40 protein-coding genes, 1 tRNA gene and 9 pseudogenes (1 of these 50 cut by a window edge) are annotated in these 57,671 nt (G+C 67.5%); 16 read left to right on the forward strand and 34 right to left on the reverse strand.

Annotation, left to right across the window (positions count from 1 at the left end; translation table 11 throughout):
- Positions 1-411, forward strand: partial view of an ABC transporter ATP-binding protein gene (locus D5R93_RS06645; protein WP_120204459.1) — the 3' portion only. Its footprint begins 285 nt before the window's first position; 411 of the gene's 696 nt are visible here — the last part of the coding sequence; its start codon lies beyond the left edge, outside the window; the stop codon is at positions 409-411.
- A 231-nt stretch (positions 412-642) separates the two neighbouring features.
- Entirely contained in the window at positions 643-1,671 is a 1,029-nt protein-coding gene (locus D5R93_RS06650) for a LacI family DNA-binding transcriptional regulator (protein ID WP_120204461.1), read from the forward strand.
- Between the two features lie 185 nt (positions 1,672-1,856).
- Here the strand turns inward: D5R93_RS06650 and D5R93_RS06655 are convergent, their stop codons facing one another.
- The 4 genes and pseudogenes from D5R93_RS06655 to D5R93_RS06670 form a co-directional block, all read right to left on the reverse strand.
- Entirely contained in the window at positions 1,857-3,962 is a 2,106-nt protein-coding gene (locus tag D5R93_RS06655) for a sucrose-specific PTS transporter subunit IIBC (protein ID WP_205570124.1), read from the reverse strand.
- 220 nt (positions 3,963-4,182) lie between these two features.
- Positions 4,183-5,743 (reverse strand): annotated as a pseudogene (locus D5R93_RS14990) (glycoside hydrolase family 32 protein).
- An 84-nt stretch (positions 5,744-5,827) separates the two neighbouring features.
- Entirely contained in the window at positions 5,828-6,064 is a 237-nt protein-coding gene (locus D5R93_RS06665; RefSeq protein WP_119835062.1) for a hypothetical protein, read from the reverse strand.
- Positions 6,061-7,296, reverse strand: coding sequence for an inorganic phosphate transporter (locus tag D5R93_RS06670; protein ID WP_119835063.1), 1,236 nt, complete (start codon positions 7,294-7,296; stop codon positions 6,061-6,063). The genes D5R93_RS06665 and D5R93_RS06670 overlap by 4 nt, the downstream gene beginning before the upstream one ends.
- Positions 7,297-7,535: 239 nt before the next feature.
- Between D5R93_RS06670 and D5R93_RS06675 the strand changes: the two genes are divergently transcribed.
- Positions 7,536-9,131, forward strand: coding sequence for an Hsp70 family protein (locus tag D5R93_RS06675; protein ID WP_120204466.1), 1,596 nt, complete (start codon positions 7,536-7,538; stop codon positions 9,129-9,131).
- 35 nt (positions 9,132-9,166) lie between these two features.
- Here D5R93_RS06675 and D5R93_RS06680 read toward each other — a convergent pair whose 3' ends face one another.
- From D5R93_RS06680 to gndA, 5 genes and pseudogenes are all read right to left on the reverse strand, one after another.
- Positions 9,167-10,114, reverse strand: a complete 948-nt coding sequence (locus D5R93_RS06680; RefSeq protein ID WP_119835065.1) for an aldo/keto reductase — start codon at positions 10,112-10,114, stop codon at positions 9,167-9,169.
- 76 nt (positions 10,115-10,190) lie between these two features.
- The gene (locus D5R93_RS06685) at positions 10,191-10,712 is read right to left on the reverse strand and encodes a MerR family transcriptional regulator (RefSeq protein WP_119835241.1); all 522 of its coding nucleotides are present in this window, start codon (positions 10,710-10,712) and stop codon (positions 10,191-10,193) included.
- Between the two features lie 417 nt (positions 10,713-11,129).
- Positions 11,130-11,780, reverse strand: a complete 651-nt coding sequence (ftsR, locus tag D5R93_RS06690) for a transcriptional regulator FtsR (RefSeq protein WP_119835242.1) — start codon at positions 11,778-11,780, stop codon at positions 11,130-11,132.
- Between the two features lie 119 nt (positions 11,781-11,899).
- Positions 11,900-12,352, reverse strand: coding sequence for an FHA domain-containing protein (locus tag D5R93_RS06695; protein ID WP_119835066.1), 453 nt, complete (start codon positions 12,350-12,352; stop codon positions 11,900-11,902).
- A gap of 265 nt (positions 12,353-12,617) precedes the next feature.
- Positions 12,618-14,089 (reverse strand): annotated as a pseudogene (gene gndA, locus D5R93_RS06700) (NADP-dependent phosphogluconate dehydrogenase).
- A 323-nt stretch (positions 14,090-14,412) separates the two neighbouring features.
- Between gndA and zwf the strand changes: the two are divergent.
- The 6 genes and pseudogenes from zwf to D5R93_RS06725 all read left to right on the forward strand — a co-directional run bounded on the left by zwf (position 14,413) and on the right by D5R93_RS06725 (position 19,583).
- Entirely contained in the window at positions 14,413-15,966 is a 1,554-nt protein-coding gene (gene zwf, locus D5R93_RS06705; protein WP_119835243.1) for a glucose-6-phosphate dehydrogenase, read from the forward strand.
- A gap of 47 nt (positions 15,967-16,013) precedes the next feature.
- Positions 16,014-16,367 (forward strand): annotated as a pseudogene (locus D5R93_RS14775) (hypothetical protein); the annotation flags it as partial.
- 8 nt (positions 16,368-16,375) lie between these two features.
- On the forward strand, positions 16,376-16,951 hold the full coding sequence (locus D5R93_RS14035) for a glucose-6-phosphate dehydrogenase assembly protein OpcA (RefSeq protein WP_243106646.1): 576 nt from the start codon (positions 16,376-16,378) through the stop codon (positions 16,949-16,951).
- A 48-nt stretch (positions 16,952-16,999) separates the two neighbouring features.
- Positions 17,000-17,827, forward strand: coding sequence for a 6-phosphogluconolactonase (gene pgl, locus D5R93_RS06715; RefSeq protein WP_341466807.1), 828 nt, complete (start codon positions 17,000-17,002; stop codon positions 17,825-17,827).
- Positions 17,828-17,935: 108 nt separating this feature from the next.
- Entirely contained in the window at positions 17,936-18,946 is a 1,011-nt protein-coding gene (locus D5R93_RS06720; RefSeq protein WP_119835245.1) for an HNH endonuclease family protein, read from the forward strand.
- Between the two features lie 163 nt (positions 18,947-19,109).
- Positions 19,110-19,583, forward strand: a complete 474-nt coding sequence (locus tag D5R93_RS06725; RefSeq protein ID WP_119835069.1) for an RNA-binding S4 domain-containing protein — start codon at positions 19,110-19,112, stop codon at positions 19,581-19,583.
- A gap of 125 nt (positions 19,584-19,708) precedes the next feature.
- On the opposite strand, the gene D5R93_RS06730 is transcribed toward D5R93_RS06725, so the two are convergent.
- The 4 genes from D5R93_RS06730 to D5R93_RS06745 form a co-directional block, all read right to left on the reverse strand.
- Positions 19,709-20,578 carry an HAD family hydrolase gene (locus D5R93_RS06730; RefSeq protein ID WP_120204468.1) on the reverse strand — a complete coding sequence of 290 codons (870 nt, stop codon included), beginning with the start codon at positions 20,576-20,578 and terminating at the stop codon, positions 19,709-19,711.
- A gap of 321 nt (positions 20,579-20,899) precedes the next feature.
- Positions 20,900-21,685: a hypothetical protein gene (locus D5R93_RS06735; RefSeq protein WP_120204470.1), complete on the reverse strand. Its 786-nt coding sequence runs from the start codon at positions 21,683-21,685 to the stop codon at positions 20,900-20,902.
- Positions 21,686-22,003: 318 nt separating this feature from the next.
- Positions 22,004-23,380: a glutamate--cysteine ligase gene (locus D5R93_RS06740; RefSeq protein ID WP_119835072.1), complete on the reverse strand. Its 1,377-nt coding sequence runs from the start codon at positions 23,378-23,380 to the stop codon at positions 22,004-22,006.
- A 375-nt stretch (positions 23,381-23,755) separates the two neighbouring features.
- Positions 23,756-25,069, reverse strand: a complete 1,314-nt coding sequence (locus D5R93_RS06745; protein WP_120204472.1) for an anaerobic C4-dicarboxylate transporter family protein — start codon at positions 25,067-25,069, stop codon at positions 23,756-23,758.
- A gap of 265 nt (positions 25,070-25,334) precedes the next feature.
- On the opposite strand from D5R93_RS06745, the gene D5R93_RS06750 reads away from it, so the two are divergent.
- Positions 25,335-26,024, forward strand: coding sequence for a YdcF family protein (locus D5R93_RS06750; RefSeq protein WP_243106648.1), 690 nt, complete (start codon positions 25,335-25,337; stop codon positions 26,022-26,024).
- Positions 26,025-26,160: 136 nt separating this feature from the next.
- On the opposite strand, the gene D5R93_RS06755 is transcribed toward D5R93_RS06750, so the two are convergent.
- From D5R93_RS06755 to uvrC, 21 genes and pseudogenes are all read right to left on the reverse strand, one after another.
- Positions 26,161-26,234 (reverse strand) — tRNA-Pro (locus D5R93_RS06755).
- Between the two features lie 163 nt (positions 26,235-26,397).
- Positions 26,398-26,703, reverse strand: coding sequence for a rhodanese-like domain-containing protein (locus D5R93_RS06760; protein WP_119835075.1), 306 nt, complete (start codon positions 26,701-26,703; stop codon positions 26,398-26,400).
- A 68-nt stretch (positions 26,704-26,771) separates the two neighbouring features.
- Positions 26,772-28,439, reverse strand: a pseudogene (pgi, locus tag D5R93_RS06765) (glucose-6-phosphate isomerase).
- A 371-nt stretch (positions 28,440-28,810) separates the two neighbouring features.
- Positions 28,811-30,996 (reverse strand): annotated as a pseudogene (gene der, locus D5R93_RS06770) (bifunctional cytidylate kinase/GTPase Der).
- Between the two features lie 203 nt (positions 30,997-31,199).
- Complete coding sequence (locus D5R93_RS06775) at positions 31,200-32,369, reverse strand: prephenate dehydrogenase (protein WP_120204475.1); 1,170 nt, start codon at positions 32,367-32,369, stop codon at positions 31,200-31,202.
- Entirely contained in the window at positions 32,366-33,334 is a 969-nt protein-coding gene (locus D5R93_RS06780; RefSeq protein ID WP_205570012.1) for a pseudouridine synthase, read from the reverse strand. The genes D5R93_RS06775 and D5R93_RS06780 overlap by 4 nt, the downstream gene beginning before the upstream one ends.
- Positions 33,335-33,373: 39 nt before the next feature.
- Positions 33,374-34,078 carry an SMC-Scp complex subunit ScpB gene (gene scpB, locus D5R93_RS06785; protein ID WP_119835079.1) on the reverse strand — a complete coding sequence of 235 codons (705 nt, stop codon included), beginning with the start codon at positions 34,076-34,078 and terminating at the stop codon, positions 33,374-33,376.
- Complete coding sequence (locus tag D5R93_RS06790) at positions 34,075-34,956, reverse strand: segregation and condensation protein A (protein ID WP_120204476.1); 882 nt, start codon at positions 34,954-34,956, stop codon at positions 34,075-34,077. The genes scpB and D5R93_RS06790 overlap by 4 nt, the downstream gene beginning before the upstream one ends.
- Positions 34,946-35,854, reverse strand: a complete 909-nt coding sequence (locus D5R93_RS06795) for a ParA family protein (RefSeq protein ID WP_205570013.1) — start codon at positions 35,852-35,854, stop codon at positions 34,946-34,948. Before D5R93_RS06795 ends, D5R93_RS06790 begins: the two co-directional genes overlap by 11 nt.
- Positions 35,855-35,966: 112 nt before the next feature.
- The gene (locus D5R93_RS06800) at positions 35,967-36,893 is read right to left on the reverse strand and encodes a site-specific tyrosine recombinase XerD (protein WP_120205879.1); all 927 of its coding nucleotides are present in this window, start codon (positions 36,891-36,893) and stop codon (positions 35,967-35,969) included.
- 67 nt (positions 36,894-36,960) lie between these two features.
- On the reverse strand, positions 36,961-37,203 hold the full coding sequence (gene secG, locus D5R93_RS06805) for a preprotein translocase subunit SecG (RefSeq protein ID WP_119835082.1): 243 nt from the start codon (positions 37,201-37,203) through the stop codon (positions 36,961-36,963).
- 181 nt (positions 37,204-37,384) lie between these two features.
- Positions 37,385-38,163: pseudogene (tpiA, locus tag D5R93_RS06810) on the reverse strand (triose-phosphate isomerase).
- Positions 38,164-38,237: 74 nt separating this feature from the next.
- Positions 38,238-39,430, reverse strand: a pseudogene (locus tag D5R93_RS06815) (phosphoglycerate kinase).
- A 138-nt stretch (positions 39,431-39,568) separates the two neighbouring features.
- On the reverse strand, positions 39,569-40,573 hold the full coding sequence (gene gap / locus D5R93_RS06820; RefSeq protein WP_120204477.1) for a type I glyceraldehyde-3-phosphate dehydrogenase: 1,005 nt from the start codon (positions 40,571-40,573) through the stop codon (positions 39,569-39,571).
- Positions 40,574-40,863: 290 nt separating this feature from the next.
- Positions 40,864-41,844: a DNA-binding protein WhiA gene (gene whiA, locus D5R93_RS06825; RefSeq protein WP_119835086.1), complete on the reverse strand. Its 981-nt coding sequence runs from the start codon at positions 41,842-41,844 to the stop codon at positions 40,864-40,866.
- Between the two features lie 205 nt (positions 41,845-42,049).
- Positions 42,050-43,093, reverse strand: a complete 1,044-nt coding sequence (locus D5R93_RS06830; protein WP_119835087.1) for a gluconeogenesis factor YvcK family protein — start codon at positions 43,091-43,093, stop codon at positions 42,050-42,052.
- Positions 43,094-43,100: 7 nt separating this feature from the next.
- Positions 43,101-44,075 carry an RNase adapter RapZ gene (gene rapZ / locus D5R93_RS06835; protein ID WP_119835088.1) on the reverse strand — a complete coding sequence of 325 codons (975 nt, stop codon included), beginning with the start codon at positions 44,073-44,075 and terminating at the stop codon, positions 43,101-43,103.
- A gap of 312 nt (positions 44,076-44,387) precedes the next feature.
- Positions 44,388-45,852, reverse strand: a pseudogene (locus tag D5R93_RS06840) (family 1 glycosylhydrolase).
- Positions 45,853-45,954: 102 nt separating this feature from the next.
- Positions 45,955-47,865, reverse strand: a complete 1,911-nt coding sequence (locus D5R93_RS06845) for a beta-glucoside-specific PTS transporter subunit IIABC (protein ID WP_120204479.1) — start codon at positions 47,863-47,865, stop codon at positions 45,955-45,957.
- Positions 47,866-48,133: 268 nt separating this feature from the next.
- Complete coding sequence (locus D5R93_RS06850; RefSeq protein WP_120205882.1) at positions 48,134-49,015, reverse strand: PRD domain-containing protein; 882 nt, start codon at positions 49,013-49,015, stop codon at positions 48,134-48,136.
- Positions 49,016-49,056: 41 nt separating this feature from the next.
- Positions 49,057-51,413, reverse strand: a pseudogene (gene uvrC / locus D5R93_RS06855) (excinuclease ABC subunit UvrC).
- A 108-nt stretch (positions 51,414-51,521) separates the two neighbouring features.
- Here uvrC and D5R93_RS06860 point away from each other — a divergent pair.
- The 6 genes from D5R93_RS06860 (at position 51,522) to D5R93_RS06885 (ending at position 57,614) form a co-directional block, all read left to right on the forward strand.
- Positions 51,522-52,424, forward strand: a complete 903-nt coding sequence (locus D5R93_RS06860; RefSeq protein WP_120204481.1) for a LysR family transcriptional regulator — start codon at positions 51,522-51,524, stop codon at positions 52,422-52,424.
- Positions 52,425-52,634: 210 nt separating this feature from the next.
- On the forward strand, positions 52,635-53,675 hold the full coding sequence (locus D5R93_RS06865) for an alcohol dehydrogenase catalytic domain-containing protein (protein WP_162933865.1): 1,041 nt from the start codon (positions 52,635-52,637) through the stop codon (positions 53,673-53,675).
- Positions 53,676-53,855: 180 nt separating this feature from the next.
- Positions 53,856-55,343 carry an amino acid adenylation domain-containing protein gene (locus D5R93_RS06870; RefSeq protein ID WP_120204486.1) on the forward strand — a complete coding sequence of 496 codons (1,488 nt, stop codon included), beginning with the start codon at positions 53,856-53,858 and terminating at the stop codon, positions 55,341-55,343.
- 72 nt (positions 55,344-55,415) lie between these two features.
- The gene (locus D5R93_RS06875) at positions 55,416-55,910 is read left to right on the forward strand and encodes a GNAT family N-acetyltransferase (RefSeq protein ID WP_120204488.1); all 495 of its coding nucleotides are present in this window, start codon (positions 55,416-55,418) and stop codon (positions 55,908-55,910) included.
- A 58-nt stretch (positions 55,911-55,968) separates the two neighbouring features.
- On the forward strand, positions 55,969-56,664 hold the full coding sequence (locus tag D5R93_RS06880; RefSeq protein ID WP_120205884.1) for an alpha/beta hydrolase-fold protein: 696 nt from the start codon (positions 55,969-55,971) through the stop codon (positions 56,662-56,664).
- A 95-nt stretch (positions 56,665-56,759) separates the two neighbouring features.
- Positions 56,760-57,614, forward strand: coding sequence for a Cof-type HAD-IIB family hydrolase (locus D5R93_RS06885; RefSeq protein ID WP_120204490.1), 855 nt, complete (start codon positions 56,760-56,762; stop codon positions 57,612-57,614).
- The last annotated feature ends 57 nt before the right edge of the window (positions 57,615-57,671 follow it).

Below are 57,671 nucleotides of genomic sequence, written 5' to 3' on the forward strand. Positions count from 1 at the left end.
GTCCTACAGGCGTCCGGACTTGTCCCGTTCCTGACCCTCACCGACCAGCTCGCCCTTCACGACAGGGTCCTTCGTCGCAGTACCAACCATGAACGGCGTGACTACCTCCTCGACTGCCTCGATATCACCCGGCGTAGCAACGCGTACCCGAGCCAGATGTCGGGAGGCGAGAGGCAACGAGCCGCCATTGCGGTAGCGCTCTACCACGACCCGGAAGTTATTCTGGCCGACGAGCCGACGGCGGCCCTGGACACCGACCGTGCCCAGGAGGTGGCTCGCCTGCTGGCTGACCAGACGCACAGGATGGGAAAGGCCACCGTGATGGTCACCCATGACGACCGCCTGCTACCCGTGTGCGACAGGGTCATGGTGATGCGTGACGGCGTCCTGAGCCCGCGTACGCCCTCGTGAGGCATCACTGCGATACTGTTCCGGTGGTGTGCTGATGTGCCCCGACACGTCCGCCTTAGCGCCTGGACGATGATTCCGCTTCCTGCTGTGACTGCCTGCTTTTCTGTCTCGGGCGTGTGCGCCTGAGCCGACCAGAAGCTCGTGCGGACTGGCAGCGTAATCCAATTGGGCCTGCTGACACCTACGTCATATGCTTCTCCTGTCAGGCCTACGTACTGTGAAGGAGGCGCTGTGCCTGCTCACCGCGAGCCGACCCTGGCTGACGTTGCCGAGGCAGCCGGCGTCTCTCTCACAACTGTCTCCCGGGTCCTCAATAACCGGGGCTATTTATCCCGGGAGACTCGTGACAGAGTGGCCGCTGCTGTCAGCAGGCTCGGCTACAGGCCGAACCAGGTCGCTCGTGCGCTGCACGGCAAGTCGACCCGGTCGGTCGGGCTCATCGTGCCGACGGTAAGACTCCCGTTCTTCGGAGAGCTTGCCGAGCACGTGGAGGACGCCCTGGCCAATCACGGCTACCGGACATTTATCTGCAACTCCATGGGAAAGGCAGACCGTGAACGAGGCTATCTCGACCTTCTGATCTCCCACCGCGTCGACGGCATTATCTCTGGTGCTCATAACGAGGATATCCCTGAGTACGACAAGGTACGCATGCCTCTTGTCACTATCGACCGGATGCTGTCGCCAACTATCCCTGACGTACACTGTGACAACGAGGAGGGTGGTCGTATCGCCACCACCCACCTACTGAGCCGGGGCGCCCGTCGTCCGGCTCTCCTGACGTCGCGGTCCGGAGCGCACAACATGCGCGAGGCCGGGTACCGCTCGGTGCTAGCCGAGGCCGGTATCGAGCCCGTGGTTCTGACAGCAGACTTCCACATCCCAGACGCCGAACGCCCTGGTGTGATCCGTAACCGCCTGGACGCTGTCGCGCCTATCATTGACGCGGTGTTCGCCACAGATGACCTCTCCGCGGCGGACGTCCTGGAGTGGGCGGCCTCGCAAGGCCTTGCCGTCCCGGAGGAGTTCAAGGTTGTGGGCTTTGACGGCACATCCGCCATGCGTCGTGCCGTCCCAGGCCTGACGACAGTCCAGCAGCCGATTGCCCGTATTGCGCACCGCGCCGTCCAGATCCTTCTTAGTCAGATTCACGGCAGCTATGTAGGCGGTTTTGAGGAGGAGCACGACGATCAGGTGCAGGTGGGTGACCTCGTCACCCCGCCCCTGGGTATTGCTCTGGTAGAAGGTCGCACTGCCTGAGGCCGGGATGCTGCAGGGATGGCTGCGCCGCGTCCTAAGGCTGCCGCAGCATCATGAGTCAGTGACGTTTTGAGAGCACACGTGCACGTTATGCGCTGTGGCTGGATGCATCCCTTCCGGGATGCATCCAGCCACAGCAAGTCAGGCAGACAGCGACGCCGACACCGCGACGCCGGGTGAGGGTCTTAGACGACCTCCACAGCACCTTCCTTCTCCTGGGCTGTCTCGCTGTCGTCGGAGACGGAGGGCGCGACATCATCCTCCGCCTCGGGATCGTTGCCGTCTGTGTCGCTCCCCTCGGAGGACGTCGTGGCAACCACAAACAGCTCGTCACCCCGCAGGAGGGTACCCGACCCCTTCTCCTCAATACCAGAGAAGCTGGCCGCGTTAGAGACGACGACCGGAGTCACCGTCTTGTAGCCCGCAGCCTTTACAGCAGACCAGTCAACCTCAACCAGAGGCATACCACGCAGGACCTTGTCCCCGACCTTCACCTTGGGGGTGAAGTGCTCCCCGTCAAGCTGAACGGTGTCCATACCCACGTGGACCAGCAGCTCGATACCGCTGACTGACCGTAGGCCGTAGGCGTGGCCAGTGGGGAAGGCGGCGATCACCTCTCCGTCAACAGGGGACACAACCGGCCCCTCAGCGGGTGATACAGCCATACCGGGACCCAGCATCCCGGAGGCAAAGGTTGCGTCCTCGACCTCGGACAGTGGCAGCGCCTGGCCCTGGATCGGTGAGGCGACAAGGAAGTCGTCAGCAGCGTCCTCAGAGAACTCGACCGCCTCAGCGTGCTCTGCCATGACCTCAGCCTCCAGCTCGGCCTCGTCCACGTCCTCGGCCTCATCCCCCGCAAGCGAGGCCCTTCCCCGAGTGGTGCCGTAGGCGAAGGCGGCGCCGAAGGCCAGGGCGAAGACAACCAGCTCGACAAAGACGTACCGGATGATGTCGTCAGGGACGATGGACACAAAACCGACGAAGCCGGCCGCCCCTAGGGCCTGGGAGTGGATGTCCAGCAGGGAGACGAGGGCGCCGCCGATGCCAGCAGCACCCAGACCGATGAAGAACGGCCACCGCAGACGCAGGTTGACACCGAAGATAGCGGGCTCGGTGATACCGAAGACGGCCGAGGCACCACCGGCACCGGCCAGACCCTTGAGCTTGGCGTCCTTGGTCAGGAAGAACACCGCAAGGGCCACAGCGCCCTGGGCCACGTTGGCCATGGAGGCGATGGGGAAGATGAAGGAGCCGGCACCACCCGTACGCATCTGGTCGATGAGAGGCAGCTCGACGGCGGGGAAGGACTGGTGCAGACCGGTCACGACGATCGGCGAGTACACCAGGCCGAACAGGAGGCCTCCCAGCGGACCGGCAGTGTTGTACAGCCACTGGAGCCCGGCAGTGATGCCGTCCGAGAGCTCACGGGTGAGCGGGCCGACGATGACAAAGGTCAGGAACCCGGTGACCAGTAGGGTGATAAGAGGCGTGAGGAGGAAGTCAGCGGTACCGGAGAGACGCTTGTGCAGCCACTTCTCAATAGCCGACATGATCCACACGACGCACAGCACCGGGATGACCATGGCCTGGTAGCCGATCTTGTCCACACTGAGGCCAAAGAGCTGCCAGGTCTCAATGGTTCCGGCCTCGGTGGCCGTCTGGATGTCGTAGGCGCTGGTCAGGCTGGTGGAGACCATCGCCGCACCCATGGCGGCGCCCAGGTACACGTTGCCTCCGAAGCGCTTGGCCGCAGAGAACCCGACCAGCACGGGCAGGAAGGCGAAGGCCGCCGATGACACGAGGTTGATGAGGTCGGCGTAGTCGCCCAGCCACGTATACCGGTCAGTGAGGCCGTACGTGGTGCCGTCGGCATTCTCAAAGAAGCCGGCCGTGAGCACGTTGTTGATGGCCATCATCAGACCGCCGGCGATCAGGGCGGGCAGGATCGGTACGAAGATGTCCGCGATCACCTTGATGAAGCGCGAGACCACGTTGCCGGACTTGGCGGCTTCCTGCTTGGCCTCGTCCTTGGAGACCTCCTTGACGCCACCGGTCTGGACCATCTGGTCGAAGACGATGTCCACATCTCCGGGACCGACGATGATCTGGAACATGCCGCCTGCGATAAAGGTCCCCTTGATGTCAGGGTCCTTGTCGAGGGCCTTCTGGTCTACCTTGTCCATGTCGTTGATGACAAGGCGAAGACGCGTAGCACAGTGCGCTGCCGCGTTGATGTTGTCGGCGCCACCGACGTATGTCAGGACGTCCTTCGCCACGCGGGCGTGATCCATTGCCACCCGGGGGTTCCTTTCTCGTTGACGGGACCGCTGTTCAGGGAGGGCTGAGGGAGCCCGGTTGGTTGGGATCGTCGCTGACTCCCGTTCGGTCCGCACCTATGTCAATCGATGGTCACACTACCGTGGACACCACTGTCGTGCAACCGGTAGGCAGCCTGGGACCGGGCTCTGGGAACAGCTCTGGGAACTGGTTTCTGCTGCTCCCAGGCCCAGGTCAGCGTGGAGCCGCTACGCCCTCGTGCAGGCGTAGGCTGCCGTCGACCAGCAGCCGGGCTCCGCCGACATCAACGCCGACGTGGTCGGCAGCAGTACCGCCAGGGCCGACGAAGCTGCGTAAGGTAAAGGCAAGGTCGCCGTCACCGACAAAGATCTCGGTCACGGAGCGGTCATGAAGGACCTCCAGGGCGGGAGCGCAGCCGGGAGGCAGGGAGACGGTGCGTCGCTGCCCGTGCTGGGTGTAGCGCGAGGTCGAGCGGTCAACGGTCAGGACGCCGTCCCCCAGCATGATGTCCACGTGGCTCGTCTCCGAGCCGATACGCAGCCCCCAGGTTCCTGAGGTCATATCCTCCTGGGCCTCCAGCCGCAGGTACCAGGACCTGCTACCCCCCAGCTCGGCCACGTCATGGCTTCCGGTCCCCAGCACGGCTCCCACCACGCTGGGGCGCGACGCGTGGTCGGCCCAGGGGACAGCAGGCCTCTGGACAAGGCGGCCCCCCGCAGGCTCAGCACCCGGGGCACGGTCAGGGTGTGCACCCAGCCGCCGGTACCACCGTCGGGCTCGATGGAGGGCTGGTCGTCCTCAGAGGCGTTTCCCGCCCAGCCCATCATGAGGACCGGGCCCGGCTCGCTGGGACGACGAGCAAAGACCTGGGGGCGTAGAACTCGAAGCCCCTGTCGACCTCGTAGAAGGTGCCGTCGCAGTCGCGCAGCTGCGTGCCCTCCAGGCGTCCTACGGTGTAGACGCAGGGGAAGATGTTCTCGAAGCCCTCCTGCTCAGGCCTGATCCCCTGGGGACAGAAGATGAGCACGTCGCGCTCCTCCCCGTGACCTCGTCACTCAGGCGCACGATCCCGGGGCACTCCCACATGTAGCCGAACCTGTCAAAGGCTCCCCCAGCCTGAGGGAAGGAGAGCTCACCCTCCCAGGCCCAGGTCACCAGGTCGTTGGAGCGGTAGACAACGGCAGCGCCGGTCTCGTCACGGCGCTGCGCCCCCACGAGCATCCTGTACTCACCCGGGCGGTCAGGGTCACGCACCACCATCGGGTCCCGGTAGTGGGCGGTGTAGCCCTCGGCGTGGACGGGGACAAGGGGGTTGTCCGGCCACTTGGTGAACGTCGCCAGGTCGGGGCTGGTGACCAGGCACTGGCTCGCTGTGCGCTCGTCTGTGACGGGATCCTTCAGGTTGCCGGTATAGAAGAGCTGGAACGGTGCCGCCGCTGGGCACTACCGACCTCCTCCTCGTCCAGGACGACGGCGTTGCCGGAGTAGGCGCCGGAGGCGTCGTAGGAGGAGTTGGGCACCACGGCCGGAGGGTGGTGCTCCCAGTGGGAGAGGTCGGTGGAGGAGGCGTGGCCCCAGTAGACGAGCTTGCGGTGGGGGTGGAAGGGCTGAACTGGTAGAAGACGTGAAATGTCCCGTCGTCGACCAGCAGGCCGTTAGGGTCGTTAAGGCGCCCCACGGGGGGCGCGACGTGGAAGATCGGGTAGTCAGGATCGCTGGATGCCCGTGAGGAGGCGACTGCGTCACGGGCCAGAGCCTTAAGGTCCTCATGCACGGAGAAAGGCTAGCAGCTGACGTTGCCCGGCGTGTGCCCGCAGGGGCAGGACACGAGGCGACGGAGGTGGGGCGTGGACCGGAGTCAGTGGAAGTACGGGATGATGAGCCAGATACCGTACAACGTGATGGCTCCTGCCAGAAGGAAGCAGGCGCCTGCACCCAGCTCGGCAGCCATGAGCCCCCTGGACCGGCTCTGCCGACGCCTGGCATGAGCCACGTCGAGAAGCCGGGCAGCCAGCGAGACGATCACGACGACAACGGCTGCGCCCAGGATCGTCACCACGGTGACCTGGGCCAGTGACGCCCAGTCGATCATCATGCGGCAGTCTCCTTCTCCGGGACTCGTCGCGAGTGGTCGGCTTCCCCAGCCAGCTCGCTCTTGACCTGGTCGACGGTGCGGGGCTTACGGACGAGCTCGGGGTCGGTCCGCCTGCCGACGACCACCTCGTCGGCGTCATTGACGTTGGAGAAGTCCACCCGGTGGTGGCTGGCCTGGCGAATAATCAGCAGCGCCCCGCACAGCAGCAGGAGAATAACCGCGACCGTACCCGCCACACCTCCGGCGACTGCGATGAAGGACGTCAGCGCCCCGACCACGCCCGCGCACGGCAGAGTCACGAGCCAGGCCGCACCCATCTTCGTGAAGGTGCTCCAGCGCACACTGGTGCCACGACCGATACCTGACCCCAGGATGGATCCGGTGCAGATATGGGTCGTGGACAGGGCGAAACCCAGGTGGGAGGACGCCAGGATGGCAACAGTGGAGGAGGTGTCCGCGGCAAAGCCCTGGGGGGACTCGATGTGGACCAGCCCCCGGCCCATGGTGCGCATGATCCTCCAGCCGCCGGAGTATGTTCCCAGCCCGATCGCCAGCCCTGCCGCCGCGATCACCCACCAGTAGGGGCCGGACCCCGGCGCCTGGTAGCCGCCGGCGACAAGTACCAGCGTGATGACCCCCATGGTCTTCTGGCCGTCAGAGGTGCCGTGAGCAAGGGCGACCATGGAGGCAGAGACGCGCTGGCCGCTGCGGAACACCGACTGGGAGAGGCGGCTCGTGGGACGCGCGAGCCGGTATGCCAGCCAGGTCGCCAGGGCAGCCGTGGCACCAGCGACGCACGGGGCGAGCAGGGCCGGCAGCATGACCTTGGACAGCACGGTCCCCCAGTGGACGCCCTGGCTGCCGGTGGCCACCATCACCGCGCCGATAAGCCCGCCGAACAGGGCGTGCGAGGAGGAGGACGGCAGACCGAACAGCCAGGTCAACAGGTTCCACAGGATGGCGCCTGCCAGGCCTGCCAGCACCATCTCCGGCGCCGCCTGTATCAGCGCGTCGTCGAACAGGCCGTGGGAGATCGTCCTGGCGACCTCGGTGGACAGGCAGGCCCCGACGACGTTGAGGACCGCGGCGAGGAGGACTGCCCTGCGCGGTGCCAGCGCACCGGTGGCTACCGAGGACGCCATCGCGTTGGACGAGTCATGGAACCCGTTGGTGAAGTCAAAGACGAGGGCCGCCACGATGACGACGACAACGATAAAGAGTGTGCTGCTCATGCCGTTTCCGGTCGAAGTCTGAAGGCTGGCGCCCCGCCTGCCAGTGATGACACCTCGGAGCGTATCCCGCCTGGGGTCGGTTGGGTCAACACAACCCGCCTACATTCTTACCTCTACAGGGGCGCGATCGCGAATGTTGCCGCCGTGTTCACGGACCTCCCCAGGCTCCCCGGTAGGCGGGCGGCCCGGTACGTGGGACCTCCCGCAGCTTTGTCGCTTACCACGATAGGGTCCTTCCCATGGCAGCGCACAGCGGACCCTCCCTTGGCACCACGCTTGAACCCCTCACGGACACCGACCTGGGGATCGACCTGGGCACTACCCGCACGGTTGTCGTGCGGGCCGACCGCGGTAACTACCCTGTCCTGGGCTTCGCCGACGAGCACGGCGACGACCACGACTTTCTCCCGTCACTGACAGCGCTGCATGAGGGACGTCTCATCCACGGCTTCGACGCTCGCGACGCCGCCCGTCATGGCGCCCCGCTGCTGCGCAGCCTCAAGAGGCTGCTCGCCTCCCCCACCATCACCGCATCCACCCCTGTCACCCTGGGTGACCGGCACCTGACCGTCCTGGAGGTCCTGACCGACTTCCTCCGTCACCTGAGAACGCGGCTGGAGTCGCTGGACATTGACGTGTCGCGGTCCCGCGTGGTCGTCGCCGTACCGGCCCACGCCTACGGTGGCCAGCGCCTGCTGACGCTGGAGGCCTTCCGGGCCGCAGGCTTCCGCGTCGCTGCCATGCTGAACGAGCCCAGTGCAGCCGGCTTCGAGTACACCCACCGCAAGGCCACGACAGTCTCCTCCAGGCGGACTCGTGTCCTGGTCTACGACCTGGGCGGCGGGACCTTTGACACGTCTCTGGTCGACGTGGTCGGCACCTCGCACGAGGTCCTGGCCTCCCATGGTCTGGGTGACCTCGGCGGTGACGACGTGGACCTGGTGACGGCATCCATGGTGCTGGAACGAGCCGGGGTCGCTGAGGAGGACCTCTCCCCCGCCGAGCTCGACGAGCTGCTGGAGCAGTGCCGCGACGCGAAGGAGCGCCTGACTCCCCAGAGCCGTCGGCTGGTGGCGGTGCTGCGCGGGCAGGACGTCGTCATCCCGGTGCCAGAGCTCTACCGGGCGTGCACCCCGCTGGTGGAGCGCTCCCTGGCCATGATGTCTCCCCTGGTGGGGCGGCTTGATGACGGCACCCCCGACCTGACTGACATTGCCGGCGTCTACCTGGTGGGTGGGGCGTCAGGTCTTCCCCTGGTGCCTCGGCTCTTGCGGGAGCGCTTCGGCCGACGTGTGCACCGCTCCCCCTACCCGGGCGCCTCAACGGCAATCGGCCTGGCTATCGCCGCGGACCGCACCAGCGACTACGACCTCACCGACCGGCTCTCACGGGGCTTCGGGGTGTTCCGGGAGGCCGACGGCGGCAGCCGTCTTGTCTTCGACTCGATACTCAGCCCCGACTCCGTGCAGGCCTCTCCGGGCGGACGCGAGGGCACGGTCATCACCCGGGAGTACGAGGCGGCCCACAACATCGGCTGGTTCCGCTTCGTGGAGTGCGCCGGGGTCGACGACTCCGGTGAGCCGCGTGGCGAGATCGCTCCCTACCAAGACATCGTCTTTCCCTTTGAGCAGGGGCTCCGGGAGGAGGAGGACTTGCGTCGCCTCCCGGTGGAGCGCCGGGACCACGGTCCTCGGGTCCAAGAGCACTACCGCATTGATGAGAACGGCCTGGTGCGCGTCACGATCACCGACCTGACTGACGGCTACAGCCGCCACTATGTGCTGGGGCACCGCACGGACGACGTTGACACGCTTCCACGCGAGCAAACCACCTGAGCAACGGCGGCCGGGCACCCGGCCGGATGCTTGTCTCAGGCCTGGGCCGCGTCTGAGACCTGGGTCAGAAGGCGAGCCTCCTCCTCGTCCAGCTGCAGGCTGAGCGCGGGGAGGATGGCTCGCAACTGGTCCAGGTTCCTGGCCGAGGGCAAGGGAGCAGTGACTCCAGGGCGGTCACGCAGCCAGGCCAGGGCCACGGCGGCAGGCTCCACCTTGTGCCTGTCGCCGATGTCAGTCAGTACGTCGACAACGGCAAAGCAGTCCTCGCGCAGGTAGCCTGACACCATTGCTGCGCGGTCTCCGTGTGTCACCTGGCCGCGTCGGTACTTGCCGGTAAGGAATCCCGCTGCCAGAGGGAAGTAAGGAAGCAGGGCCATGCCGTGGGACGCCGCCACCTCTCCCCTGCCGCCGACGCCCTCCACCTCGCTGCGGTGCAGCAGGTTGTAGTGGGGCTGGAGCGCGACCGGAGCGGCGCAGCCCAGTCTCGACGCAGTGCGCACCCACTGCTCGATACGTTGCGGCGTATAGTTGGACAGCCCGACGTGGCGCACCATGCCCGAGCTCCGAAGCTCCTCAAAGACGCTGACCGTCTCTTCGAGGGGGGTGTCGGGGTCGTCAAAGTGGGCGTAGTACAGGTCCACGAAGTCGGTTCCCAGCCTCTCCAGGGACTCTTCCAACGCCTGACGGACATTGGCAGGAGCCAGCCCCTCACGCCCCGGCTTGGTGGAGACCTTGGTGGCGATGACGACGTCGTCACGGCACCCGCGGGACTCCAGCCAGGAGCCGATGACGGACTCCGACTCCCCGCCGACATGACCAGGCGCCCAGTAGGAGTAGCCGTCGGCGGTGTCGATGAGACGACCTCCAGCAGCGACAAAGGCGTCAAGGACAGCGTGCGACGTGGCCTCGTCCGCAGTCCAGCCGAAGACGTTGCCCCCCAGTCCTAGAGGGCCTACGTCCAAGTCAGCGATCATGTGACTCATGCGTCCTCCCGGTCGATAGGTGGGACCCACTCGGCGGTCCCGACAATATCAGGAGACAGGTAGGTGCGCGCAGCGCTCACACTGCGCGGTCCCTCCTGGCGGCGCGGCGCCTGGCCAGCTCGTCCTCAACAGCAGGTGCCTCGGCCGCGTGGTCCACCGGCAGCTGGGCCAGCGTCCCCTCGACCTCGTGCCACACCCGCCCCACGGCGATGCCGAAGACTCCCTGCCCCCCGGCAACCAGGTCAATGACCTCCTCGGCCGAGGTGCACTCGTAGACGGAGGCCCCGTCACTCATGAGCGTCAGGGAGGACAGGTCCTCGACACCCCGCAGGTGGAGGGTCTTGACAGCCGAGCGGATCTGCTGAAGGGACACCCCCGTGTCCAGAAGGCGCTTGACGATCTTGAGGACCAGGATGTCCCTGAAGGAGTAGAGCCGCTGGGAGCCTGAACCCTTGGCCCCGCGCACGGAGGGTTCCACCAGCCCGGTTCGGGCCCAGTAGTCGAGCTGGCGGTAGGTGATGCCTGCTGCCCGGCAGGCTACGGGCCCCCGGTAGCCGGAGTCGGCCTCCAGGTGCTGAAGCGGGTCACCGAAGAGCATGCCCTGGATGCGGTGGGGCGGTGGTACCGCGGCACTGGCTTCGTTGACGCTCACTTGCCTGCTCCTGTCGGGTTCGAGATGACTGCGCGGACTACGCTCTTGGTGGGCTGCTGTGATGGGGGCGGCTGGTTCCTGGTAGCCACAGGGACACGATAGATCCCGCCGGGTCGATGCTCAATGACGGCCACGCCCTGTCGGGAGACAGCTGGGATGTCAATCTTGGGATGAGGTTGAGGAAAAAGGCGGGAACTCTGGTCCCAGGCGCGGGCGGTTCCACGAACCAACAGTTTCAGAGCCCCAGAGTGGGACATACCACACAAGGGCGGCACACCTGTCACACCAGCCCCACGGAGTAGTGCAGGTGGCGGGTCATCCAGCGGCGGTCCCGCACGGCCCTGGCACGCGGGTAGGCCAGCCTCAGGACAGCGTGTCGACAGCACGGTGCAGGAGCACATCGTGCAGCTCCCCCACGAGGTCAGCCAGGGTTCGGGCCGACTCCTCCCCGGCGTCGCGGGACCGGGACCGCCGGGGAGTGACAGCCTGGTCGATGGCGTCGGCCTCACGCTCAGCAGCGCTACGCACCGACCGCAGGTTACGCAGCGGGATGCCAAGTCGGGTGATCTCCAGGGCCAGTCGCACGGTCCGCAGGCTGCCTGAGGAATAGAGGCCACGTGCGTCAGGGCTGATCAGGCCGACGGCGACAAGCTCGTCAACCTGGGACTCCCGGGCACCTGACAGCGCCAGGAGAGACTCAAGATCCATGGGGCCGGAGTCGACGAGCCTGCCGTCACGCGCCACGACCCGCGCCACCGGGGAGACCGGGGCGGTGGCGGCGCCAGCGTCCAGCTCGGCCAGACGCTGCCTGATGACGCTCAAGGGCAGGTACTCGTCACGCTGGGCACGCAGCGAGTACCTGAGCCGCTCGATGTCCGCCTGGGAATAGCGGCGGTACCCGTTGCCGACGCGGTACGGGGAGATCAGCCCCGCACCCTCCAGGTACCGGAGCTTGGAGATGGACAACGCGGGGAACTCCGGCCTCAGGGCATCAACGACCTGGCCGATCTTCATCTCCGGCCTCCGGGACATCCCGTGCGGCCACGTCCCGGAGGTCTCAGGTACGGGAGGCTCCAAGGAGGAGGCAGAGTCCTCCCCGTCCCTCCTGCCACTGGCCCTCGCAGAGGACACGGTCACTGCGCAGCTGCAGCCTGCTGGGGACCGGGGTGATACGTCATACGGTACTTGCCGATCTGCACCTCGTCCCCCGCCTGGAGGACTACCTGCTCCACGCGGGTACGGTTCACGTAGGTGCCGTTGAGGGAGCCCGAGTCCCGGACGCCGTAGCCGCCCTCTGGCAGGGAGGAGAACACCGCGTGCTTGCGGGAGACGGTGACGTCGTCCAGGAAGATATCGGCACGGGGGTGACGTCCCACGGTTGTCTCCGCGGCATCCAGCAGGAAGCGGGCACCCGTCGTCGGTCCGTGGTGCACAAGCAGCAGCGCAGTCCCCGGGGGCAGGGCGGCAATTGCGGCAGCATCCTGCTGGTTCAGCCCGGTCAGCGGGGAGGGTGACGCGGGACTGGCGTCAACAGCCCCAAAGGCCTGGGTGGAGGAGGGATCCTGCTCGATCGGCGTGCTCGACATACCTGCCCCTCTTGGTCGTTGCGGCGCCCGGTGCGCCGCCTCAGGAACCACCATACCGTTATCGGCAGGCACGTCGAGGCCGACAATCCCGGGGTGCTGGCAGGAACCTGGCGACACGAGTGTGGTCCCGGTCCCGCGTCTCCTGCTGCAGCCCCCGTGGTACCGCCCGACAGGTCCTCGGCGGCCCCAAGAGCTCCCGGGCAACAACTGCGCTGCCCACCGTGGCCGTCCCAGGCCGGGCTAGCCGTCGGTCACCAGGAACTCATCAGGTCCACTTCTCCTCCTGGCGGCCCTCAGTAGCCCACAGGGTGTGGTACACGCCTGCGGGATCATCCACCCGATGGTAGGTGTGGGAGCCGAAGAAGTCCCGCTGGGCCTGGATGAGCGCGGCAGGAAGCCGAGGCGCACGCAACTGGTCGACATAGGCCAGTGACGCGGCAAAAGCCGGCGCAGCCGTGCCGGACAGGGCCGCGGTGGCCACGACCTGTCGCCACGCGGGCAGGACGGAGGCCAGCGCCCGGGAGAAGACCGGTGCGGTCAGGAGGCTAGCCATCTGGGGGTCCTCCTGGTAGGCCCGGGCGATATCGTCCAGGAAGCGTGCCCGGATGATGCAGCCTGCCCTCCAGATCCTGGCCATGTCACTGAGCACGATGTCCCAGCCGAACCGCTGCGAGGCGGTAGCGATCTCGTCAAAGCCCTGGGCGTAGGCAGCGATCTTGGAGCCGTAGAGAGCCTGCCTGACAGAGTCGATGAAAGCCTGCCGCTCAGCGCCCTGCAGCGGCGCAGACGTAGTCCCGGGGCCGAGTCCTACCGCTCGCACCGCGGCACGCGCCTGGTTCGAGGCAGAGGCGGCACGGGCAAAGGTCGCCTCAGCGATAGCCGGGACAGCCACGCCCAGCTCCAGGGCGGTCTGCGTGGTCCACACCCCAGTGCCCTTCTGCCCGGCAGCATCCACGACGACGTCGACAAAGGGCTGCCCGGTGGCGGGATCCACGTGGGATAGCACCTCGCTGGTGACGTCGATGAGGTAGGAGTCGAGCTCGGAGTCCTTCCAGCCGCGGAAGACCTCGGCGATCTCTGGCACGGTCAGGCCTCCCACGTGGCGCAGCAGGTCATAGGCCTCGGCAATGAGCTGCATGTCGGCGTACTCAATGCCGTTGTGGACCATCTTGACAAAGTGCCCCGCACCGTCCGGACCCACGTGCGTGCAGCAGGGGCGCCACCGGCGTCGGCGGCGATCGACTCCAGCATCGGTCCCAGCCGCCGGTAGGACTCCTTGGTGCCTCCCGGCATGATGGAGGGACCGAGCAGCGCCCCCTCCTGGCCGCCGGAGACACCCATGCCCACGAAGTGCAGCCCTCGGGAGCGCAAGGCCTCCTCACGCCGCCGGGTGTCGGTGTAGAGGGTGTTGCCTGCGTCGACGATGATGTCACCGGGGTCCATGAGGTCGGCGAGCTCAGAGACGACCTCCTCGGTGGCCGTCCCCGCCTGGACCATGATAATTGCCACGCGCGGGACGCGCAGAGAGGCGACGAAGTCGCGGAGCCTGCTTGCGGGGACGAAGCCCCCCTCGGAGCCGTGAGCGTCCATGAGGCGCTCGGTACGCGCCACAGTGCGGTTGAACAGGGCTACGGCGTGGCCGTGACGGGCTAGGTTGCGGGCCAGGTTCGCACCCATCACCCCCAGTCCGAAGACGCCGATGTCGGCTGAGGCCGGTGCAGGAGTGAAGTCAGTCATGCGGTGCGTCTCCTCGCTCTCCCCATACGGGTCGTCTCTCAAGATGATACGGAAAAGTATGGTCCGGCCGCAGTCCGGGCGCCTGGTGCTGCAGGGCCAGTCTCCACAGGCACGGGACAGCTCCGGCGGCTACCGTCGCCAGACGATATAGTAGTGGCGGTCATCGTCGGGGGTGCCCGGGAGATCATCCCCGGGAGATCATCGCGGCGGTGTCCCGGTATCGCCTCCTCGTCGGCCCGGGTCGGCGGGAACCTGCGATGTCATCCCCCGATCTCAGGAAGGCTCGCGTGCCCGTTTCTGACTCCTCCGGCTCCTCGCCGCTGATGTCGCGTCTCTCACCGTCGGCGCCCAACCCGCTGCTCGAGGCCCGCGACCTGCGTCTGCCTCGCATCGCTGACCCCTGTGTCCTCGTGATGTTCGGCATCACTGGTGACCTGGCGCGTCACAAGCTTCTCCCCGCCGTCTACGACCTGGCGAACCGGGGCCTGCTGTCCCCCCGGTTCTGCTTGGTGGGAGTGGGCCGCCGTCCCTGGGGCGACGAGAGCATGCGTCGCTACGTGAAGCAGGCCGCCCGCTCCGGGGCCAGGACGCCGTGGCGGCCGGCGATTTGGGAGCAGCTTGCCGCCGGGATGCGCTTTGTGGAGTTCTCCTCCTTCGAGGACGACGTCGCCTACCAGAGCCTCACCGACGTCGTCACCAGCCTGGACGCCTCCCGGGGCACTGGGGGCAACCGGGCCTTCTACCTGTCGATCCCCCCGGGCTGGTTCCCTGCTGTCACTGAGCGTATCGCTCGCTCCGGGCTGGTGGACGAGGCTGTCGGCTCCTGGCGCCGCGTGGTCGTTGAAAAGCCTTTCGGGCACGACCGGGCCTCGGCCAGGAAGCTGGACGAACTCGTAGGCAGGATCGTGCGGCCCGACGACGTCTTCCGTGTGGACCACTACCTGGGCAAGGAGACTGTCCAGAACATCCTGGCGCTGAGGTTCGCCAACACGATGCTCGAGCCGCTGTGGAACCAGCGCTATGTAGACCACGTCCAGGTCACTATGGCTGAGGATATTGGCATCGGGACCCGGGCCGGCTACTACGACATGATCGGTTCGGCACGTGACGTCATCCAGAACCACCTGCTTCAGCTCCTCGCCCTGACCGCCATGGAGGAGCCGACCTCCATGGAGGCCCACGCCGTCAGGACGGAGAAGGAGAAGGTCCTGGACGCGGTCCGCCTGGAGCGCGACGGCGTGCTGGACCTGGGACTGAGCACGGCCAGGGGTCGGTACGGGGTCGGGTTCCAGGGAGGCCAGCGGGTCCGCAGCTACCTGGAGGAGGATGGCGTCGCCCCTGGCTCACGTACGGAGACCTATGCCGCGGTGCGTCTGGAGATCGCCAACCGGCGGTGGGCAGGAGTCCCCTTTTACCTGCGTGCAGGCAAGCGACTGGCCCGTCGCGTGACCGAGGTAGCCGTCGTCTTCAAGCAGCCGCCGTTCCTGCCCTTTGGCCAGGCGGCTACCGCTGGCCTGGGGGCCAACACGATCGTGCTGCGTATCCAGCCTGACGAGGGGATCACCCTGCGGCTGGCCTCTAAGGTTCCCGGAACGCAGATGGAGCTGCGCGACGTCACCATGGACTTTGGCTACGGCGCCTCCTTCAACGAGGAGTCTCCGGAGGCCTATGAGCGCCTCATCCTGGACGCGCTCCTGGGTGACGCCCCGCTCTTCCCCCACCAGCGCGAGGTGGATCTCTCCTGGAGGATCCTGGACCCTGTCATCGAGCACTGGGCGTCCTCGGGCGTTCCCGAGGAGTACCGGCCCGGGTCCTGGGGCCCCTCCAGCGCCCACGACCTGCTGGCCCGTGACGGCCGTACCTGGAGGCGTTCATGATCACGACACTTACTGCCACGACAACCTCCGAGGTCGTCGCCCAGGTCATGAAGCAGGAGGGGTCCTCCGGGTCCTCACGAGTCCTCACCCTGGTGATCTCCACCAGTCCCGAGGGCTGGAGGAAGCCCTGTGCGCTGCCCACGGCGCCAGCCTCGACCACCCCTGCCGGATTATCGCCGTGGTCGTCCCGCCCGCCGGTACTTCCCCCACGCGGAGTCCCGCACAGACATAGGCACGGAGGCAGGGGGCCACGGGCACGCCTCCGCCGAGGGGCACCTGGACGCCCAGGTCCGGGTGGGCCACGACGCCGGCGCGGGCGAGACAATCGTGCTCTTCCCTGGGGCGAGGCCGCCGAGCACACCGACACCCTGGTGGTGCCCTTTCTTCTGCCGGACACACCCGTCGTGGTGTGGTGGCCGTGGGAGGTGCCCACAGTCCCGGCCGAGGACCCCTGGGGCTTCTGGCCACGACCCGGATCACCAACACTCCTTCCCAGAAGGACCCGGCTGCCGCACTGGCCGCCCTGGCCCCGGTGTCCGTGCGAGGTGACATCGACCTGGCCTGGACACGGATCACCCTGTGGCGGGCCATGGTGGCCTCCACGCTCGACTCTACGGTGCGCTCAGGAGCCCTCCGTAGTATCCAGGTAGTGGGTGAGCCCAGGAACTCCTCGGTCCGTCTCATGGAGACCTGGCTACGTCTGCGCCTGGGAGTGGAGGCCACCAGGCGCGACGATCCGGGAACCAGGGGAATTGCCTCGATCACGGCTGGTACGCCGGACGGTGACATCGTCATTGCCCGCCACGATCACGACCGGGTGACGGTCACACGTCCTGGCTGGGCAGAGCCCCAGGTGGTAACCATGGAGCGCCGCGAGCCGGTGGCGACCCTCAATGAGGAGCTGCGGCGCCTGACCCCGGACCTTGTCTACCAGGAGGTCCTCACCGCCTTCGGCAAGGACGCCTCAGCCCCTGCAACGCCGTAGCCCGGCCTGCTACCTGCTCAACCGCCCCGCTCCGCTAGGAGGACAACAGTGGTCCAAGATGACAGCAAATCCGCCGCGACACAGGGGGATGCACGCAGCACCCTTGAGGCCGCGGCACGCAGGCTGGCGCGGCCGACCCTCCAGGTCAGTGACTCCCTCTCCCAGGCTGCAGCGAGCGCCGCGGCCGATACCGTCCGCACCCTGGCGGAAGCGGTCGCTGCGCGAGGAACAGCTCACCTGGCGCTTACAGGAGGCTCAGGAGGCGTGGCCCTGGCTGACCACCTGGCCCAGGAGCTGGCCAGGGAGCCGACCCAGGTACGTGAGGCGGTGCACCTGTGGTTCGGTGACGAGCGCTTCGTGCCCGTCTCCGACCCCGAGCGCAACGACCTGCTGGCAGCACCGTTGGTCCGCGTCGGTGTGCCGGACAGCCACGTCCACCACCTGCCTGGTCCCGAGACCGTCAGCAGCCTGGACTCCGCCACGGACCTGCTGACGCAGGACCTGAGGGCGCACCATCTGGACTATGAGCCCTTCGACCTCATCCACCTGGGGCTGGGTCCTGACGCCCACGTATGCTCCTTGTTTCCAGGTCACCCGGCCGCGCTGACCACCGGGCGTTCCGCAGTGGCGGTGCGTGAGTCCCCCAAGCCTCCGCCGCAGCGTTGCTCGCTGACCTTCGAGGTCCTGCACCGTGCACGTCACGTCATGGTGGTGGCCGGCGGGCAGGGTAAGGCGGAGGCAGTCACCCGAAGCCTGGGCGCCATAGACGTTGTCACTGCTCCCGCCTCTTGTGCCCGGGGGAAGCGGACAACCTGGTACCTCGACGTCCAGGCTGCTTCAGGACTCGGTGACATCCAGCCGACGACCAGAGCCTGACGGTCACAGGTGCGCAAGGACAGCAACGACAGGGTTAGCAGGGTCGCTGCCTCTCAGCGACCTGCCACGCTCGTCAGGGCTCTGGCCGCTGCCAGCGTGGTGGCGGCGATGTGCTCCCCTGTGACGGGGTATCCCGGCACAGGGCCGTGGGCCGCAGCCGCCGCTACCGCCCCTGAGACCCAGGTGCCCTGGGACGACCGGGATGCCCTCGTGCTGGACACGAGCGAGGCTCTGGCAGCTCTTGACAGCCTGCCTGAGGACTCCCCTGCCGAGCAGTCCTGGGCAGAGGGCGGCTCACGCACGGGCTGGTTCGGTGAGGCGTGGTCCGATGTGGACGGTGACGGCTGCGACACCCGTAACGAGATCCTGGCCCGGGACCTCATCGACCTTGACTTCTCCCGCGCTCCGGGCCTACAGAGCCAGGAAGAGGGGCATGGTGAAGGAGCGTCGGTGTGCCCCGACGCCACGGTGTGGTCGGCAACCCTTCACGACCCGTACACAGGGGCGGAGGTCTCCTTTGAACGCGGACAGGACACCTCGTCTGCGGTACAGATTGACCACGTGGTACCGCTCAACTACCTCTATGCTCACGGAGCCTGGCAGTGGGACCAGCGTACCCGGGTACTGGTAGCCAACGACCCGCTGAACCTGCTGGCTGTGGACGGGCAGGCCAACCAGGAAAAGGGGGCCTGCGGACCCGCCACCTGTCCGGTTGGGTCCACTGAGACCGGCTCCTGGCTCACCGACGCGGACGGAGGCTGGTGGCCGCGCCGTGAGTATCGCTGCGAGTACGCGCGGCGCTTCGTCTCGGTCTCCTCCGAGTACGGGCTGGGACTACCTGATGCTGACAAGGACGCGCTACGGGCTGCGTTGTCTGACTGCCTCGCTGGTGGTGACGGCGCTCCCTCCGTCCTGGAGCAGACCGTTGAGTCGGCGCGGGACATCGGCACCGAGATCCTCCACCGCCCGTGGTACTCGGTGCTTGCTGCTGCAGGCGCGGCTCTTGCGGGCTGGGGCCTGGTGACCCGGAGCCTGGCGAGGGCCAGCCGTCGTCGTACCAGGACGTCGTCGCAACAACGGGCACAACGTCGACGGGCACGGCGTCGTCGCGGCCGCTGACAGCGCGAGATGGCTGCCAGTGCAGGTACCAGCGACAGGTACCGGCAGGGGTGGCGGACGCCGTGCTCGGAGACGCATCCTTCTCTTGCCACTGTCCCAGCCGATGCCCGACCCTGGGCTGGGACCGGCACGGCAGGGAGCCGGGAGACTAGAATTGACCCTGATGACTCGCGCTTCAGCACACAGGCACGGCCCGGCAAAGGTTCCTCGGCAGGCAGAGGAGGGCGACCCGACCTCAGTCCGTGTCGACGTGTGGCTGTGGAGTGTCAGACAGGTCAGGTCGCGGTCCGCTGCCACCGCCGCGTGCCGGGCCGGACACGTCCGCGTCAACGGCGACACCGCCAAGCCCTCCCAACACCTCGCGGTCGGGGACGAGGTTCGCCTGCGTGTCAACGGCTTTGACCGCTATCTTCGGGTCGAGCGCATCCTGGTCAAGCGCGTGGGTGCGCAGGTGGCACGTACGGCTTTCACCGACTTCTCCCCGCCCAGGCCCTCCCCCTTGGACGCTCCGGCAGCAGTAGTCCGCAGCCGGGGCGCTGGTCGGCCTACCAAGAAGGAGCGCCGCCAGCTTGACGCCCTCATGGGAGGTGGTCGTCGCAGAAGTACCACGTCTGCTCGCGACGACTCCGAGGCGTAGCCGGAAGTCATCAGCCGGCAGCTCCGCGCCCCTGCGTTCCTCGGAGCACTGCAGACCACCGCCTGTTCCTGTCCTGGCCCGCAGGACCCTCCCGAGCCCTTCCTGGCAGTGTGGTCGCACCCGGTTCAGGTGTCGCGACGGACCCGGGAGAGAAGCTCGTAGACCGTACGCAGGACGCCGTCCTCGGTGTGAGCGGGAGCGACGTGCGTGGCCACGGCACGAACCCCGGGATGCGCGTTACGCATCGCAAATCCCAGCGCAGCGTGCTCGTAGAGGTCGAGGTCGTTAAGGTAGTCGCCGAAGACCGCTGTCTGCTCTGGCGTCACTCCCAGACGGTTCTGCAAGGCGCGCAGAGCCCTTCCCTTGGAGACCTGGAAGGACATCATGTCCACCCAGTGCTGCCCTGAGACCACAGTCTGAGTCCCGGGAACAGCGGCTGCCAGCATCTGCGAGCTCCCGTCCTCAACGTCGCCGAAGTCAAAGACGGCTACTTTCAGGACGGAGTCCAAGCAGACCGACATGAGGTCGTCCACGACCTCCAGCTCCTTGTAGTAGAGGCTCACCTGCTCCAGGAAAGCCGGGTCCTGGCGCTCGATATAGGCACAGTGCTTGCACGCCAGCACCGCCCCCACGTCGTAGCTGTCGATACGCAGGTCCCTGACAGTGGTGATGGCAGCAGCCGCCTCCCGGGCACTGATGGTGTCAGAGTGAATCTCCTCCTGCCCCTGGACCACCAGGGCCCCGTTCTCTGCGATCACAGGACTGTCATCCACCTCTGGACCCAGGACGGAGCGGAGGTTAGCCAGCTGACGTCCCGACGCAGGAGCAAAGGTGACGCCGCTCGCCCGCATGTCGGACACGGCCTGAGCAAATCCAGGTGGAACTCTCCCCTCCCCGTCAACGAGGGTACCGTCCATGTCGCTGACAACAAGGCGTAAGTCGACACTGGCTGGCAGGGGCAGAAGAAGCTCGGGCTCGAGGGGCGCGTGTTCCACGGGGCTGATCCTCTCAGGGATCAGCCCCGTGAGGAAGATGAACCCGCTGGAGTCTCAGTGATCTGGGAGCCGGGAAGGCCGGGGCACTGTACGGACAGGCTGTCTCCCGATGTGGTCCCGAAGGTCTGGAAAGAGGCTCCTGGGAGGATAGGACGATACAGGGTGACGACAGCGGAAGGTCAGATGTCTCGTCGTCGGCGCATGAGGACGACGAGTCCGACGACAACCAGCGCCTGCGAGATAAAAGCCGCTGCCACACTGGCACCCGTGAGGGCTAATCCCTCGTCCATGGGCTCGTCCCCCGCCTGCGCAGCGGCCGTGTTAGAAGAGGACCCGAAGCGGGCGACGTCGCGCCATCACCGGGAGAGGTCGTGGGCGAGGAATCTTCGGTAGCCTGGGCAGAGGCGGACGGGTCCGCAGAAGGGTCCGCGCCAGAGCCGTTATCCCCGGGGACGAAGGTGCTGACGGCGTCGGGCTTCCTTCTGGCTGGGTACTGTCTGCTCCGGTCCCAGGGCCTGGCTGGGTGCCGGGGTCGGTCCCGGTGCCGGGGTCAGGACCCGGATCCTGCTGGCCACCAGGATCGGGATCGGTGCCGGGGTCGGTCCCGGTGCCGGGGTCAGGACCCGGATCCTGCTGGCCACCAGGATCGGGATCGGTGCCGGGGTCGGTCCCGGTGCCGGGGTCAGGACCCGGATCCTGCTGGCCACCAGGATCGGGATCGGTGCCGGGGTCGGTCCCGGTGCCGGGGTCAGGACCCGGATCCTGCTGGCCACCAGGATCGGGATCGGTGCCGGGGTCAGGGTCATCCTGGTCCTGCACCTGGTCCACGGTGACAATGGTGGCGTCATCCGGACCGGCGCCGTCGGTGTAGACAGCATGATCCCGGGTACCGCTCCAGCCAGAGGCAGCATCTCCGGAAGCAGCGGCGCCGACCACGCCCCAGGAGCCGGAAGTGCTACCGCTGCTCCTCGGGTCCTGGGAGGCTGCCGCTGGCTCGCTGCCGTGAGCGCTGCCCAGAAGGGCATACGGAGCTGCGGAGGCAGTGGTGGCAACGACAAGCGGCAGGACCGCCAGTGCGGTCACGGCTACGGCACGCTTGATCGTCATGAGTCAGTCATTCTCTCTGTCTGGGCTACGGCAACACGTAAACGGTTCCCGGAGGCTAATGGAGATCTGCGTCAGCGCGCAGCGGGCACGGACAGCTTGCGGGGTTCCTCTCTTCTACTCAACCACAATTGCCTCCCATGTGATACACCGCCAGATCGTGACCTTCCTGACTGTCGTCAGATGAGCTGGTGTACCAGTTTCTTCTTTGCTGCTGGCATCAGTCGCGGTTGGGGTACTACCGGCCAAAGACAGACGCTGCAGTTTAGCCGTTACCAGGCGCCTCGTCTCAGTGGCATGTGAATCGTATTAACTAATGGACTAGAAGGTGTTCTCAGTAAAAAGAGGGTCCAGTCTACCGTCCCAGGAGTCCCGGTAGCGCGCCAGCAGATACTGCGCCCTGGATATCCCACTCTCGACGATCTCCCTGAGCGGGTCGAGGAGGACAGACTCGTCCAGGCCGACACTGTCCAGGTGCGCCCGGGAACGAAGCCCGTCCTCGGCCAGCGCCAGCACGTCTCGGGCCACAGCCCTCAGCCTGCGGCCGCGCACGCTGGCCTCCAGTGCCAGGCGCGGTGCGTCTTCACGCAACTGCTGACGCTGTGCAGTTGTCCAGTCACGAACCAGGTCCCAGGCCGCCTCCAGGGAGGGCCGATGGTAGAGGATACCGGTGACGAGCGCAGGCAGGGCAGGGAGCAGGTCGGAGGCGACGGTGTCGGCGCCTCGCAGCTCCAGCACCCGCTTGAGGCGGACCTCCGGAAAGAGCGTGGACAGGTGGTTCTCCCAATCCCCCAGGGTAGGGTGCTCACTGCTGCCAGGATGCCGCCCCTCCAGCAGGTCACGAAAGGTGCCACCAGTCGCGTCGTAATAGACCTCGCCTCGTTTGACGAAGTACATAGGAACGTCCAGGGCATAGTCCACGTAGCGCTCGAAGCCCATGGAGCGCTCGAAGGCGAAGGGAAGCATGCCAGTACGCTGCGGATCCGTGTGGGTCCAGATGTGGGAGCGTGTGGACAGCATGCCGCTGGGGGCTGCGTCAAGAAAGGGCGAGTTGGCAAACAGAGCCGTGATCAGCGGCTGGAGAGCCAGTGACACCCGCAGCTTGGTCACCATGTCAGCCTCGTCGCAGAAGTCCATGTTGACCTGAACGGAGGCGGTGCGCAGCATCATGTCCAGGCCTAGGGTGCCGACTCTGGGCATGTGACGGGACATGATGGCGTAGCGGCTCTTAGGCATCAGCGGCACCTGGGAACGGGGCCAGGTGGGAGCCGCTCCCAGGCTGAGAAACCCTATACCCAGGGAGCGGGCCAGAGGCAGGGTACGAGCCAGGTGGTCCCTGAGCTCAGCCGCAGTATCGTGCAGGCTGGACACGGGAGCTCCTGACAGCTCCAGCTGTCCCCCGGGCTCCAGGGAGATCGCTCCCGCACCGTTGCCGTCGGCCAGGCCGATCAGGTGGGGACCGTCCGTAATGGGCTGCCAGCCCGTGCCCTGCTGGAGCCCTTCAAGCAGGTGGCGCACGCCCGGACGGTGATGGTCACCCATATAGGAGACCGGAGCGTGGTCACGCAGATAGAAGGGGATCTTCTCGTGCTCGGTGCCTATCCGGACGCTGTCAGCGGACTTGCAGCCCTCTGCTATCCAGGCGACAAGATCGTCGCGGCTCTCAACAGGCAGAGAGTTGTCAGTGTCACGGGCCATACCAGTCTCCTTCAGATGCCTGCTGGTCAGCACCCTGGGTAGCCAGAGCAGGACCGATTGGCTCGGTGCAGCCCTAGCCGCTGTGCACCGCAGGTGCGGCATGCGCCGTATCCTGCACGCAGGAGCGTCCTAGCGCAAGAGGCATCCCGGAAGAAGGCCTGCCGCGAGAGCCTGCCAAGGCTGTCTACGCCCTGCGTGACGAGCGTACGCCCGGGCGCAGCCGTTCTGCGAGGACTCGGCAGACCTAGCCCCGGCACACCGACGGCGCGCCCCCACGAGCACCACACGCAGCAGCCTGGCACGCTCGCCCCACCTGCACGACCTCCGCGATCCCGCGCAGTAGGGCACAAGACTCTCGCGTGGCCAAAAACTCCGTCAGCCAAGGACAAGGGGGGCGATCAGGAAGCTCAGCGCGATACATACGACGATCGACACCGTCCCGGGCAGGACAAAGGGGTGAGCAAGCACGTTGGAGCCCACCCGGGTAGAGCCGGTGTCGTCCATCTCCATGGCTGCCACCGTCGTCGGGTAGTTCGGCAGCAGGTAGTAGTTCGCCACGGCAGGGTAGCTGGCGACCAGCGCGACCGGAGACAGCCCGAGACCGACCATGAGCGGCATGAAGGCACGCGTGGTTGCCGCGTGGGAGAACATGAGGGGAGCCGCGAAGTAGAAGAACACGGCAGCCAGCCAGGGCATAGCCTGCATAGGCCCGGACAGCGCGTCAGAGATAGTCTCCTCGTAGTGGTTGACAAAGGTGTTGCCGAGCCAGGCCAGACCCAGGATGCACACCGCAGCGGTCATGCCCGCGCGGAAGGTGTCCTGGCTGGCGATCGAGTTCGTGGGCTTCCTGGCAACCATGCAGATGACAGCGGCGGTGGCCAGCATGATCGTCATGATGGCGGCGGTTGACGCGATGGGCGGGTCAGAGATGATGCCCAGCTCGGGGGAGCTCACCGTCGCGTAGACGACGACAAGGACCAGCGCCGCTAGGAAGATGACCAGACCGGGGACTGCGCTACGGCGGGCGACGTAGGAGGTAGAGGCGGCGGCGCTGGACTTGACAAGTCCGTCGGCCTTACGCTGCTGGTAGACGGGGTCGTCCGCCAGCTCCGACCCCTGCCGGGAGGCGACCACGGCGCCCACCGCGCACCCGATGAAGGTGGTGGGCACGACGACGGCCAGGCACTGCAGGTAGCTGACGTGCACGGGCTCCAGGGCAACTACCAGTGCCACCATGGCGGCTGAGATGGGCGAGGCCGCTACCCCTACCTGCGAGGCGACCACGGCGATGGACAGGGGCCTGGAGGGCCGGATGTCGTGCTCCTTGGCGACATCGACAATCACAGGGATGACCGAGTAGGCGGTGTGCCCGGTCCCGCACATCATCGACATGACGAAGGTGACGAACGGCGCCAGGTAGACGATCTGCCTGGGGTGACGGCGCAGCATCACCTCGGTGAGGTGGATGAGGTGGTCCATGGATCCAGCCACCTGGAGCGCGGCAACGGTACAGATCACCGACATGATGATGCCGATGACCTCCCAGGGGGCGGCGTCGGCATCGACACTCACCCCGGTGGCTGCCAGGACCACGATGCCAGCAGCCCCGGCCAGGCCGATACCGATGCCTCCCAGCCGGGCACCGACGACGATGAACAGGAGAACGACAAGGAGATGGAACCAGATCACGAGTCTGCTCCTTCAGGTGTCAGACAATGGCTTCACCAGCGAAGCGGTGCGTCTTCCCCTGCACACGTGTGCCCGGAACAGGCTGATACCTGTCACTTACTGTCACTGCCGTGCAGGACGCGACGTGGTGTTAGTGTACTCTCCGCTCCTGCGTGACGGGAAGGCCTTCTTTCAGGACAACAGCAGGGAAAGGTAGTGACGTAGGGGCTGCACGCACCGGAGAGGCCGACCCACGCGCCGGGGTGGGGGGCGGTAGCCTGCCCAGGTGAGCACCCCCGGTCTACATGTCCTTCAGGTGGCAGGAGGCGCTGTGCTCATAGCCCTGGCCGTGGCCACCGCTGCCGAGCTCGTCCACCTCAGCGCCTCACGGTGGTACCTAGGCCAGGACCCGGCAGGCGAGAAGGACGCCCGCGAGGTCGTCGTAGTCCTCGGCCACGCGGACGCCGGCGTGACAGCAGGTCATGTCAACCGTCGTCGCGCTGTCTACGCTCTGCGCTCCCGGACAGGACCACACTCGTTGCTGGTTGCCAGCGGCGGCAGCGTGGCCGGGCCTGTTGCCGAGGCGGAGCTGCTGGCCGGGTACGCCCGCGCCCTGGGCTACACCGGGGGGCTCCTTACCGAGACACGCAGCAGGTCTACGTGGGAGAACATCCGCAACGTCATCCCGGTCCTAGAAAGCGCCCAGCGCATCGTCATTGTCTCTGACGCCGTGCACGCGGCCAAGGCCCGGCGCCTCCTACACATGCAGCGTCCTGACCTGGCGGCCCGGCTGGCTCGGGCTGAGGACTACCGTCCCGGGGAGGACCTGCTCCTCAAGGTACCGAGCGCAGTGCTGGGAACAGCGGACCTCCTGAGCACCTACCTGGCACCCAGGCTGGTGGCCAGCCCAGCCTGGGTCCGCAGACGGGTGCACCGTAGAAGGCCAGCGAGAGAACTCAGTCCGAAGAGGAGATAAGGGCGAGCACAAGGTCGCCACAAAGTAGTCACACACCTGAGGCGTCCAGGGGCGGGCGGCCAAGGACAACCGCTGTCCCTACGCGCACGGCTCCAAGAAAAGAGGGTCGCTGTCCGGCTGGCAGCGACCCTGCCCGTCGGGCTGGCGGGATTTGAACCCACGACCCCTTGACCCCCAGTCAAGTGCGCTACCAAACTGCGCCACAGCCCGTTTCCAGCAGTCTCAGCCGCCCGGAACGAGAAGAACTCTAGCCCATGACGGGGCCTGCCCCGAAATCCGGCGGTGGTGACGCCAGTCACCACTAATTGACCGTGTACCGTCGGGCTGCGGTTCAGAGACCTTGGCACCGCGGCACCGTGCCTGGAGCCGCCTCTCATCCAGCCTGCTGCTCCAACCAGGCCTTCATGCCGCCGGTGACGTTGAGGAGTCCACCCTCGTATCCCGCATCGGTCAAGGCCTGGATCGCACGGGCGGAGCGCACTCCCCCAGCACAGACCACCGCAGTGGTCCGGGAGGGGTCGAGCTCGTTCCTGCGCTCCACGACCTGTCCCAGGGGGATACTCACTGAGCCGTCAATAGCAGCCTCAGCCACCTCGTGGGACTCACGCACGTCGAGCACCACCAGGTCCTCCCCCGACTCTAGTCGCCTGCGCAATTCGGTAGCGCTGATCTCCTGCATCGGGGGTCCTCCTGGTAACTGGTGCCCTGGTTGGCGATAGTGCCTAGTCTAGGCGAGCGGGAAGGCGTCTACCCCTGCTCCCGTAGCTGGCGGTAGCGGGTGATGAGGCCGCGGGTGGAGGCGTCCTGGGCCTCCAGCGCGGCAGCGTCACCCTGGACTGCGGGGGCGATCTCCAGGGCGAGCTTCTTGCCCAGCTCCACGCCCCACTGGTCGAAGGAGTCGATCCCCCACACGATCCCCTGGGTGAAGGTGATGTGCTCGTACAGGGCGATGAGCTGACCCACCACGGAGGGGGTCAGCGCCGGGGCCAGGATCGACGTCGTCGGCCTGTTGCCGGGGAAGACCCGGGCCGGGACAATCTCCTCACGCGTGCCCTCGGCGCGCACCTCCTCCGCGGTCTTGCCGAAGGCCAGGGCCGCGGTCTGGGCCAGGTAGTTGGACAGGAACAGCTCGTGGACGTCCGTGTCTCCATCCTTGGCGGGATGGGCGGGGTGGCCACGGCGATGAAGTCGGCCGGAACAAGCTGAGTGCCCTGGTGGATAAGCTGGTAGAAGGCGTGCTGGCCGTTGGTTCCCGGCTCCCCCAGAAGACCTCTCCGGTCCCGGTGGTTACCGGGAGCCGTCCCAGCGCACGGACTTGCCGTTGGACTCCATGGTCAGCTGCTGGAGGTAGGCCGGGAAGCGGTGCAGGTACTGGGCGTAGGGCAGCACGGCGTGGGACGCGGCGTGGAAGAAGTTGACGTACCAGACGTTGAGCAGCCCCATGAGCATAGGGACGTTGTCAGCCGGCGCCCTGGTGGCAAAGTGCTCGTCCACGGTACGGAACCCGCTGAGCAGCTCGGCAAAGCGCTCCGGGCCGACCGCCACCGCCAGCACCGTTCCCACGGCGGAGTCCACGGAGTAGCGCCCGCCCACCCAGCTCCAGAACCCGAAGGCGTTGTCCGGGTCAATTCCGAACTCGGCCACCTTGTCCAAGGCGGTGGATACGGCCACGAAGTGCCTGGCAATGGCACCCTCGGTGCTGATGCCTCGGTCCTGGAGCGCACCGAGGAACCAGTCGCGGGCCATGCGGGCGTTGGTCAGCGTCTCCAGGGTGGTGAAGGTCTTGGAGGCGACAATGAACAGCGTGGTCTCCGGGTCGAGGTCGGCGACCTTCTCCGCGCAGTCGGCCGGGTCTATGTTGGAGATGAACCGGCACTCCAGGCCCTCCTGGACGTAGGGCCGCAGAGCCTCGTAGACCATGACCGGCCCTAGGTCGGAGCCGCCGATACCGATATTGACCACCGTGGTGATCGGCCTGCCGGTCACTCCCGTCCACTCCCCCGAGCGCACACGCCGGGCGAACGCGTAGACCCGCTCCAGCACCTCGTGGACATCGGCCACGACATTGCGCCCCTCTACCACCAGGCTGTCGGTAGCAGGTCTGCGCAGAGCGGTGTGGAGCACGGCACGGTCCTCGGTGACGTTAATGTGATCTCCGGCATACATGGCGTCACGGCGCCCGGGAACGTCAACCTGCTCGGCCAGCTCGGCCAGGGCAGCCAGCACCTCGTCAGTGACCAGGTTCTTGGACAGGTCCACGTAGAGGTCACCGAGCTGGTAGGAGAGGCGCTCGGCACGCCCCGGGTCCTCAGCGAACCAGGTGCGCAGGTCGGGGGTGAGGGCGTCGTGGAGCCCGCTCAGGCGCTGCCAGGCAGGTGTGGTGGTGGGGTCAACAGGTGTCTGCGTTGTCGGCATGTGGCCAGTCTAGAGCGTCTACCACGGTGACCAGGTGGAAGACCTAGTAGATCAGCGGGAGCAGCCCGGCAGGACTGGTGGCAGCCGACGACCCGCTGCTGCGCACCTACCGTGACGGGGGCGTTCCCGGGTGGAGCGTGGGATCTTGGCACGCCGTTGGCCGCGGCTCATCCGACGTTCACAGGCCCATTCTGTCAAGAATGGCCACAAACGAGTTCGACGGAGGGCGGAGGGTTCCCGAGAACCTTGGAATCATGCGGGAACGAAACCACGAAAAGAGGACGGCTCTGTCGTTTGTGGCCGATTTTGACACTCCAGTCGCTAACACTGGGGTGTCAACCTGGCCTCGTGCACTACAGGCTCACTCAGTTCTACCCGCGACCTTGGCGCCGTTGGTTCCGCTTCTCCCGCACGCGCACGCTCATCTGGATGGGTGAGCCGGTGAAGCCGAACTCCTCCCGCAGGCGGCGCTCGATGAAACGGCGGTAGCCTGCGTCGAGGAACCCGGTAGTGAAGATGACGATCCGCGGCGGTGCCACCTGGGCCTGGGTGGCAAAGAGGATGCGCGGCTGCCTGCCACCGCGCACCGGGTGGGGCGTGGCGGACTGCAACTGGCCCAGGAACCCGTTGAGCCTGCCCGTGGGCACGCGGGTGGTCCACCCCTCTAGCGCGGTGTCTAGCGCCCGAACTAGTCGGTTGGTGTGCCACCCGGTACGCGCGGCCAGATTGATGTGGGGAGCCCAGGAAACATGGGCTAGGTCACGCTCCGTCTCCCAGCGCAGGGCCTTCTGGCGGTCCTGGTCCACCAGGTCCCACTTGTTATTGACCAGGACCAGCGCACGCCCGGCGTCCACCACCTGCTGGATGACGCGCACGTCCTGCTCGGTGACCGGCTCGGAGGCGTCCAGGAGCACCACGGCCACCTCTGCCTTGTCAATGGCTCCCTGGGTACGCAGAACGGCATAGTAGTCCGCTCCCCGCGCCTGGCGTACCCGTCGCCGGATCCCGGCGGTGTCCACCAGGACCCAGGCCCGCCCGTCTAGCTCGATGACCTCGTCCACCGGGTCACGGGTAGTGCCCGCGACCTCGTTGACCACGACTCTCTGGGAGCCTGCGATAGCGTTGAGCAGGGAGGACTTTCCTACATTGGGCCGTCCCACCAGGGCGACACGGTGCAGCCCCTCCTCAGGCTGGGCCGCAGCGACGGCGGAGACCTCCGGCAGGACGGCCACAGCCGCGTCCAGTACCTCGCCCGCACCGCGCCCGTGCAGCGCGGAGACAGGGTAGGGCTCGCCCAGTCCCAGCCCCCACAGCGCAGCGGCGTCACCCTCCTGGGCGGAGGAGTCAACCTTGTTTGCGGCCAGGACGACCGGCTTGCCGCTGCGACGCAGCATGGTGACCACCCTGGCGTCGGTCTCAGTGATCCCCACCTGGGCGTCCACGACGAGCAGGACGGCATCGGCCATCTGCACCGCCGCCTCCGCCTGGTTGGCCACGGCGGCCTCCAGACCGGCCACGTCCACCTCCCAGCCGCCGGTGTCCACGATAGTGAAGCGGCGTCCGGCCCACTCCGCCGGGTAGGACACCCGGTCACGGGTGACTCCCGGGGTGTCCTGGACGACAGCGACGCGGCGGCCCAGGACCCGATTCACCAGGGTGGACTTGCCTACGTTGGGGCGCCCGATAACCGCCAGGACCGGCAGGCCAGGCTCGACCTGGTCCTCCGTGGAGGTCCCCTCCTCCCCTTGAGAAGAGCACGGTCTTCCTCGTTGAGATCGTAGCCCTCCAGGTCCTCGCGCATGGCCCGGGCTCGGGCGGTCTCCTGGGAGTGCTGAGCCACCTGGGGCGCTGCTGCCTGGCTCACCGCCGACTCGACCAGGTCGAGGACCCGGGTGACCGACTCATCCAGGGTGAGCCCGGAGGTGTCCACCAGGGTGACCCCCTCGGCAGCAGTGAGGAACTGGGACACGGTGGCGTCATCGCGGTCGCGGCGTACCACCTGGTCACGCAGGTCGGCTTCATCGACCTTCCTTCCCGCCGCCTCCAGGTCGCCTGCGCGCCGAGCCAGCCGGGCCTCCTCGGAGGCGGTCAGCAGCAGGCGCACCTCGGCCTCGGGGGCGATCACCGTGGTGACATCACGACCCTCGGCCACGACTCCTGCCCCGCGGGAGAAGGAGGAGGAGAGCCCTTCCCGCTCCGCGGCGATGATCTCACGCTGGAGCCGGGCCAGCTCCGCACGGATCTCCAGGTTGGTCGCTACCTGGGAGACCACCTGGGAGATGCGGGGGTCGCGGATCTCCTGGGTGATGTCGGTCCCGCCGCACAGCACACGGGGAGCATCCGGGTCGAGCCCCACCTCCAACGGCATCGTCGCCACCGTACGGGCAGCTGCTGCGCCGTCAGAGAGGTCAGTACCCTGCTGCTGGCACCACCATGCGGCTGCCCGGTACATGGAACCGGTGTCCAGGTAGGCCAGTCCTAGCCGTGCGGCCACCGTCCTGGAGACCGAGGACTTCCCTGACCCGCTCGGCCCGTCAACGGCCACGACAATTCCCATTGCGCTCCTCCAGGTTCAGCCAACAGGCGCAAGCGTCCCACATCGCGGTGCCACGGCGTGGCCTTAGCCCGGATGAGGCAGCACACAGGCAGGCTGCCTCGACCCCGACCGGCTGACAGAAACGTCATGGGACACCATGCTGCCTGCTGTCCTATGACATTTCTGTCGCCTGTCTGCTGTCTCGGGAGGGTGGGAGGCGACTCCTAGGTGACTACCACCCGCCAGCCCCGCTGGTCCAGGGCCTCCTCCAGGCCCTGCGCGGCGCTGGGCAGCACCGAGACCACAGCCAGGCCCACGCTCTGCCCGGCCGAGTGCTCCAGGGCGAAGTCCTCGATATTGACACCGACCTCGCCAATGTCGGCAAAGAGCCTGCCCAGGGAGCCGACGGAGTCAGGCACGAGCACCTGGACCTCACGGTAGCGCCGCGGGGCGCCTCCGTGCTTGCCCGGAATACGTGCCCGGCCACGACCACCTCGGGTCATAAGGTCACTGACAGCGCCAACAGCCCCCGGGGCGAGCGTGGAGGCGTCACCCCGCCCTGTGTCGCCAGGATAGCCAGGGCTGCCGGGCTCGAAGACGGCGGCCTCCACACCGCGCAGCAGCAGGTCCAGGTCCTCGCGCAGCTCGCGCAGCAGCCCGGCCACCGGGGCGGCGTTACCGACGATGATGGCCGACCACAGCCTCGGGTCGGAGGCCGCCACACGTGTCACGTCCCGGAGACCCTGCCCGGCCAGCGCCAGGGCGGAGTCGCTGGCCTTCTCCAGGCGGGCAGCCACCAGGGAGGAGACCAGCTGGGGGAGGTGGGAGACTGCCGCCACCGCGACGTCGTGCTCAGCAGCCCCCATGCGCACCGGCGTGGCGCCGACGTCGGTCGCCAGGCTGCGCACCACCAGCTCGGCCGAGGGATCAGCCCCCTCCCCCACGACCACCCAGGGCCTCCCGGCGAAAAGGTCGGAGTCGGCGCTGCCCGCCCCGGAGCGCTCCCGCCCGGCCATCGGGTGGCTGCCCACGTACCGACGTGCCGCCTGGTCGGCACGGGCACGGACCTCTGTAGCGACCTGCTCCTTGACGGAGGCCACGTCCGTGACCACGGCCCGGGGATGGGCCGCCAGCTGGCGCACCACCACGTCGGCGGCCACGTCCGGCGGGGTAGCCACGACCACTATCCGGGGCTCGGCGTCTACCTCCAGGCGCGGCCGTCCAGCGCCCATGTCCCGGGCCAGGGACAGGCTGGTCGGCGAGCTGTCCTCCAGCTGGACCTCGACCCCTGCCGACGTCAGCGCCAGAGCCAGGGAGGTGCCCAGCAGCCCGGTCCCCACGACGAGCACGGGCCCCTTCGTGGACACCGGCTGCGCCCCGTGCTCCCCGCTCACAGCCCGACCTCACGTTGGAGCGCCGCGACCTCGTCCTGCGTCAGAGCCCTGACCTGGCCGGGAGCAAGCCGACCTAGGCCCAGCGGCCCCAGCCTGGTCCGAACCAGCCGCGTCACCGGGTGCCCCACTGCGTCCAGCATGCGCCTGACGACCCGGTTGCGCCCACAGTGGAGGGTGACCTCCACGATCGAGCCCCGCGCACTGGTGTCCTTGACCGTGACCCGGTCCGCCTGGACGGGACCGTCGTCGAGCTCGATGCCTTGCCTCAGCCTTCGCGGGACCCAGCGCTCGACCTCCCCCTCAACAACGGCGACGTAGGTCTTGGCGATCTCGAAGCGGGGGTGCATAAGCCGGTGGGAGAGCTCCCCGTCGTTGGACAGCAGGAGAAGGCCCTCGGTCTGAGTGTCCAGGCGTCCCACGTGGACCAGGCGTGTGGCCGGGGACAGCTCGGAGTGGTCGGCTAGGTAGTCACGGGCGTAGCGGGCGACGGTGGGCCGCCCCTGCGGGTCCTCCATGGTGGTGACCACACCTGCAGGCTTGTGGAGGACAAGCGTGAGCAGCCCCGGGTCGGTGAGCACCCGGGAGCCGTCCACCCGGATCTCCTGGTTAAGCGGGTCCACCCGCAGCCCGGGCTCGGTGACGACAACCCCACCGACACTGACCCGTCCGGCGGCGATCATTGCCTCACAGACGCGGCGGGAGGCCACCCCGGCATGGGCCAGGACCTTTTGAAGACGCTGCCCGCCAACCACGTGCGGGTCATCGGCCCCACCGCGCGCTGTCCGTGCCCGCTCGGCAAGCATCCGGGTCTCCTCGTCCTCGGCGACCGCCTCGGAGTCGAAGGCGGCCAGGGCCTTGGCACCAGCGTCCTCACCCAGGTCCTCGACGTCGTCGTCATCGTAGAACTCCTCCGCGCCGAGTTCTCCTACCGGTCCCAGCCCGGGACTGCTCAGTCTGTCCGCCACTGCCTCTCCTTTCTGTCAGGTTGCCGGGTCTGCCGCCCCTCACCGGTCAGCACGTCCGCCTGCCTCCTGCACACCTGCCGGGCTCGTCAGCTCGCTGACCTCGTCGTCCAGGTCCGCCAGGTCCTCCTGAGCGGGGAGATAGGGTGCCAGCGCGGGCAGCTCCTCCAAGGAGCTGATACCTAGGTACTCCAGGAACTCGGCGCTGGTGCGGTAGAGGACCGCCCCGGAGGACTCGGTGCCGTCCTCCTCAATGAGCCCGCGGGCGCGGAGGGTCCGTACCACACCGTCCACGCTAACCCCCCGGACGGCAGCGACCCTGCTCCTGGTGACAGGCTGACGGTAGGCGATGACTGCCAGGGTCTCCAAGGCGGCCTGCGACAGCCTGGCCGTGGCGCTGCCGACAACGAAGCGCTCCACCACCTCGCTGTAGCGGGCACCCGAGGCCAGCCGCCAGCCTTCACCCACCTGCTGCAGGACGAAGCCGCGCTCACGGCTGCCGGGCACCTCCCCGCGGTACTCGGAAGCGAGCCCCTCCAGGAGCGCCCGGGTCTCCTCCTGACCCAGGTCGAGGGCCTGCGCCAGGGCAGCGGTGGTCACCGGCTCGTCGGCCACGACCAGCACCGCCTCCACAGCACCGCGCAGCCCGACCTGGTGCGGTGTGCCCGGTGCGGCCGTGGCCGTCTCCTGGTCGGTGGCCCCGGTCCCGCCGCCAGGTGCGAGAGCACGCACCTGGGCCTGTGTCATGAGAACTCCTCCTCCACGTCAGCCTCTACTATGCCCTCCAGATCCTCCTGGTCGGCACACCAGGTCACCGTGATCTCACCCATGGCCTCCGTCTGCTCCAGCTCGGCGCTACCCTGACGGTGCAGCAGGAGCAGCCCCAGGAATCGCGCGACGACCACGGCAACCCTGTCGGCGTCGTGGGTCAGCTCGGTAAAGGTCAGGCGGCCATGACGCCTGAGCCGCTCAGCGACAAGCCCTGTCTGCTCGCCCACGGCGACCCGCTCATGGAGGTGGAGGGTCTGGACGCCCGGGTCCCTGGGACGGCTCAGGGCCGAGGCCGCGGCACGGGCCAGCTCCTCAGGTGTCACGGTGGCGACCAGAGGGGGCATCAGGGCGGCCAGGCGGGGGTCCAGGCTGACCAGGCGCGGGTAGCTGCGCGAGGCGGCCTCGGCCAGCTCCCGGAAGGCTCCTGCCGCCTCCTTGAAGGCCCGGTACTGCAGGAGCCTGGCGAATAGGAGGTCGCGCGCCTCCAGCAGCTCCAGGTCTGGGTCCTCCTCGTCCTCCTCCCGGGGCAGCAGCCGGTGCGCCTTGAGCGCCAGCAGCGTGGCAGCCACAACGAGGAACTCGGAGGCGTGCTCCAGGTCCCCGTCGGAGCGCATGTAGGCGATAAAGTCGTCAGTAACCTCGGCCAGGGCCAGCTCGGTGACGTCCAGGCGCCTACGGGCGATCAGGCTGAGCAGCAGGTCAAAAGGCCCCTCGAACTGCGGCAGGGCGACGCTGAATCCCGGCAGCCGGACAGTCGTCTGCGTCCCGGTAACCTCCTGGTTCGGGGCCGGACCATGCGGCTGGTGCCTGGAGGTAGCGGGGTCCCTGGCAGGCGTCAGGGGCTCAGGCGACATCGCCGCGGGCGATGACCTCGCGGGCCAGACGACGGTAGGCCTTGGCACCCGGGTGGGAGGGGGCGTAGCTCGTGATCGGCTCACTGGCTACGGAGGCGTCAGGGAACTTGACAGTACGCCGGATACGTGTGTCCAGGAGCAGCTCGCCGAAGGCCTCCTCCAGGCGCTCCAGGACCTCCCGAGAATGCAGCGTCCGGGTGTCCACCATGGTCGCCAAGATGCCGTCGATCGTGAGGCTGGCGTTGAGGCGGTCCTTGACACGCTCCACCGTCTCCACCAGGAGGGCGACGCCGCGCAGCGCGAAGAACTCAGTCTCCAGGGGGATAATAACCCCGTGGGAGGCCGTTAACGCGTTGACGGTGAGCAGCCCCAGGGAGGGCTGGCAGTCCACGAGCACGACGTCGTAGTCGTCCAGGACAGGACGGAGCACCCTCTTGAGAGCCTGTTCGCGGGCTACCTCGTTGACCAGCTGGACCTCGGCTGCGGACAGGTCGATGTTGGCCGGGACGATGTCCAGGTCCGGGACCGTGGTGGGGTGTATGACCGTACGCACGTCGGGGTGCGCCGCCACCAGATGGTCGTAGATGGTGGACTCCAGCTCGTGGGCGTTGATACCCAGGCCGGCTGAGGCGGCCCCCTGTGGGTCGAAGTCCACGATGAGCACCCGGCGCCCGTACTCGGCCAGGGCAGCTCCCAGGTTGATAGTGGTCGTAGTCTTGCCCACCCCGCCCTTCTGGTTGCACATGGACACGACACGGGCAGGACCGTGGGAGACCAGGGGCTCAGGAACAGCAAAGGCTCTCTCCTCAGCCTCTTCAGACTCCTCAGACTCCTCAGCCTCCTCAGCCTCCTCAAAGGTGGGCAGGTCGTACAGTCCGGACTGGTCGGTGTCGCTCACGTCTCCCAGACTAGCCGACACCCCAGTGCTGACGCCCGCACCCCGGAGACACGCCCCGTTGCCCGGCTGCTGAGCCACGGACCGGCCACGACCGGCCGCGCGTCCTGGACGCCTAGTCGCGTGCCCTGGGATGGCTGGTCGCGTAGACCTCCCGCAGGTGGTCTACAGTCACCTTGGTGTAGACCTGGGTCGTTGTCACTGAGGCGTGCCCCAGCATCTCCTGGACCACGCGTATGTCCGCTCCCCCGGACAGGAGGTGCGTGGCGAAGGAGTGACGCAGCGTGTGCGGGGAGACGTGACGCTGCCCGGCCACGTCCTGGCCGCCAGACAGGCCTGCCCGTCGGGCCGCAGCCTGCAGGACGGCCCACGCGCTCTGCCTGCTCAGGGGCCTGCCCAGCGTGTTGAGGAACACCTCTGGTACTCCCCGACCCTTCTCCGCCAGGACCGGCCTGCCGCGCACCAGGTAGGCCTCCAGGGCCGTCCAGGCGTAACCCCCGACCGGCACGACCCGCTCCTTGCGGCCCTTCCCGAACAGGCGCAGGACACCGGAGCCGGGATCCAGGTCGTCGACGACCAGGCCCACGGCCTCGGAGATCCGCGCCCCCGTGGCGTAGAGCACCTCCAGCAGCGCCCGATCACGCAGGCTGACCGGGCTGTCTCCGCTGCCAGCGGCCTCCAGGAGACGACCGACCTCCTCAATGCTGAGCGCCTTGGGCAGACGCCGCCCCAGCTGAGGAGGCCGCACGCCAGCAGCCGGGTCCTCGCTCGTGGTTCCCTCTTCCAGGAGGAAGCGGTGCCAGCCACGCACCGCCGTGAGCGTCCGGGAGGCTGAGGAGACAGCCAGGGTGCGCGCGCCATCAGCGCCTGTGCGCAGCGCCTCCAGGAAGCTGCTGACGTGCTCGGGGGTGGCTGAGGCGGGATCGTGCACGCCGCTGTGGCGCAGGTAGCGGGTGTAGCGGGCCAGATCCCGCTCGTAGGCCGACAGCGTGTGAGGGCTCAGGCCCCGCTCGACCCGCAGGTGCGCGAGGTACCCCCGCAGCGCGCGCTCCAGGGTGTCGCCACGCGGGTCGCTGCCGGTAGCCCGGGTGCCCGTGGCCTGCCCAGCCTCAGGAGAACCTGGTAATGAGGCCAAGACCCACGATCGTCAGTGCCCAGGTCAGTGCCACGGCCACCGTGATCCGGTTGAGGTTGCGCTCAGCCACGCCGGAGGAGCCTGCGGAGGAGGAGATCCCACCGCCGAACATGTCCGACAGGCCGCCTCCCTTCCCCTTGTGCAGGAGGATGGACATAATGAGGAAGAAGCTCGAGAGCACGAGCAGCACCTGGAGAATGACACGCAGCGCGTCCATACCGTGTTCCCCTACGTTCCCTTCGTCATGGGGGCCGTAGGCCCCGCGGTCCTGTCTGTGCCGAAGCCTACCCGCCATCGGGGACCACTGGAGGCAACCGGGTGTGAGGTGGCGCTGGCCGTCTGCTCTGGCCGACACGTCGTGTCGGCCAGAGCAGACGGCCAGGCACCTGAGGAGGCTGTCAGGCGTAGAAGTGAGCCATAGCGGCAAAGGAGTCCGCCTTGAGGGAGGCACCTCCCACAAGAGCGCCGTCAATGTCCTCCTGGGCCATGAGCTCCTTGATGTTGTCCGGCTTGGCGGAGCCGCCGTACAGGATCCGGGTGGCCTCCGCTGTCGCGTCACCGTAGTCGGCACGCAGTGCCTGGCGGATCGCGCCGCAGACCTCCTGGGCATCCTGGGCGGTCGCGGTCTCACCGGTGCCAATGGCCCAGATGGGCTCGTAGGCGATGACGATCCTGGCGACGTCCTCGGCGCTCCACCCCTCCAGGGCGGCACGAATCTGCCCCAGGACAAAGTCCACGTGCGTGCCCGCCTTGCGTACCGCCAGGGCCTCGCCGCAGCACAGGATCGGAGTCATGTCGGCGTCAAGCACCTTGCGGGCCTTGGCACCGACGAGCTGGTCGGACTCTCCGTGGTACTCACGGCGCTCAGAGTGACCCATGACCACGTAGGACACCCCGAGCCTGGAGAGCATGGAGGTGGAGATCTCACCGGTGTAGGCACCGTTGTCGTGGGTGGAGACGTCCTGGGCCCCGTACCTGATCGCCAGGCTGTCGGCCTCGACCACGGTCTGGACGGAGCGCAGATCGGTGAACGGGGGATGACGACGACCTCGCACCTGTCGTAGTCGTGGTCGCGGTCCTTCAGCTCCATGTCCAGGCCCTGGACCAAGTGGTTGGCCTCCAGGTGGTCCAGGTTCATCTTCCAGTTGCCCGCCATAAGAGGAGTGCGGTTGCTCATTGTGACACCTTCAGTCGTGTTGAGTTACGTAGCTGTGTGCTGTGTGGGACGAGGACGGCTCGGCAGAGGCTCAGTCAGTCCTCCAGGACGGCGATGCCGGGCAGAGTCTTGCCCTCCAGGAGCTCCAGGGAGGCACCACCACCTGTGGAGATATGGGAGAAGGCGGACTCGTCGAAGCCCAGGGTGCGCACCGCGGCCGCGGAGTCACCCCCACCGATGACCGAGAACGCCTCGGAGTCACTGATGGCCTGGGCCACTGCCTTGGTGCCCTCGGCGAAGGCCTCGAGCTCGAACACGCCCATAGGACCGTTCCACACCACGGTGCTGGAGGAGGCGATGGCCTCGGCGAACCGGGCACGTGTCTGCGGACCGATATCCAGGCCCATCTGGTCGGCCGGGATGGCCTCGGAGGCGACAACGCTAGCGGGCGCGTCGGCGGCGAGCTCAGGGGCGACCACGGTGTCAACAGGCAGCAGCAGCTCGACGCCACGCTCGCCCGCGGTGTCGATGTAGCCCTTGACCGTGTCGATCTGGTCCTTCTCCAGCAGGGAGGTGCCCACCCCGTAGCCCTGTGCGGCCAGGAACGTGTAGGCCATACCACCGCCAATGACCAGGCGGTCCGCCTTACCCAGGAGGTTGGCGATGACACCGAGCTTGTCGGAGACCTTGGACCCGCCAGGACCACGGTGTAGGGGCGTCTGGGGTCGTTGACGGCCCTTCCCAGGGCCTCGATCTCCTTGACCACCAGCAGGCCCGCGGCTGAGGGCAGGATCTTGGCGACGTCGTAGACAGAGGCCTGCTTGCGGTGGACCACGCCGAAGCCGTCGGAGACGAACACGTCGGCCAGGGCCGCAAGCTGAGCGGCGAAGGCCTCACGTTCCGCGTCGTCCTTGGAGGTCTCGGCGGCGCTGAAGCGCACGTTCTCCAGCAGGACGATCTCACCGTCGCCCAGGGCCTCCACAGCCGCCTTGGCGGAGGGGCCCACGGTGTCCTCAGCAAGAGTCACCGTTGTGCCGGTGACCTCGGCCAGGCGGGTCGCCACGGGTGCCAGGGAGAAGTCAGGGTTGACCTGTCCCTTGGGGCGTCCCAGGTGGGCGGCGACGACAACCTTCGCCCCCGCGTCGAGCAGTCGGCGCAGGGTCGGCAGGGCTGCCTGGATCCTGCCGTCGTCAGTGATGTTCTTGTCGGCGTCCAGCGGGACGTTGAAGTCGGAGCGAACCAGGACCCGCCTGCCCGCAAGGTCACCCAGGGACTCGATGGTCTTCATAGGAAGCTGACACCTCTCATCAGTCGGTCATTTGCCGGAATTTTCTGGAAGAAACGGGACTGCGCCCGTGCACGCGAGGGGTGCGCGTGCACGGGCGCAGTCAGTGGAGCATCGTGGTCGTACTCGCGGCGAGCGCTGTCAGAGGCGCTCGGCGACGTACTCGGTGAGGTCCACCAGGCGGTTGGAGTAGCCCCACTCGTTGTCGTACCAGGACAGGACCTTGACCAGGTTGCCGATCACCTTGGTCTCGTTGGCGTCGAAGATCGAGGAGTGGGGGTCGCCCACGATGTCAGCGGAGACGATCGGGTCCTCGGTGTAGGCCAGGATGCCCTTGAGCTCGCCCTCGGCAGCCTCCTTGACCGCAGCCTTGACCGCGTCCACGGAGACCTCCTTCTCGGCCTGGAAGGTCAGGTCGGTCAGGGAGCCGGTCGGAGTAGGGACGCGTACGGCCAGGCCGTCGAACTTGCCCTGGAGCTCGGGGATGACCAGGGCGACTGCCTGGGCGGCACCGGTCTTGGTGGGGATCATGGACAGGGCGGCGGCGCGGGCGCGGCGCAGGTCGCCATGGGGGGCGTCCAGCAGGCGCTGGTCACCGGTGTAAGAGTGCACCGTGGTCATGATTCCCTGGACGATCCCGAACTTGTCGTTGAGGACCTTGGCCAGGGGGGCGAGGCAGTTGGTGGTGCAGGAGGCGTTGGACACGATGTTCATCGTGGCCGAGTCGTAGGAGGCCTCGTTGACGCCCATGACAAACGTGCCGTCGACGTTCTTCGCGGGCGCGGAGATGACCACCTTCTTGGCACCGCCGTCGATGTGGGCCTTGGCCTTCTCACCGTCGGTGAAGAAGCCGGTGGACTCCACGACGACCTCGACGCCGAGGTCGCCCCAGGGGAGGTCGGCGGGGTTGCGCTCGGCAAGCACCTTGATGTGCGCGCCGTTGACGGTGATGCCCTCCTCGTCGTAGGAGACCTCGCCGTTGAAGCGACCGAGGATGGAGTCGTACTTCAGCAGGTGGGCCAGGGTCTTGTTGTCCGTGAGGTCGTTGACTGCGACGACCTCAAGGTCCGCTCCCTGCTCCAGGGCGGCGCGGAAGAAGTTGCGGCCGATGCGGCCGAAGCCGTTGATACCAACTCGGGTAGTCACTTTTTGCGTCCTCCTAGTGCGCCCGCAGACGCACGGTTTCTGGGGTCGTTCGCACACCGGAGTGTGCCCCGGGCTCCACGTACCTCCTCACAGAAGGAGACCCGTCGCACCCGGCAGCACAGAGTCTATCCACACCCCTACCGCGCTGGCGAGCCTCCCACCGGCACTAGGAACGCCACGGGCGAACAGGCACAAGGGCGGCAGCCTGCGGCAACCAGGCCGTGACCTGCACCGACCGCGGTCGTGGGACCAGAGTCCCTCCCAGGACCCGGCCAGGCCCCGCAGGCAGCTCAGGGATCCAGCATGTCCTGGGTCAGGACCGACTCGGTGTCGGGCACCCCCAGGTCGTGGGCGCGCTTGTCGGCCATCGCCAGCAGACGACGGATTCGGCCGGCCACCGCGTCCTTGGTCAGCTGCGGGTCGGAGAGGTGCCCTAGCTCCTCCAGCGAGGCCTGCTTGTGCTCCATGCGCAGCCTGCCAGCCTGAAGCAGGTGTGCCGGGACGTCGTCACCGAGGATCTCGAAGGCACGCTCCACACGGGCCCCGGAGGCGACAGCGGCCCGGGCAGAGCGCCGCAGGTTGGCGTCGTCAAAGTTGGCCAGACGGTTAGCGGTGCCTCGCGACTCCCTGCGCGAGCGTCTCTCGGACCAGGTCCTGTTGGCCTCCGGGGCACCCATCCGGTCCAGGATGATGCCGATCGACTCCCCGTCACGTACGACCACCCGGTCGGCGCCACGCACCTCACGGGCCTTGGCTACCACGTCGAAGCGGCGGGCCGCCCCCACCAGGGCCAGCGCCGCCTCTGAGCCGGGGCAGGTGACCTCCAGGGAGGAGGAGCGACCGGGCTCGGTCAACGACCCCCGGGCGAGGAAGGCTCCCCGCCACGCTGCCGCAGCGGCGTTGCGCCCGCCCTGGACCACGGCCACCGGCATCCCGCGCACCGGGCGGCCGTGCTCGTCCACCAGGCCGGACAGGCGGGCCAGGTCCTTGCCCCGGTCCGCTACACGCAGCAGGTAGCGCGAGCCCCGGTGCAGCGACCCTCCCTGGACCACGAGGACCTCCGCGTCCATACCGAAGAGCTCCCTGAGGTAGCGGTGGAGCCGACGCACCGTGGCGCCGTGGTCGAGCTCTACCTCCACCACGAGGCGCTGGGAGACAATGTGCAGTCCTCCGGCGAAGCGCAGCATGGCCGACACCTCAGCGCGTTTCTGCGCCGTGTTCTCGGCGACGACGCCCGAGAGCTCGTCCTTGACGGTGACCGTCAGCGACATGAGAAGGCTCCTGACTGCTAGCGATAGGTTGTCACCCAGGTCCCCGGCGGCACGCAGGAACTGTCTAGGTACGTGCCTGCGCGCGCAGGGGACCCAGGTGCGACAACATATGACGGTTATGACGCGAGGTGCGAGAGGAGTATGAAGAAAGTTCTCTGGATCGGTTGCGGGTCCAGAGAAGATACTATGGAACTGGGCTGTGATACTACTCAGTACCGCCGCCCAGGAGGCTGGGCGTGCCGCCGCGATGCCAGTGAGCGGCGTCTCCCACGTCCCCGATGGCGCCCTCGAAGGCGTCACGAAAGGCCGCCGCCAGCCGGAGGGGGTCATGGTGGAGGCGCGCCTCCCCGGTACGCACCTGCCGCAGGACCAGGGTCGCCCCTAAGGAGGAGGCCACACGGGCCAGGTCGTCGATGTCCTCCACGGTCGAGGGGTCGGCCAGGACCACGTCAGCCCTCACCTCAGGGGCATAGTCCGCCAGGACACGCAGGTGGTCGGCACTGGTCATACCGTCGGTCTCCCCGCGCTGGGCGGAGAGGTTGAGAACGATGACCTTGCTGGCACGCGTGCTGGCCAGGGCCTGGCGCATCGAGGGCAGAATGAGGTGGGGCAGCACGGAGGTATACCAGGAGCCCGGCCCCAGGACCACCCAGTCGGCCTCGTCGATCGCCGCCAGCGCAGCAGGGTGGGCGTCAGCGTCCTGGGGGACGATGGAGACGTTCTCCATGCGCCCACGCGCCGAGGCCACAGCCACCTGCCCGGAGACTCGTTCCCGCCGGTCCCCGTTGACGATGTCCGCCTCGATCACCAGCGGGGAGGACGACATGGGAACTACTCTGCCGTTGATGGACAGCAGCCTGCCCACCCACTCCAGGCCGCCCACGTCGTCCCCGAGAAGCTGCCACAGCGCCAGGATGAGAAGGTTGCCCAGCGCGTGGTTGTCCAGCTCGCCCTGACCATGAAAACGGTGTTGGAGGACGTCACGCCACGTCAGGCCCCACTCGGAGTCGTCACACATGGAGGCCAGGGCCATGCGCAGGTCTCCGGGAGGCAGGCAGTCGAACTCCTGGCGCAGGCGGCCCGACGAGCCTCCGTCGTCGGCCACGGTCACCACCGCCGTCAGCCGGTGGGTCAGGTGGCGCAGCGCCCTCAGCGTGGCCGACAGCCCGTGCCCGCCCCCCAGGGCCACGACACCGGGACCCTCCTCACCACGTCGGGGCCACCCAGCCGTGTCGATCGTCGTGCCCATGGCGCCCTCACTCCCGTCCCAGGTCCCTGTGCTGGACGACGACCTCGAAGCCAGCCTGTCGCAGCCTGGATCCTATGCGCTCGGCAGAGGCCACCGAGCGGTGCTTCCCGCCGGTACAGCCTACTGCGATAGTGACGTGCGGCTTGAGCTCGTCAACATAGTGCGGCAGCGCCGGGGCCAGGAGGTCCGCGTAGCCGTCAACGAAGGGGGCGGCGCCGTCCTGGGCGAAGACGTAGTCGGCCACGGCCGCGTCACGCCCGGTAAGGTGGCGCAGCTCAGAGACCCAGAACGGGTTGGGGATGAAGCGCACGTCCACCACGTGGTCGGCGTCCAGAGGGAGGCCGTACTTGAAGCCGAAGGACATGACGTGGACGCGCAGGGCCAGGTCGGACTCCCGGGCCACGAGTTCGCGTACCCGCCTGGCCAGCTCGTGGACAGAGTAGCGTGAGGTATCGATGACGATGTCAGCCATGCCCTTGAGCCCGGCCAGGAGGGTACGCTCGTGCTCGATCCCCTCCAGCACAGAAGCGGTGCCCTGGAGGGGATGGGGGCGGCGCGAGGACTCGAAGCGCCTGACCAGCGCCGCGTCCGAGGCGTCCAGGAATATCAGCCGCACCTCCGTTCCCGCCCCACGCACCTGGCGCAGGTACTCCATGAAGTGGGCGAAGAACTCCCGGCTGCGCACGTCGACCACGGCAGCCAGCCGGTGGACCCCGGCGCCCACGGTGGTCATCATCCCGGCCAGGGCGGGCAGCAGCTGGGGCGGGAGATTGTCCACCACGTACCAGTCCAGGTCCTCCAGGGCGTCGGCCGCCCGGGAGCGGCCGGCACCTGACATCCCGGTGACGATGATCATCTCGGGACGTTCCGCAGGAGGCACCGGGGGCGCGGCGTCGTCGATAGCGGGGATCTCCACAGGAACCGTGTCCCTCAGCGGGTCGCGAGCGGGCTCGGCAGGCTGTGGGTGCTCCTGTTCACGCATGGCTCAAGCATGGCACGCCGGAAGGGCGGCTGGAGGACAACCCTCCGGCCGCGCCCCGGGACAGGGCCGGGCCGTGGCCGCGCACACGGGTGTCCCGCAGTTCCGAGGCGAGACCACCACCGTGGGCAGACGTGGCCTCGCACGCGCGCAGCCTCCGACGAGGGGCGCGGGCAGGCACGGTTCCTGTCCGCGCCCCTCGTCGGAGGCTGCGGTGCGACCGGTCGTGGCGGCCGACGACGTCCTCAGCCACTCGCTGTCAGCGTGTCAGTCTCAGCCCGTCGGTCTTGGCCCGTCGGTCTTGGCCCGTCGGTCTCAGTCGGTCGGCGGCGTCAGGTCGGCCCCGTTGGAGGCAATGACCCCCTTGTACCAGCCGAAGGACTTCTTGCGGTAGCGCTCCAGGGTGCCCTGGCCGTCGTCGTCGCGGTCCACGTAGATGAACCCGTAGCGCTTGGACAGCTGGGCGGTGGAGGCAGACACGCAGTCGATGCACCCCCAGGAGGTGTAGCCCATGACCTCGACCCCGTCAGCGAGGGCCTCACGAACCTGCACCAGGTGGTCGTTCATGTAGTTGATGCGGTAGTCGTCCTCGACGGTGGGCTGGCCGTCCTCCCCGGTGACCAGTTCGTCACGCGCCCCCAGTCCGTTCTCCACGATGAACAAAGGCTTGCCCCAGCGGTCCCAGTAGTCGTTGAGGATCGTGCGCAGCCCCCGGGGGTCGATGGCCCAGCCCCACTGGGAGACCTCCAGGGTAGGGTTGGTGACCCCGCCCATGAGGTTGCCGCCGCCTGCCTGGCGGTCCTGGGTGACCGTCTCGCAGGAGGACATGTAGTAGGAGAAGGAGACGAAGTCGACCGTGTGCTCGGCCAGGGTGCGCCGGTCCTCCTCGGTGATATCCAGCTCGATCCCCTTGTCCGCCAGCTTGCGCAGGAAGTAGCCCGGGTAGGCCCCGCGCACGTGGACGTCGCCGAAGGCGTAGTTGTCACGCTCGGCCTGCTTGGCCGCCCACACGTCGCGGGGATCGGGGTCAGCGGGTAGAAGGGGATCGCCAGGATCATGCAGCCGACCTTCAGGTCGGGGTTCACCTCGTGGGCGATGCGGGTCACTGAGGCGGAGGCCACCAGCTCGTGGTGGATCGCCTGGTAGAGGTCCTGCTCGCTGAGCTGGTCCTTGGGGGTGTTGATACCCCCGCCATAAACGGTTCGTGGAGGATGGCGTTGATCTCGTTGAAGGTCAGCCAGTACTTGACCCGGCTGCCGTAGCGCTCGAAGAGGGTCCGAGCGTAGCGCTCGAAGAACCCGATCACGCGCCGGTCGGCCCAGCCGTTGTAGGCCCTGGCCAGGTGCAGCGGCGTCTCGTAGTGGCTGATGGTGATCAGGGGCTCGATACCGTACTTCTCCAGCTCGTCGAGCACCCGGTCGTAGAAGGCCAGCCCCTCCTCGTTGGGCTCGGTCTCGTCCCCGCTGGGGAAGATCCTGGACCAGGCGACAGAGAAACGGAAGACCTTGAAGCCCATCTCCGCCAGGAGGGCAATGTCCTCCTTGTAGCGGTGGTAGAAGTCGATGCCCTCCAGCTTGAGGTTGTCCGGGGTGGGCCCCTCGGTGCGGGGCCCGACGATGCCCTGGGGCATGACGTCCTGGACGCTGAGCCCCTTGCCGTCAGCGTCGTAGGCGCCCTCATACTGGTTGGCCGCCAGAGCGCCACCCCACAGGAAGCCGTCGGGGAACCGGGACGCAGTGCCCCGTGCGCCTGTCACTGTGTGTACCGCGGTGTCTGTCATGGTGTCCGTTGCCTTTCTTCTCTGTCTGCCTGCGCTTTTACGCAGTCTCTAGTGTCTCTGGCTGTCTGTGGCTGTCTCCGCACTGATGACTGTGCAGTGGTCTCACCGGCTCACGATGACGACGGGGTCCCCGGCACTCACCTCCTCCCCGACGGCAGAGGCGGTAACCTCCTTGTGCGCGGCCGTGTTGGTCACGAGCAGGGCTGTGACGGTGGAGTAGCCAGCAGCCTCGACCTTAGTGAGGTCGACACGGACCAGCTCCTGGCCCGCAACCACCCGCTGCCCCTTGCTGACCGATGTGGTGAAACCCTCACCCTTCATGTTGACGGTGTCGATGCCGATGTGGATGAGGACCTCGACGCCGTCATCGGTCCTGATGCCCACGGCATGCCCGGTGTCGGTGGTCGCTACCACCTCGCCGGCCACAGGTGCCACGACGGAGCCGTCGGCGGGGACGATCCCCGCGCCCTTGCCCATGACGCCGGAGGAGAAGACCGGGTCGGGGACGTCCTCCAGGGCGATGACCCGGCCGGGCACGGGAGCGGTGACGATGACGTCGACGTCGCCGGTGGTCTCGGCGGCATCCACGTCCAGGGCGCGCGGCGCGGCGGTGCCAGGTGCCTCGTCCCCGGTACCGGGCGCGGTACCGGCCTGCCCCGCGTCGTCACGGACCCCGAAGAAGTAGGTCAGTACGAAGGCCATGACGACAGCCACGACGACGCCGACGAGGAACAGCGGGACGTTGGGAGTCGCATCCATCCAGGCCGGCAGGCCGATGATGGAGGGGAAGACGCCCGCGGAGGTGGTCCTGGCTCCGGCCAGCGCACCAATGGCCCCGCCCACGGCGCCGCCGGCGATGCCGAAGTAGAGGGGCAGCCTGCGGGGCAGGTTGATGCCGTAGATGACCGGCTCGGTGACTCCGGCGAGGAAGCCGGAGACCGCGGCGGGGCCGGCGAGCTCGCGGGTCTTGGCGTCCCTGGAGCGCAGCATGACTGCCAGGCCGGCGGCGGCCTGGGCCAGGACGGGGGCCACGAGCGGACCGGTCATGACGGAGTAGCCGTTGGTGGTGATCTCCTGGGTCATGAGGGGGACGAAGCCCCAGTGCAGGCCGAAGATGACGAAGACCTGCCACAGGCCTCCCATGATGGCCCCTCCCAGGAGCGGCACGGTGGCAAAGAGCCACTGCACACCCCCGGCGATGCCGTCGGCCAGGTAGGTGGTGGCCGGGCCGATGGTGAGCAGGGTCAGCGGCACCATGATGAGGACGGTGAGCCACGGTGTCATGAAGTTGCGGAAGGCGCTGGGGATATAGCGCATGAAGAGCCTCTCCAGGTGGCTCTGCACCCACACGGCCACGATGATGGGGATGACCGAGCTGGTGTAGCTCATCATGACCAGCGGGATGCCGAAGAAGTCATGGGGGCCGCCCGCCTCGTTGAGCGCGATGATGCTGGGGTAGACCAGTGCCCCGGCGATCGCCATGGAGGTGAACTGGTTGGCTTTGAAGTGCCGGGCGGCCGTCACCGCCAGGACCATGGGCAGGAAGTTCATGAAGGCGTCGGAGGCGGCGTAGAGCACCGTGTAGGTGTCGGTGTCCTCCGCCAGCCACCCCAGGGTGGTGAACATGGTGAGGAAGGCCTTGAACAGGCCTGTACCCGCCAGGGTCCACAGCATGGGCGAGATGATCCCTGACACCAGGGAGATGAAGGCGTCCAGAGGGTTCTTCCGCTCCGCGGGGGCGTCCTCCTCCTCACCCATGGGGCCCAGGATCTTCATGAGCTCGGCGTAGGCCTGCGGGACGTCGTTGCCGATGACGACCTGGTACTGGCCCCCGGCCTGGACGACGGTGACCACGCCGCCGGTGGCCTTGACGGCCTCGGTGTCGGCCTTGGACTCGTCCTTGAGGACAAAGCGCAGGCGGGTAGCGCAGTGGGCCAGGCTACGGACGTTGTCCTGACCTCCCACCTTGGTAAGCAGGTCCGGCGCAAGCGCCGCGTAGTCGGTTTTGGCCATCACGATCCTCCTTGATCACGTTGACACGCTCAGGGAACAAAAAAGACCCGAGGTCCCCGCGGCGCACACAGCACCCAGGTTCCTCAGGTCTTGCCCCGTATCGGGTCACAATCCATCGGACCGTCCCTCGGTCCAGGACCATGTTATCCACATTGGGACCGCCATCGACAGTCGCCTCATATTGGTATAGACCACAGTTCTATGCTAGTTCTCTGGTCCTGCTACGGACTCTTGGGACTCTGTGTGGTTCTGTCGAGCCAGAGCGGCGTCAGTCCAGGACTGCTTCCGAGGTGTGCGAGCCAGCGCGCCGCGCCTGGGAGGCCGCGTCCTCCAGGCGGGCCACGTGGATGGTCAGGTAGGCCGTCTCATCAGCGGAGACAGGGTTGGCCAGGCGCAGCTCCAGCAGCTCGCGTATGCGCAGGGCTATCTGGTAGGCCCGCGGCCTGGTCTCGCGTAGCACTCGGGCAACTGCGTGCGCAGTGCCGTCAGCCACCTGCTCACCGGTGCGTACACGGGTCAGGAAGTAGCGAAGGTGGGCTGCCAGCCGTGCGGCGTCGATGGAGTCCGGGTCGAAGTCCTGGCCGTAGGCACGTGTGAGGACGTCGAAGATCTGGGCGATAAGGCGGGACTGCTGCCAGGCCCGTTCTGCGGAGGGGCTGCCCACCACGGCGTTGAAGAGGTGCAGGGCCAGGGCCGTCGCCTCGCCAGCAGGCAGCTGGACCTCCTGGACCGCGTTAAGCTCGTCAATCATCCGCTCGGCTAGGCGCAGCTCCTCGGGGTGGAGGTGGGCGACCTCGGCCCGTAGGGGGTAGTCCATGACCAGGCCCTGCCGCACCCGCTCCATGGCCTGGTTGACGTGGTCCACCACGGCGAGGACCGTGGAGGAGGGGGTCGGCGCCCCCAGCTCGCGCGTGGCACGGGAGAGGGCCTCCTCGATGAGCGTGATCCGCTCCAGGGGGATGTCGGCAATGACCTCACCCACGGAGCCCGCGTTGCGCGCCGGGACGAAACGACGAGCCACCCGGCTGGCATCGACCTCCTGGCCGGGCCGGGCCTGGAAGCCGACACCCCGTCCGGTGACCACCGTCTCACGGCCCAGCTCGTCACGTGCCAGCACGACGTTGTTGTTGAACACCCGCAGGATCCTCACGAGCAGAGTCTGCCCACAGGGCTGGCCCAGCACAAGCCCTCTCAGCCCCCGGGACTGCTGTCCTCCTGTTCCCCCTGGTCCCGGGACCCAGCGGTGGTGCTGGCCGTGAGGTGGGCAAGAACAGCCTGGGCCAGGGTCGGCCCGATCCCCTTGACCTGGGCGAGGCGCTCGGGTGTGGCCTGGCGGATCTGTGCCACGGAGCCGAGCTCACGCAGCAGAGCGGCCTGACGCGTCGGCCCCAGCCCCGGGACATCATCCAGCACCGAGCGGGTCATCCCCGCCGAGCGCCTCCTGCGGTGGTGGGTGATAGCGAAGCGGTGGGACTCATCGCGCAGGTGCTGGAGGAGGTACAGGGCGGCCGAGCCGCGCGGCAGCACCAGGGGAAACTCCTCCCCCGGGACCCAGACCTCCTCCAGGCGCTTGGCCAGGCCGACCAGGGGCACGTCCACACCGAGCTCGTCGAGCACCGCCCGGGCGGCGCTGACCTGGGGGAGGCCTCCGTCAACCACCACCAGGCCAGGGAGGTAGCTGAACCGCCGTGCCCGGCCCGTGGCCGGGTCGACAGGACCGGAGACCACGGGGACCCCCTCCTCGTCGACAGGAGCAACCACCTGCCCGCCCTGACCGTCGGGGACCAGGACACTCGGGATGGGCTCCTCACCCCTGGCACCCTCGACACTGTCTCCTGGCTCCCTCTCTGAGCCTCTACCTCCGGCCACGTCGTGCCCGGTCCCGGGCTCAGCACCGCGCTCCGCAAGAAGCCGCCTGAAGCGCCTGGTCAGTACCTCACCCATGGCGGCCGTGTCGTCCGCGGCCCCCTCACCGTTACTACCGCGCACAGTGAAGCGCCGGTAGTCGGACTTGCGGGGGCACCGTCCTCAAAGACCACCATGGAGCCCACCTGGTAGGTGCCCTGGGTGTGGGAGACGTCGTAGCACTCGATGCGCAGGGGCGCCTCAGGCAGGTCCAGGGCCTGAGCCAGCTCCTCCAGCGCCTGGGAGCGCTGGGTGAGGTCCCCCGCCCGCCTGGCCTTGTGCAGGCGCAGGGCCTCCTCGGCGTTCCTGCGCACGGTCTCCAGGAGGGAGGCCTTGTCACCACGGCGTGGGACTCGCAGGTCCACCCGACCTCCCCGCAGCTGAGAGAGCCACGCGGTCACTGCGCTGGCGCTGCCCGGCATGACCGGAACCAAGACCTCCCGGGGAACAGCCGTGGTCGCGGTGTGGGCGACGTCATCGACACTGGTGGCGGCAGCCTCACGGCGGCGCGAGGCGGACGACTGGAGGGGCGCGCGCAGCCTCGAGTCCTGCGACCTGGCACCCGTGAGACCCACGGAGGTTGTGAGCCCCGAGGCGGGTGGAGCCTCAGGGCCTCCGGTACCGCTACCAACGGTTTTCGTGTCTTCAGCGTCTTCAGGGGCTGCCGAGCTGCCGGGCTCCCCCAGGCGGTCGTCAGCGGGGTCCGGGAGCGCGGAGTAGACCTGCTGGAGGAGACGCTCCACCAGCTCGGAGTCCTCGGGACTGTCTGCCAGGTCCACGACCCAGCCCCTCTGGCCGCGCACCCGCCCCCCGCGTACGTGAAAGACCTGGACAGCGGCCTCCAGCTCGTCACGCACCAGGGCGAAGACGTCGGCGTCGGTGGCGTCGGGCAGCACGACGGCGTTGGTCTCGATGACCTTGCGCAGAGCGGCGGCGTCGTCCCGCAGGCGGGCTGCCTTCTCGAAGTCCAGGGCCGCAGCAGCCGCCCTCATCTGGGAGTCGACCTCACGTAGGTAGGGGCCGGTGCGTCCGGCCATGAAGGAGCAGAAGTCCTCGGCAAGCGCGCGGTGGTCCTGCTCGCTGACACGCCCCACGCAGGGAGCTGAGCACTTGTCGATGTAGCCCAGCAGGCACGGGCGCCCAGAGGCCTGGGCGCGGCGGAACACCCCCGCAGAGCAGGAGCGCACCGGGAAGACGCGCAGCAGCTGGTCCACGGTCTCACGGATGGACCACACCGCCACGAAGGGGCCGAAGTAGCGAGTCCCGCGCCTGCGGGCACCGCGCATGACCTGGACCCGGGGGAAGGTCTCCTGCATGGTAACGGCCAGGTAGGGGTAGGACTTGTCGTCCTTGTACATGACGTTGAAACGCGGGTTGAACTCCTTGATCCAGGAGTACTCCAGGGCCAGGGACTCTACCTCGGTGGACACCACCGTCCACTCCACGGCGCAAGCGGTGGTGACCATCGTCTGGGTGCGCGGGTGGAGAGCGGCGATGTCCTGGAAGTAGCTGGACAGGCGGGCACGCAGGTTCTTTGCCTTGCCCACGTAGATGACCCGGCCCTGCCCGTCGAGGAACCGGTAGACGCCCGGAGACGTGGGGACCTCGCCCGGGGCGGGTCGGTACGTCGAGGGGTCGGCCATGGCTCAAGACTACGACGTGCCACACCGCCGAGGACCACAGGGCTAAGATCCTGAGGCAGGGAGGCGCCCGCCGCTGGGCGGGCCGGTCGGAAGTGGAGGAGACAGGCCGTGGACGTGCGCCAGCTGGAGCTCTTTCTGGCCGTGGTCGAGGAGCAGACCTTCACCCAGGCTGCGCGGAGGAGCTTTGTCAGCCAGTCCGGTCTGTCGTCCTCCATCAGGGCGCTGGAGCGCGAGCTGGGCGCGACCTTGTTCGCCCGCAGCGCCTCCGGTGCCACCTTGACCGCTGCGGGCGAGGCCTTCCTCCCCCGCGCTCGCAGGATGCTTGCTGATGCCACTGCCGCCAAGCGTGAGCTGATGGGCCTAGGCTCGTCCCGCTCCCTGCGCCTGGGCTCTGAGCAGTGCCTGGGAGACCTGGTCAACCTGGCCGACGTCCTGACTGCCTTCGCCCCGCAGCAGGAGGGTATCGAGGTCTTCTTCCAGCAGGCTCCCTCAGACAGTCTCCTGCGCGACCTGCGCTCAGGCAGGCTTGACGCCGCCCTGATCGCCGGGCCTCCTGGTGAGTCCGGTGTCAGACTCATCCAGGACCTGGAGGTGACCGTCCTGCGGCAGGAGCCGTTTGTGCTTCTGGTCCCCCGAAGCCACCCCCTCGCCTCCGAGAGCTCGGTCGCGCTCGCGGCGCTGCGCCCCGAACGCCTTGTCGACTTCGCCCCGTCGTGGCCGGCCCGCAGCATCCTGGACCAGGCCCTGAGCGAGGCTGGTGTGTCCCGGCGCGCGACGGTGGAGGTGACGGACGTCCACATGCTGCTGTCACTCGTGGAGTACGGGTTCGGGGTCGCCGTCGTGCCCCAGTCCTTCTCCGCCAAGCCTGAGGCAGCCTCGTTGGTAGCGCTGCCGCTGACTGGCACCAGGCCCTGCTGGGAGACGGCCCTCGCCCTCAGCCCCCAGGCTGGGACCGCTGCAAGGGCCTTCGCCTCCATGTTTCTGGTTGACGTTCCTGGTCGGTGCTGCTGACACAGCCGAGCCGCTGGCACAGCGGGCGTCAACGGCCCGGTGGCAGCGGCACCGCAGCCCACAGAAGCCCTCAAGAGCCCTCAAGGTCTCACCGCCGCTGGAGGATACCAATGCCCCCGCCACCTGCGAGCCCTGCCAACGAAATCTTCCCTGGCCCCAGAAGAGTCTGCTGTTGGCTCCCCGGCAGTTATGGTCCGTAGCCTGGCAACCATGAGCTCTCATGCCTCCAACCCCGTTATGTACGCCCAGCAGCTGGATGCCCCTGCACCGATCGAACAGGCACCGTTGCGCTGGCGCCAGGCGCCCACCCCTCAGCCTGGGCCTGGCCAGCTCCTCATCAAGGTGGCCGCCTGCGGCGTGTGCCGCTCCAACCTCCACATGATCGAGGGTGACTGGGTGGGTAACGGTGTCCCCGCGCTCAGTCCTATCGTCCCCGGGCACGAGGTCACCGGCTACGTCGCCGAGCTCGGTACCGGTGTCGAGGGGTTCAGGCTCGGGGACAGGGTGGGGGTCCAGCCGCTGTGGTCCACCTGCGAGGAGTGTGAGTTCTGCACCACCGGCCGCGAGCAGCTGTGCCACGAGCGCAGAATTACTGGAGAGCACGTTGACGGAGGCTATGGCGAGCTCATGGTCGCCACCGCCCGGCACACCTACCATCTACCTGACACCCTGGACATAGTGGAGGCCGCACCCTTGTTCTGCCCCGGCATCACTGCCTTCGGCGCGGTGGACAAGCTCGACCTCGGCCCGGGTGACCGGGTTGCCGTCTTCGGCCCGGGCGGTGTGGGGCACATGGCGGTACAGTTCGCAGTCCTCACCGGTGCCGAGGTCACGGTTGTCGGGCGTAGCCCAGAGCACCTGGCCGTGGCCCGCGAGCTGGGTGCCACCCACACGGTTGAGGCCACCGACCCGCAAGCTCTTGCCCAGGTCGAGGACACCGCTGACGCGGTCCTTCTCTTTGCCCCTGCGGAGGCGGTCACTGCCCAGGCGCTGCGCACCCTGAAGTGGGGAGGCACGCTCGTCAGCGCGGTCCCACTCACGCTGCGCGGCTACCCGTTCGACCGCGCCCAGACACTGCGCACCTCCCTGCTGGGCAACCGGGCACAGATGGAGAACGTGCTGAGCCTTGCGGCTCAGGGCAAGGTACGCACCGTCGTCGAGCGCTTCGCCATGTCCCAGGCGCCACGGGCACTGGAGCTGCTCAAGGCTGGGCAGCTGCGCTCCCGAGCAGTCCTGGAGGCCGCTGGCTGAGCCAGCGGACGGGACCGGTTCCCTGTGTCTCTAAACCCACCCGAGCGGGGCACCCCGGTCCCGGCGGGGCGCTGTCGGCCGACAGGACCCGGCACCAACAATCACATGCCGACAACACCTTATGATACGCTACGTAGCGAGGCTTATAGGCCTTTCTGCAGTCGGCTCACGGGAACTAACATGGACAGCCAGACAATACACGAGACAATATACGACCACTTTGCCAAGCAGGTTGCCTCACAGCCAGACGCGTCGGCTATCATCACCCGGAAGAGGAACGTAACCTACGCCGAGCTCGACCGCATGGCGACCTCGATCGCAGCCATGCTGCCGAAGGACCCGCGCTTTGTTGGCATTGTCATGGACCACGGCCCGGCCATGATCGCGGCTATGCTCGCGGCGCTGAAGACGGGAGCAGCCTACGTCCCAGCAGAGCCCTCCTTCCCTGTAGAGCGCATCCACTTCATGCTCACCGAGGCGGACGTGGATGTCGTGGTGACCCAGCAGGAGTACGACAGCCTGTTTCGCCAGGCAGAACGTGTCTACGTCGAGCCGGCCTACTCCGGCACGTCGGCTCCAGCGCACACCACGAGCAGCGGCACCGCGGAGGACCTGGCCTACGTGCTGTACACCTCGGGCACCACGGGTGACCCCAAGGGCGTGTGCGTGGAGAACCGTAACGTACTGGGTTACGTCAAGGCGTTTGAGAACGAGATGAGGATCGGGCCGGGTGACGTGATGCTGCAGTACTCGGTCTGCTCCTTCGACATCTTCGTCGAGGAGGTGTTCTGCTCACTGCTCACCGGTGCCACGCTCGCCATCCCGTCCTCCGCCGAGCACGACGACCTCCAGGCGTTGCTCGACTTTGTTGACGAGATGGGCGTGACCATCGTTGACGGTTTCCCCTACCTTATCGCCGACATCAACGCCTCCGGGAGGACGCCAAAGAGCGTGCGGCTCTACGTCAGCGGCGGAGATGTGCTCAGGGCGAGCTACTGCGACCAGCTTGTCAGGAGCGCCGAGGTCTACAACACCTATGGTCCCTCGGAGACAACCTGCTGCGCCACGTACTACTGCGCCAGCGCCGGGCAGCCACGTGAGGACGACACCTACCCGATCGGCAAGGCCGTCCTGGGCTACCGTGTGCAGCTCCTTGACGACCTCCTGCGACCTGTCCCCCCGGGTCAGACAGGCGAGATATGCATTACGGGCGCAGGCGTGGCTCGCGGATACCTCACGGACCGCCCGGAGACGGGTAACTTCGTCGAGCAGGAAGACGGCTCACGTCTATACCGCACCGGAGACCTGGGTGTCGAGCTGGAGGACGGCCAGATTGCCTTCCTGCACCGCAAGGATTCGCAGGTCATGATCAAGGGGCAGCGGGTCGAGTGCGAGGAGGTGGAGAACGTGCTGTCGGCCGACGAGGCCGTCAACCGCGCGGTAGTACGTGCTCACATCGACGAGAACAGGCTCTCCTACCTGGTCGCCTACCTGACGCCGAGGCACCAGGACCAGGGCATCGTGCTCTCCCAGCTGCGCAAGCGCCTCGCGCGTCGGCTCGCCTCGTTCATGGTTCCCGAGTTCTTTGTCGTCATGAGCGAGATTCCCTTGAACAGCAACGGCAAGCCCGACGACGCCGCGCTGCCGGTAGTGCTGAAAGAAGGGTGATGGCGGGGCGGAGGCCGTGAAGATACCGTAAGACAGGCACCATGACACCACTACGAACAGGCGCTATGAGGTATGAGGATTGAGGTGGAGCAGGTCGGGCTCGCTCGCATTGACGAGCTGATAGCATGGCGTGTCGAGGTGCTTCGCGAGGTCTTTGGTAACGTCTCCGACGCAGACGTCTCCGCCCTTGAGCGCGCCAACCGGGCCTATTACGAGCAGGAGCTGACAGCCGGAAGGCACGTCGCCTGCCTGGCCAGACTGGACGGCGAGCCGGTCGGGTGCGGCGGTCTCTGCCTGCACAGGGAGATGCCCTCGCCTGATAACCCGAGCGGCCTGTGCGCCTACCTGATGAACGTGTACACGCGTCCGGCGTTCCAAGGCCACGGAGTAGGGGCCGCGGTCGTCAGCTGGCTAGTCCGTCAGGCACGTGCGCGGGACGCAGGCAAGGTGTACCTTGAGGCCTCCGACGCAGGCAGACGGCTCTACGAGCACGTCGGCTTCACCGATATGCCCAGTATGATGCACCTGACGCAGGGTGGCGACCTGCAGGGCAGCCCCTGCGAGTAATCACGTCAACCTGCAACCAGAGCCTGAGGACTGTGAGGACACTGTCATGGAGCGTGACATGAAGTATGTGAGACCGGATCTCGCAGTCTGCTACGAGGGCACGGTCGGCAGGACCGGCCCGGTCATCTACGTCATTGACATGAGCGGGCGCCCGTTCGAGATCGATGACCTGTGCGCGGGCCTCGCCGCCACTGTCGTGGCGATCCCGGTCGAGGAGTGGGATGACAGCCTCACCCCCTGGCCTGCACCGGGCCTGTACCCGGGAGACCCCGACTTTGCCGGGGACGCGGACAGGACCCTCAAGGAACTTCTTGACACGGCCCTTCCCGTTGTGGACGACCACTTTGGGCTGGTTCCTTCCCAGCGCGCCATCTGTGGCTACTCGCTGGCCGGGCTGTTCGCGATGTACGCCTTCGTGCACTCGGACACTTTTGCGGCGGCAGGCTGCCTGTCGGCCTCGGTGTGGTACGAGGGGTGGCTCGACCACCTGCGCTCGCTGCCGCTGGAGCTCTCGGGAAAGTTCGCCTTCCTGTCCATCGGCAGCCAGGAGCGTGAAGCCCCTGAGAAGATCCTGCACCGCGTGCAGGACAACATGGAGGCCTGTGCGGGGATCCTGCACCAGGCCGGCTGCGAGACCCGCTTCGAGGTGGGACCCGGCAACCACATGCAGTACGCCAGGGAGCGATTCATCGCTGGCCTGGGTGCCATCGACGCCTTCTTCCGGCAGGAGAGGAGCGCGCCACGTCCCTCCTGACGCTTTGCTTCTGTTGCACAGCAATGTAATTTGCGGCCATCTTTGCTACTTGTCTACCTGTGTTGCCCAGCGCACCCTCTACGTCAGGAGGCCTCATGAGCACTGGCGCTCCCCGCCTCCGCATCGTCCTGGTCGACGTCGACGGCACCCTGGTCACCTACGCCAACGAGCTGCCCTCCTCGGCGGTAGAGGCTATACGCCGCGCTCGCCGCCTGGGTCATCGCGTCTACCCTACGACGGGACGGTCACGGGCGGAGATGCCAGACTATCTCTGGGACATTGGCCTTGACGGGATGATCGGGGGCAACGGCTCCTACGTGGAGCACCAGGGGGAGGTGCTCCTGCACCAGCACCTCAGCCGCGAGGACTGCCAGGCCCTGGTGGCCTGGCTGTCAGGTCGGGGCCTGGAGCTCTACCTGGAGGCGAACTCGGGGCTCTTCCCCTCCCCCGGCTTTCGCGATGCCGCCCTGCCCGCCGTGCGCGCCTACGCCGCTGGCAGGGGCCACGCGGGCGCGGACTCAGTGACGGTGGAGGAAGTTTTCCCGAACTTTATCTACGACGCTGACCTAGTGCGTGACGACGTCAACAAGATCAGCTACCTGCTGTCCGGTCCTGAGGACCTGGAGGCTGCCCGCCAGGCCTTCCCCTGGCTCAGGCACGGTAGCTGGGGCGGGCGCGGGCACGACGCCCTCTTCGGTGACGTCGGCGTGGCCGGAGTCTCCAAGGCACACGCCGCTGACGTGCTCCTGGAGCACCTGAGCGCCAGTCTGGAGGACGCGATCGCCGTCGGTGACGCTACGGTGGACCTGGACATGATCGAGCACTGCGGGACCGGGGTGGCCATGGGTAACGCCAGCAGGGAGGTCAAGGCGGCTGCCAACCTGGTTACTGACGACGTCGAGGAGGACGGCCTCGCCAAGGCCTTTGACCGGTTGGGGCTGCTGGGCTGAGCGCTTGTGCCAGGACGGCAGGCACGGGCGATAGCCGGATGCCGTCCGCACGGGTCA

Source organism: Actinomyces lilanjuaniae (assembly GCF_003606385.1).
Lineage (GTDB): Bacteria > Actinomycetota > Actinomycetes > Actinomycetales > Actinomycetaceae > Actinomyces > Actinomyces lilanjuaniae.

Coding starts and splice junctions, on each gene's coding strand:
- D5R93_RS06680 (WP_119835065.1), bottom strand. CDS start 10,114: ATGAGTCACATGATCGCTGACTTGGACGTAGGCCCTCTAGGACTGGGG.
- D5R93_RS06740 (WP_119835072.1), bottom strand. CDS start 23,380: ATGGCCCGTGACACTGACAACTCTCTGCCTGTTGAGAGCCGCGACGAT.
- secG (WP_119835082.1), bottom strand. CDS start 37,203: ATGGACGCGCTGCGTGTCATTCTCCAGGTGCTGCTCGTGCTCTCGAGC.
- D5R93_RS06830 (WP_119835087.1), bottom strand. CDS start 43,093: ATGGGCACGACGATCGACACGGCTGGGTGGCCCCGACGTGGTGAGGAG.
- D5R93_RS06880 (WP_120205884.1), top strand. CDS start 55,969: ATGAAGTATGTGAGACCGGATCTCGCAGTCTGCTACGAGGGCACGGTC.
- rapZ (WP_119835088.1), bottom strand. CDS start 44,075: ATGCGTGAACAGGAGCACCCACAGCCTGCCGAGCCCGCTCGCGACCCG.
- D5R93_RS06875 (WP_120204488.1), top strand. CDS start 55,416: ATGAGGATTGAGGTGGAGCAGGTCGGGCTCGCTCGCATTGACGAGCTG.
- zwf (WP_119835243.1), top strand. CDS start 14,413: ATGTCGCGTCTCTCACCGTCGGCGCCCAACCCGCTGCTCGAGGCCCGC.
- ftsR (WP_119835242.1), bottom strand. CDS start 11,780: ATGAAGATCGGCCAGGTCGTTGATGCCCTGAGGCCGGAGTTCCCCGCG.
- D5R93_RS06885 (WP_120204490.1), top strand. CDS start 56,760: ATGAGCACTGGCGCTCCCCGCCTCCGCATCGTCCTGGTCGACGTCGAC.
- D5R93_RS06845 (WP_120204479.1), bottom strand. CDS start 47,865: ATGGCCAAAACCGACTACGCGGCGCTTGCGCCGGACCTGCTTACCAAG.
- D5R93_RS06685 (WP_119835241.1), bottom strand. CDS start 10,712: ATGCTCTTCGGTGACCCGCTTCAGCACCTGGAGGCCGACTCCGGCTAC.
- D5R93_RS06735 (WP_120204470.1), bottom strand. CDS start 21,685: ATGACGATCAAGCGTGCCGTAGCCGTGACCGCACTGGCGGTCCTGCCG.
- D5R93_RS06670 (WP_119835063.1), bottom strand. CDS start 7,296: ATGAGCAGCACACTCTTTATCGTTGTCGTCGTCATCGTGGCGGCCCTC.
- D5R93_RS06665 (WP_119835062.1), bottom strand. CDS start 6,064: ATGATGATCGACTGGGCGTCACTGGCCCAGGTCACCGTGGTGACGATC.
- D5R93_RS06760 (WP_119835075.1), bottom strand. CDS start 26,703: ATGCAGGAGATCAGCGCTACCGAATTGCGCAGGCGACTAGAGTCGGGG.
- D5R93_RS06865 (WP_162933865.1), top strand. CDS start 52,635: ATGAGCTCTCATGCCTCCAACCCCGTTATGTACGCCCAGCAGCTGGAT.
- D5R93_RS06790 (WP_120204476.1), bottom strand. CDS start 34,956: ATGTCGCCTGAGCCCCTGACGCCTGCCAGGGACCCCGCTACCTCCAGG.
- D5R93_RS06870 (WP_120204486.1), top strand. CDS start 53,856: ATGGACAGCCAGACAATACACGAGACAATATACGACCACTTTGCCAAG.
- D5R93_RS06695 (WP_119835066.1), bottom strand. CDS start 12,352: ATGTCGAGCACGCCGATCGAGCAGGATCCCTCCTCCACCCAGGCCTTT.
- D5R93_RS06655 (WP_205570124.1), bottom strand. CDS start 3,962: ATGGATCACGCCCGCGTGGCGAAGGACGTCCTGACATACGTCGGTGGC.
- D5R93_RS06720 (WP_119835245.1), top strand. CDS start 17,936: ATGTGCTCCCCTGTGACGGGGTATCCCGGCACAGGGCCGTGGGCCGCA.
- whiA (WP_119835086.1), bottom strand. CDS start 41,844: ATGTCGCTGACGGTCACCGTCAAGGACGAGCTCTCGGGCGTCGTCGCC.
- scpB (WP_119835079.1), bottom strand. CDS start 34,078: ATGACACAGGCCCAGGTGCGTGCTCTCGCACCTGGCGGCGGGACCGGG.
- D5R93_RS06725 (WP_119835069.1), top strand. CDS start 19,110: ATGACTCGCGCTTCAGCACACAGGCACGGCCCGGCAAAGGTTCCTCGG.
- D5R93_RS06675 (WP_120204466.1), top strand. CDS start 7,536: ATGGCAGCGCACAGCGGACCCTCCCTTGGCACCACGCTTGAACCCCTC.